Source organism: Microbispora sp. NBRC 16548 (assembly GCF_030268985.1).
In the GTDB taxonomy this organism is placed as follows: domain Bacteria; phylum Actinomycetota; class Actinomycetes; order Streptosporangiales; family Streptosporangiaceae; genus Microbispora; species Microbispora catharanthi.
Window position 1 is genome coordinate 1 of sequence record NZ_BSSF01000012.1, and the last position, 57,671, is coordinate 57,671.

Consider the following 57,671-nt stretch of genomic DNA (forward strand, 5'->3'; position numbering starts at 1 on the left):
GTCCTGAGCCAGGATCAAACTCTCCAAACAATGCTTGAAAAGAAATCACTCTGGCCGACACCCCCCGGCTAAGGAAGGATGCCGTCAAAGGAATCCGTCACCGACACCACGAGAGTGCCGCTATGACAGGGTCATGCATGATTCATGCACTGGCTTTTAGCACACTGTTGAGTTCTCAAGAAACGGACGCGACCACCATCACCCGAAACCCGCTAGGAGTCCCGAGATCCAGGGCGATGACTTCCGTTCGGCCGACTCTACGACGATCGCCGCACCGCAGACCTGGAGGGCCATACGATCTCGGCCGATGCTCTTGTTAGAGTGACCACCCCTCTCGGGGCAACCACTCCATACTAAACCCTCGGCCGCCTCGCGTCAAACCTTTCGGTCTGGCCGCGCCACGAACGACCCGGACTCGACGCGGACGCCTTGTCTGGATGGTTGTCAGAGTGGCTTGCCCGTCGGGTCCGGCCGCCTGTCGGCGTCCCGCGTTCCCCGGGGGCGAAGAAAACAATAGGCAACGCCGACCCGGCCGTCAAATCACGCCGAGATGGCTGAAACCCTAGGTCAGACGGGAACTTCCGGCGTCGGCCACCCTCCACGCCATGTGATTGTTACCTACGTCACAACAACTCTTGGCCATAAAACAGCCGCCCCGGTCCGGGACCGAGGCGGCTGCCCAGCGCCATCGTCAGCACAGCGTCAAAGTCAGCACAGCGTCAAAGTCAGCACAGTGCCATGGTCAGCACAGCGCCATAGTCAACTCAGCGCGGCAGGTCAGGCGACCTCTACGCCGCCGACCGTCTTCTTGCCCCTGCGCAGCACGAGGAATCGGCCGTGCAGCAGGTCGTCCGCCGAGGGCACGTACTCCTCGTCGGTGATCTTCGTGTTGTTCAGGTACGCGCCGCCCTCCTTGACGGCCCGGCGCGCCGCGGACTTCGACTCCACCAGGCCGCTCTGCGCGAGCAGCTCCACGTACGGCGCTCCCAGGGCGGGCAGGACCGCCTTGGGCACCTCGGCGAGCGCGGACTCCAGCGTGCGGGCGTCGAGTTCGGCCAGCGAGCCCTGCCCGAACAGGGCGCGCGAAGCGGCGATCACTCGGGCCAGCTCCTCGGAACCGTGGACCAGAGTGGTCAGGTCCTCGGCCAGGGCGCGCTGCGCCTCGCGAGCCGCCGGCCGCTCGGCCACGGCCTTCTCCAGCTCGTCGATCTCCTCCCGTGTCCGGAAGGTGAAGACCTTGAGGAACCGCACCACGTCCCGGTCGTCGGCGTTCAGCCAGTACTGGTAGAACGCGTACGGCGAGGTCAGCGCGGGATCGAGCCAGACCGCGCCGCCGGCCGTCTTGCCGAACTTCGTGCCGTCGGCCTTGGTGATCAGCTTGCCGGTCAGCGCGTGGACATGAGCTCCCTCGACCCGGCGGATCAGGTCGACGCCCGCGGTGATGTTGCCCCACTGGTCGCTGCCGCCGAGCTGCAACGTGCATCCGTGCCGCCGGTGCAGCTCGAGGTAGTCGTTGGCCTGCAGGATCTGGTAGCTGAACTCGGTGTAGCTGAGTCCCTCGCCGGCGAGCCGGGCGGAGACAGACTCCCTTGCGAGCATGCGGTTGACGGGGAAGTGCTTACCGACGTCCCGGAGGAAGTCGATCGCCGAAAGGTTCGCGGTCCAGTCGAGGTTGCTGACCAGCGTGGCCGCTGTCGGGCCCTCCTCGAAGGACAGGAACTTCTCGACCTGCACCCGAATTCGTGCAACCCATTCGGCGACGATGTCGCTGGAGTTCAGCGCCCGCTCGGTGCTGCGACCGCTCGGGTCGCCGATCAGACCGGTGGCCCCTCCGACCAGGCCGATGGGCCGGTGACCTGCCCGCTGGAAACGGGTCAAGATCAGCAGCGTGGCCAGGTTGCCCACGTGCAGCGAGGGTGCGGTCGGGTCGAAGCCCGCATATACGGTGACAGGACCGTCCGCCAGCGCCTTGCGCAGCGCGTCGATGTCGGTCGTCTGCGCGATCACGTCGCGCCACTCGAGCTCGTCGAGGATGTCAGCCATCTCCGACGTCGGCACGAGGTTGCCTGAAGTTGCGGTCACGGTCGTGGCTTTCGCTTATCGATGGTGGATGTACGGGCTTCCGTACAAGCCTGCCTGATCACGGAACCTTATCGCCACTTCTTACCTGCGCGTCAGCTCGTGGCACGGCCTCGGCGCCGGGGAACGTGGGCGCGGTATGGCGAGACGGTGGGATCGCCGTCGATCCAGAACCTCCAGGGCGTCTCGGCGCCCGCCGACACGCCGGTGCGAGGACCTGTCCTGACCTGGCCGGACGGCACGGGCCGGCCCTCGTGCACCTGGATCGGCCCGCCGACGCAGCAGTCGGTTCCGTTGTGCTCCCTGACCAGGCCGAGCGCCACCGTGAGCCGAGCCGGTCCACGCGCGAGGTCGCGGTCCGGGACACGCCGCACCAGCCCCTCCAGGTCCGGCCCGTCGGCGTGCGGCAGGCGCCGGATGCGCGCGGTGTGCACACCCGCGATCACTTCCCCGGCGCGTAACAGGACGGCCGCGCCGGTGCCCGCGGGCATGCACACAAGATTGGCGCAATAGTGCATGCCGTACGTGAAGTAGACGTAGAGGTGCCCCGGCGGCCCGAACATGACCGAGTTACGCGGCGTGCGCCCCCGGTAGGTGTGGGCGGCCGGGTCCTGCCCCGGCCCGCCGTACGCCTCGACCTCGCTCAGCCGCACCGCCACCGACCCGTGCACGACCACGCGCCCGAGCAGGTCGGGCGCGACCACGTCGGAAGGGCGGTCGAAGAAGTCGCGGCCGAGCGGGGCGCCCGCGACGTCCTCGATCAGCTCTCGTTCGCCCATGCCGCCTGACCGTCGACGACGTCCCTGAGGTTCGCGATCTGGTCGCGGACCCGGTCGGGCGCGGTGCCGCCGAAGGCGCTGCGGGCGGCCAGCGCGCCGTGCACGTTCAGTACGTCACGGACGCTCGCACCGGTCGCGTCGACGGCGAAGTGCGGCGAGACCTTGGCCAGCTCGTCGTCGGTGAGCTCACCGAGGTCCTTGTCGTTCACCTGGCACCACACCACCAGGTGGCCGACGGCCTCGTGCGCCTCGCGGAACGGCACCCCGCGGCGGACCAGCAGTTCGGCGAGGTCGGTGGCCAGGGCGAAGCCGTCGGGCGCGCTGGCCTCCAACTTGGCCTTGTTCACGCGCATCGTGGAGACCATGCCCGACACGGCGGGGAGCACCAGGAGCAGGGTGTCGACCGCGTCGAACACCGGCTCCTTGTCCTCCTGCAGGTCGCGGTTGTAGGTGAGCGGCAGGCCCTTGAGGGTCGTCAGCAACGACATCAGCGAACCGATCAGCCGGCCGCTCTTGCCCCTGGCCAGCTCGGCCACGTCAGGGTTCTTCTTCTGCGGCATGATCGACGAACCTGTGGAGTAGGCGTCGTCCACCTCGATCCACCGGAACTCCTGCGAAGCCCACAGCACGATCTCCTCGCCGAGCCGGGAGATGTGCACACCGATCAGCGCCGCGCAGAACAGGAACTCGGCCGCGAAATCGCGGTCGGCGACCGCGTCCATCGAGTTCGGCGCGGGCGCGTCGAACCCGAGTTCGGCGGCGACGGCGGCGGGGTCGAGCGGCAGGGAGGACCCGGCCAGCGCGCCCGAGCCGAGCGGCGAGACCGCCGCGCGCCTGTCCCAGTCCCGGAGGCGGTTCACGTCCCTGGTGAGCGCGTGGACGTGGGCCAGAAGCTGGTGGCCGAACGACACGGGCTGGGCGTGCTGCAGGTGCGTCATGCCGGGGGCGGCGACGTCGGCGTTCTCCTCGGCCTGGCTGATCAGCGCCGTCTCCAGCTCGACAAGCCGGGAGACGATCACGCGGACGTGGTCACGCAGGTAGAGGCGCAGGTCGGTGGCGATCTGGTCGTTGCGGCTGCGGCCGGCGCGGAGTTTGCCGCCCAGCGAGCCGAGCCGTTCGAGCAGGCCGCGCTCCAGCGCCGTGTGCACGTCCTCGTCGGCCACGGTGGGGCGGAACTCCCCCTTGCGGCACGCCTGGTCGAGGTCGTCGAGCGCACCCAGCATGCGGTCGAGCTCCTCCTGCGTCAGCAGCCCGGCGCGGTGCAGCACGCGCGCGTGCGCGCGCGAGGCCAGCAGATCGTACGGCGCGAGCCGCCAGTCGAACTGCACGCTCACCGACAGGCGCGTGAGGGCGTCCGCGGGTCCCCCCTCGAACCTGCCACCCCAGAGCCGCATCGGCTTGTTGTCCGCCACCGTCTTCTCCCTCCGATATTCAAGTCCCTGCAGAAAAGATGACCGCGCGCCGTTCCCGCCCGGGGCCGTCATATGTGGATCCTTGCGCCTTCTCCCGGTTTTCTCGGATGAACCTTCGGCGCGAATCCTTCACGCGGATCCTTCTGCGGGACTAATCCGCGACCTTAGCCGACGTACGCCCCGGTCCCTGCACCGGAACCGGGGCGTATGCCGGGTGGATCAGGCCTGGCGGGCGCCCCGCGCGGCCGCGATTTCCTTGTGGTCCATCGAGTGCGGCGATCTCCTGCTGACGTCGATCAGCAGGGCCTTCTCCGACGGCCTCCGCGCCGGTCCTCCCGGTGAGGCAAAGGATGGCCACCGACGTGCCGAGTCCGCCCGCGAGTGGGTCCGGCACGTCATGGTTCCTGCTTCTCACTGCCGTGGTCGCGGACCTCCGCGGCGAGCTTGTGCCTGCTCACGTCGGGCGGGCGGCGGGTGGCCAGGTTGAGCAGGGTTTCCGCCAGCGCCTGCCCCCCGGTCGGATCACGGCTGATGACGAGGATCGTGTCGTCGCCGGCCACCGTGCCGAGGATCGACTCCCAGCCCGCGTGGTCGATGGCCGAGGCGAGGAACTGTGCCGCTCCCGGCGGCGTGCGCAGGATCACGAGGTTGGCCGACGCCTCGGCCGACACCAGGAGCTCCTCCGCGATTCTCCGCAACCGCGCGTCGGGGTTCTCCGGCAAGCCGTTGGCCGCACCGGTCCGGTAGAGCGGTATCCGTCCCCCGCCCTCGCCGGGTAGCGCGTAGACCAGCGTGCCGTCGTCGGCCCGCAGCTTCAGCGCGCCCAGCTCGTCGAGATCGCGGGAGAGTGTGGCCTGGGTGACCTCAACTCCCTGCTCCGCCAGGAGCTTGGCCAGCTCGGGCTGTGAGCGGACCTTGTGCCTGGTCAGCAGCTCCACGATGCGCGCGTGCCGGGCCGCCTTGGTCAGCGGGATGGTCACGACCCCTCCGCACCCCGCGTCGCCAGCCAGTGCAGCAGCGCCTTCTGGGCGTGCAGCCGGTTCTCCGCCTGGTCCCACACCACGCTCTGCGGCCCGTCGATGACGTCCGCGGCGATCTCCAACCCCCGGTACGCCGGGAGGCAGTGCAGCACGATCGCGTCCGGGTCCGCCAGGCCGAGCAGGTCCGTGGACACCTGGTAGGAGGCGAAGGCCGCGACCCGCTCGTCCTTGCCGTCCTGGCCCATGGACACCCAGGTGTCGGTCGCGACGGCATGCGCTCCGGCCACCGCGGCCTCCGGATCACTCACCGCCGTGACGGATCCGCCCGTGGCCGCAGCGATCTCGGCAGCCCGCTCCATGACCAGGGCGTCGGGCAGGTAGCCCACCGGCGCCCCGATCCGGACGTGCATGCCGGCCGTGGCCCCGCCCAACAGGTAGGAGTGGGCCATGTTGTTGGCGCCGTCGCCGAGGTAGGCGAGCGTGAGGCCCCGCGGCGAGCCCTTGTGCTCCCGGATCGTCTGCAGGTCGGCGAGGATCTGGCAGGGGTGGAACTCGTCGGTCAGCGCGTTCACCACCGGCACCGAGGAGTGGGCCGCCATCGCCTCGATGCGCTCCTGGCCCGCCGTCCGCCACACGATCGCCGCGACCTGCCGGGACAGCACCCGCGCGGTGTCCTCGATCGGCTCTCCGCGTCCCATCTGAGACGTGCCGAGGTCCATGAGCAGAGGCTGACCGCCCAGCTCGGCGACGCCGACGGTGAAGGAGACCCGGGTGCGGGTGGACGGCTTGTCGAACAGCACGGCGACCGTGCGGGGGCCCTCGAAGGGCCGGTAGCCGAACCGGTCCTTCTTCATCGCCTCGGCGAGGTCGAGCACCTGCGCCTGTTCTTCCGGCGACAGGTCGTCGTCCCGCAGGAAGTGTCTGACTCGCGCCGGGTCCGCGCCCTGTCTGACTCGCGCCGGGTCCGCGCCCTGTCCGACTCGCGCCGAGTCCGGGTCGGTGACGGGGTTCACGAGGTCGTTCTCAGGCATCTGCGGCCTCCAGGATGCCGGGCAGCGCGTCGAGGAAGGTCTGCACGTCGGACTCGGTGATGACAAGCGGCGGCGCGAGCCGTACCGCGTCGGGCTGAAGGGCGTTGACCAGGAAACCGGCCTCCTGCGCCGCCGCCTGCACCTGCGCCGACTTCGGCGCGGTGAGCACGGCGGCCAGCCAGAGCCCGCGTCCCCTGATCCCCTTGAGCAACGGATGCCGCACGGCGGCGATGCCCTCGGACAGCAGCGCCCCCACCTTCACGGCGTTGCCGAGCAGTCCGTCGCGCTCGATCGTGTTCAGCACCGCGAGCGCCGCCGCGCACGAGACCGGGTTGCCGCCGAAGGTCGAGCCGTGGTCGCCCTTGGCGAAGACCTCGCCGGCCTCGCCGAAGCCGATGCAGGCGCCGATCGGCAGGCCCCCGCCGAGTCCCTTCGCCAGCGTCAGAACGTCGGGGACGACCCCCTCCGCCTGGTGGGCGAACCAGTGCCCGGCGCGGCCGATGGCGGACTGGATCTCGTCGGCCACGAGCAGTGCCCCCGCCGAGGAGCAGATCTCCCTGGCGGTGCGGAAGTAGCCGTCAGGCGGCGGTATGACACCCGCCTCACCCTGCGTGGGCTCCAGGAAGACCGCGGCGCAGTCCTCGGTCACCGCGTTCTTGAGCGCGTCCGCGTCCCCGTACGGGACGAACCGGACGTCGAGCGGGAACGGCCCGAACTGGTCGCGGATCGAGGGCTTGCCCGTCAGTGACAGGGCGCCGAGCGTGCGGCCGTGGAAGCCGTTCTCCGAAGCCACCATGTAGCCGCGGCCGTGCGTCTTGCCGTACTTGATGGCGATCTTGACTGCCGCCTCGTTGGCCTCGGTGCCGGAGTTGGAGAGGAAGACCCGCGCCGGCTCTCCGAGCAGGGCGAGCAGCTTCTCGGCGAGCAGCACCTCGGGCTCGTGCAGGAACAGGTTCGAGGTGTGCGCGAGAGTGGCCACCTGCCGGGACACCGCCTCGACCAGGTCCGGGTGGTTGTGGCCGAGCGAGGTCACCGCGATGCCGCCGATGAGGTCGAGGTAGCGGCGCCCGTCCACGTCCCAGACGGCGCAGCCCTCGCCGCGGGCGATGGCGACCGGCGGCACCCCGTAGTTGCGCATGAACGCCGCTTCGAAGCGTCCGCGCAGTTCGTCGTTGGTGGTCACCTGGCAACCTCCCCGTTCACGGCGCCGTCCGCCGTCGTTCCGATCCCGCCTCGCACCGCCGGGACGGCGTCGTCGGGCTCGACCATCGTCCCGATGCCCTCGTCGGTGAAGACCTCCAGCAGCAGCGCGTGCGGCACCCGCCCGTCGAGCACGTGGGCCTGTGGGACGCCTCCGCGCACGGCCGCCAGACATGCCTCCATCTTCGGCACCATGCCACTGGACAGCGAAGGCAGCAACGCGGCGAGCTCGGACGCGCCGATACGGCTGACGACCTCCTCGCTGTTGGGCCAGTCGGCGTACAGCCCCTCGACGTCGGTGAGGACGATGAGCTTCGACGCCTGGAGCGCCACGGCGAGGGCGGCTGCGGCGGTGTCGGCGTTGACGTTGTAGATCCCGCCGTCCTCGCCACGGGCCACGGACGACACCACCGGGATGCGGCCGTCGTCCAGCAGGGCCCGCACGGCACCGGCCTCGACCCGGACGATCTCTCCGACCTGGCCGATGTCGACCTTGACGCCGTCCACGACGACGTGCTTGCGCTCGGCGGTGAACAGGTGGGCGTCCTCGCCGGACATGCCGACCGCGAACGGCCCGTGCCCGTTGATCAGTCCGACCACGTCGCGGTTGACCTGGCCGACCAGGACCATCCGGACGACCTGCATCGCCTCGGGTGTGGTCACCCGCAGCCCGGACACGAAGTGGCTGTCGATCCCGAGCAGATCGAGGTGCGACTGGATCTGCGGGCCGCCGCCGTGCACGATCACCGGCCGCAGGCCGGCGTAGCGCAGGAACACCACGTCGGCCGCGAACTTGGCCCGCAGGTGCTCCTCCGTCATCGCGTTGCCGCCGTACTTGATGACGACGGTCGCGCCGTGGAAGCGCGCGAGCCAGGGCAGCGCCTCGATCAGGGTGTGCGCCTTGTCCAGGGCGCCGTTCCGCCTGACGTTCATGACGAGTACGCCGAATTCTCGTGCACGTAGGCCGCCGTGAGGTCCGTGGTGTGCACGGTCGCCGTGTGCGGGCCGGCGGACAGGTCGATGGTGATGGTCACGTCGCGGGGCCGCAGGTCGACCTTGGCGCGGTCGTCTCCCGCCGCGCCGCCACGGCAGATCCAGATGCCGTTGACCGCCACGTTGACCCGCTCGGCGTCGAACACGGCGTCGGTGGTGCCGACCGCGCTGACCACCCGGCCCCAGTTGGGGTCCTCGCCGTGGATCGCGCACTTGAGCAGGTTTGAGCGGGCGACCGAACGGCCCACCGCCACCGCGTCCTCCTCCGACGCCGCGCCGACGACCTCGATGGAGATCGCCTTCGAGGCGCCCTCGGCGTCGACCAGAAGCTGCCGGGCAAGGTCCGCGCAGACGGCGGTGACGACCTTCTCGAACTCGGCGAGGTCGGGGCGCACACCCGACGCTCCGCTCGCGAGCAGCAGCACGGTGTCGTTGGTCGACATGCAGCCGTCGGTGTCGAGCCGGTCGAACGTCACGGAGGTCGCTTTGCGCAGCACCGTGTCGAGTTCCTCGGACGTGAGATCGGCGTCGGTGGTCAGCACGCACAACATCGTGGCGAGCGCGGGCGCGAGCATCCCTGCGCCCTTGGCCATGCCGCCCACCATGTAGCCGTTCTCGCCGCGGCGGAAGGAGATCTTGCTGACGGTGTCGGTGGTCCGGATCGCGTCGGCCGCCGCCAGGCCGCCGTCGCGGCTGAGCTGGGCGGCCGCGGTCCCCACGCCGCCGAGCAGCGCGTCCATCGGCAGCCGCTCGCCGATCAGTCCGGTGGAGCAGACCGCGATCTCCGCCGCGGAGTCGTCCAGGACCTCCGCCACCTTCTCGGCGGTCGCGTGGGTGTCCTGGAAGCCCAGCGGGCCGGTGCAGGCGTTGGCGCCGCCGGAGTTGAGGACGACGGCCCTCACCCGGCCGCCGCCGAGGACCTGAGCCGACCACAGGACGGGCGCGGCCTTGAAGCGGTTGCGGGTGAAGACGCCGGCCGCGGCACGTGAGGGGCCGTCGTTGACGACCAGGGCCAGGTCGCGGGCGCCGCCGCTCTTGATTCCGGCGGCGACTCCTGCGGCGCGGAAGCCCAGCGGTGCGGTCACGCTCATGCGCGCTCCTCACAGGGGACGATCTTGGTCACGGGGCGACTCCATTGGTGGGAAGGCCGACTTCTTCCGGAAGGCCGAGAGCGAGGTTGGCACTCTGGATCGCGCCGCCCGCGGTCCCCTTGGTGAGGTTGTCGATGGCGACGACGGCGACGATCCGCCCGGCCCGCTCGTCGAGGGTGACCTGCAGGACCGCGGTGTTGGCCCCGACCGTCATCGCGGTCGCCGGCCAGACCCCCTCGGGCAACAGGTGGAGGAACGGCTCGTCCTTCACCGCCGTCTCGTACGCCTCCCGGACCGTGGCGGGGGTGACACCTGAGGCGGCGGGAGCCGTGCAGGTGGCGAGGATGCCGCGGCTCATCGGCGCGAGGGTCGGCGTGAACGACACCCGGACCGGCCGTCCGGCGACCGCCGACAGGTTCTGCTCCATCTCCGGAGTGTGCCGGTGCACCCCGCCCACGCCGTACGCGCTGACCGAGCCCATGACCTCGCTGCCGAGCAGGTGGGTCTTGGGCGCCCGGCCGGCTCCGGAGGTGCCGCTCGCGGCGACGACCACGACGTCGGGCTCGGCCAGCCCGGCCGCGAAGGCGGGGAACAACGCCAGCGTCGCGGCGGTCGGGTAGCAGCCCGGGACGGCGATGCGCCGCGCGCCGCGCAGGACCTCGCGCTGACCGGGCAGCTCGGGCAGGCCGTAGGGCCACGTGCCGGCGTGGACGCCGCCGTAGAATGCTGTCCACTCTTGCGCGCTGGTCAGCCGGAAGTCGGCGCCGCAGTCGACGACGAGCGTGCCGTCGCCGAGCTCGGCGGCGACCGCGGCCGACTGACCGTGCGGGAGGGCGAGGAAGACGACGTCGTGACCGGCGAGCACGTCGGGGGTGGTCTGCTCGATCACCCGGTCGGCCAGCGACGGCAGGTGGGGCTGGTGGGCGCCGAGCCTGGTGCCCGCGCTGGACGCGGCGGTCAGCGCGCCGATCTCGACGGCGGGGTGTCCGAGCAGCAGACGGAGCAGCTCTCCTCCCGCGTAGCCGCTGGCTCCGGCGATCGCCGCCCTCATCCGCGCCCCCCGATTCTTCGCGATCCCTGCATGATCATGCATCGGACCTCATGTTCTTGCTGGTGTAGAGAGTATGCATCGCAAAGCATGAGCATGCAAGCAGCATTCCGAAGGATGGACATCTAGCCGACGTACCTACCGGTCGGTATCGTGAAACCTCCGGTTAACGAACGAATCCGGGAGTGCGCCAGCATGACGATCACGAACGAACAGGTCCAGGCCCAGCTCACGGCGCCCGGGCAGCTCTTCGAGATGGAAGAGGTCGAGGTCGGCGGTCACAAGATCCGGGTGTGGAAGCACGCTCCGGCGTCCTTCCGGGCCCTCCTGGAGATCACCCGGTTTCACGGGGACAAGGTGTTCATCGTCTACGAGGACGAGCGCATCACATACGAGGAGCACTTCCGGCTGGCCGCGACGCTCGCCAACCGCCTGGTGGACGACTACGGCGTGCGCAAGGGCGACCGCGTCGCCGTGGCCATGCGCAACTACCCCGAGTGGATCGTCTCCTTCTCCGCCGTGCTCGCCGCCGGGGCGGTGGCCGTGCCGCTCAACGCCTGGTGGACCGAGCAGGAGCTGGAGTACGGCCTGAGCGACTCCGGCGCCAAGGTCGTGATCGCCGACGGCGAGCGCGCCGCCCGGATGGCCGGCAGCGGCCTGCCGATGATCGTCACCCGCGGCGAGGGGGCCAACTGGGCCGAGGTCCTCGGCGAGGTCCGCGCCGACGTGACGCTGCCGCAGGTCGAGGTCGGCCCCGACGACCCCGCCACGATCTTCTACACCTCCGGCACCACGGGCAGGTCCAAGGGCGCCCTCGGCAGCCACCGCAACCTCGGCCAGGCGCCGATGACCGTCGCGTACGCGATGATGCGCACAGTGGCGATGGCCGGCAGGGACGTGGCCGCGGCGGCGGAAAAGCGCAGGATCACCCTGCTGACCGTGCCCCTCTTCCACGTCACCGGGTGCTTCGCCGTACTGATGACCACGATGTTCAGCGGCGGCGGGCTCGTGCTGATGTACAAGTGGGACCCCAAGCGGGCCCTGGAGCTCATCGAGCGCGAGAAGGTCACCGTGATGAGCGGTGTGCCGACCAACGCCTGGCAGCTGCTCTCGCACCCGGACCTGGACAAGCACGACATCTCCTCGCTCGGCTCCGTCTCGTACGGCGGCGCCCCGGCCCCGCCGAAGCTGCTGGAGCGGATCACCGAGTCGCTCCCCAACCGCACGCCCGCCAACGGATACGGCATGACCGAGACGACGGCGCTCGCGATCTACAACAGCGGCGGGGACTACCTGGCCAAGCCCGACAGCATCGGGCTGCCGCTCGCCGTCGTGGACGTCAAGGTCTGCGACCCGCTCGGCGCCGAGCTGCCGCCCGGCGAGGTCGGTGAGCTGTGCATGCGCGGGCCCATTGTGATCATGGGCTACTGGAACCGCCCGGAGGCCACGGCGGAGACGTTCGTGGACGGCTGGCTGCACACGGGCGATCTGGCCCGCATCGACGAGGACGGCTACGTCTACATCGTCGACCGCGCCAAGGACATGGTCATCAGGGGCGGCGAGAACGTCTACTGCGCCGAAGTCGAGGCCGCCCTGTTCGAACATCCCGCGGTGGACGACGCGGCAGTGATCGGCATCCCGGACGACGAGCTGGGCGAGCAGGTCGGCGCGGTCGTACGGCTCAAGCAGGGCGCCGGCGCCACCGGCGAGGAGCTCCAGGAGTTCCTGCGCGGCCGCATCGCGGCGTTCAAGGTGCCGGTGCGGTTCTGGTTCAGGGAGGCCGAACTGCCGCGCAACCCCGGCGGCAAGGTGCTCAAGACCCACCTGCGCAAGGAGACGCTGGGTCTCTAGCCTTACCTGCCGCGTAATCGCCTTTCCTCGGGGCTCCGTGACACCGTTCACGTGTCACACGGAAGACATCCCCGAAGGAGTGGACAATGACCGACTACACCGCCCTGGCCGAGCGTTACATCGCCGCCTGGAACGAGCGGGACGCCGACGCCAGGGCGAAGGCGGTGGCGGACCTGTGGACCGAGGACGGCGGCTACACCGACCCGCTGGCCGCCGTCACCGGGCACGAGGGGATCGCCGCGGTGATCGCCGGAGCGCAGGAGATGTTCCCCGGGTTCGTGTTCACCTTGGGCGGGCCCGTGGACGGCCACCGCGACATCGCGCGCTTCACCTGGCACCTCGGCCCGGAAGGCGCCGCCGAGCCCGTAGTGATCGGCTTCGACGTCGTGGCGCTCGCCGAGGACGGCCGGATCCGTAACGTGTACGGCTTCCTCGACAAGGTCCCCGCCTGATCGGTCACCCGGGAGCGCGGCGCCCCTCGGAGCCCGGTACTCGCGGGAGCCCGGTGCCCCTCGGAGCCGACGGCTGCGAGGGGACCGGGGTCGCCGGGCAGAACTCCGCGATGTTCGCCGCCGTGGTGAGCTCCCCCTGGTTCACCTTGTCGCCGTTCAGGTCGAAAGACAGCGTGTGGCGGCCGTCACGGGTGCCGGCCATCCAGGTGAGCGAGCCGAAGATCGTGCCGCCGTGCCCGTACACGGTGACGCCGCAGGGCAACGTGACCATCATGACGCCGAGCCCGTAGCGGTAGGGGCCGGGCCCGTGGAAGACGTCGGACTTCAGCACCGGGGTGAGCATCTCCCGCATCAGGGGCGCGGGCAGCAGGCGCCCGGACAGCAACGCCGAGTCGAAGCGGTTCAGGTCGCCGACCGTGGAGACCATCTCACCTGCGGCCCAGGCCCAGGACGGGTTGAAGCGCGAGAGCCCGTCCTTGCTGTACGCGTGGATGAAGGGGGCGCGGACGTCCGGCGACGTGCCGGGGAAGTAGGTCGCGCGCAGGCCCAGCGGGCGCAGGACGCGTGTGGTGATCTCGGTGGAGTACGCGTGCCCGGTCACGCGTTTGATGATCATCGCGAGCAGGACGTAGTTGGTGTTCGAGTACTCCCAGGACGTCCCGGGCCGGAACACCGGAGGGTGGCTGAGCGCGTACCCCACCAGTCGTCGCGGCGTGAAGGTCGTGAGCGGATCGCGTTCGAGCCCCTCCGGCACGCGCTCGTCCTTCGTGTAGTTGAACAGCCCGCTGGTGTGGTTGAGCAGCATCCGGATGGTGATGGCCCGTCCGTCGTTGCCGGTGCCGGTGACCAGCCCCGGCAGCCACCGTTCGACCGTGTCGTCCAGGCGGAGGCGGCCCTCGGCGACCAGTTGCAGGACGACGGTGGCGACGAACGTCTTGGTCGTGCTGCCGATCCTGAACCGCATGTCCGCCCGGGGCCTGCGCCGGGTTCCGGTGTCCGCGAATCCGCGCGTGACCGTCGTCGTACCGCCCGCCCGGGACACCTGGGCCAGCGCGCCCGGAGACCCCTCGCTCACCGCCCGGTCGAGCACGGCGCCCAGCGCCGCCTCCGCGTCACGCGGTCGCCGCCCGGGGTCGGCCGCTCCCGGTGCGGGAGCGACGGGAGCCGCGCCCAGGAGGAGAGCCGACACGGTCAGGAGGCGAAGCGTGATCGTCCGGCACCGGATGACGCCCATGCCGACTCCCTCCGCCGGGGCCGGGCGTCCCTTCGGTCGCGCCGGCCGAGTCGCAGGACCAGCATTCCCTCCACGCCCGCACCGTCACGCGGCGTGGAGGGCGGAACGGCCCGGAAAACGGCTTGCCTCTTCCGGGGCCGACCGGATGAGATGGCTCGTCGTGCCGGACGCTCCTGCCCGTTCCCTCGTGTCCCTCGCCCGGCGGCTGAGACTCGATCTCAGTCCACTGCGCGAGTTCCGCGACTTCCGCCTCCTGCTCGGCTCGGGGCTGATCACGATGCTGGGCACGGTCATCACGACCGTGGCCGTGCCCTACCAGATGAAGCAGCTCACCGAGTCCTACGTCGCGGTGGGCCTGGTGGGCATGGCCGAGTTCGTACCGATGGTGGTGTGCGGCCTGTGGGGCGGCGCGATCGCCGACGCGCGCGACCGGCGCACGATCGTGATACTCAGCGAGCTGGGGTTGTGCCTCTCCTCAGTGCTCCTGCTCGTCAACGCGCTGCTGCCCCGGCCGCAGGTGTGGGTGCTGTACGCCGCAGGGGCGCCGGCCGCCGGGCTCGGCAGCATACGCGGGCCAAGCGAGCAGGCGCTGATCAACCGGGTGCTGCCGCTGGACCGGATGCCTGCGGCGTTCGCCGTGCAGGGCCTGGTCCGCAACGCCGCCATGATCGCGGGGCCGGCCGCGGGCGGTCTCATCGTGGCCACGCTCGGCCCGGCCGCCTCCTACGGCGTCGACGTCGCCACGTTCCTGCTGTCCCTCGCGCTGCTGATCAGGGTCGGCACGGTCCCCCGCGCCGACGAGCCCACCCCCGCGTCGCTGCGTTCCTTGCTGGAAGGCGTACGGTACGCGCTGCGACGGCCGGACCTGATGGGCACCTATCTCGTGGACATCGCCGCGATGGCCTTCGCGAGTTCCACCGCGCTGTTCCCCTTCCTGGCCGAGAACCTCGGCGCGCCCAAGGCCGTCGGAGTGCTGTACGCGGCCGGCGGCGTGGGCGCGGTGATCGCCTCACTCACCTCGGGCTGGACGGCCCACGTCCACCGGCACGGGCTCGCCGTCATCGTCTCGGCCACCCTGTGGGGCGTCGCCGTGGCGCTCGCCGCCCTGATGCCGGACATCTGGCTGGTCTTCCTGTTCCTCGCCGTCGCGGGCGGCGCCGACATGGTGAGCGGCCTGTTCCGCGGCACTATCTGGAACCAGACGATCCCGGACTCCTATCGCGGGCGGCTCGCCGGCATCGAACTGCTGTCCTACTCGACCGGGCCGATGCTGGGCGACGCGCGGGCGGGGTTCATGGCCCAGTTGGGCGGCACCCGGTTCTCCCTGGGGGCGGGCGGACTGCTCTGCCTGGCCGCGGTCGGGCTGATGGCCGCCGCGTTGCCCAAATTCCGGCGGTACGACGCCAGGACCGACGAGCACGCGCTCGCTCTCCGCCCGCCGGAGTCTGCGACGGCGTGAAAGGTTCATCGGCGTTCGCAGCGCGACCCGCGCTTGGCCGATCCTCGCTGAAATATTTCTAATAGATCTTTGACATGTTTCAACGGCGCTTCCCAGAATGATCCTCCCGGCGAACCCCCGGGCCGGGCGGCGCCATGATGTGCCACCAGGCCTGTTCCCGGTGTCCGATCAGAGTCCCTGACAGGAGGAACAGACATGGCCGACAACGCCGTGCCCATCGGAAGACGTACAGGCTTACGCAAGGCGGTCGCCACGGCGCTCGCGGGCGTCGTCACCGCGGCGCTCGCGACCGTGGCCCTGTCCGCCACGGTCGCGCGGGCGGCCGACTGCAGCGGCGGCTACGTCGGCCTGACCTACGACGACGGGCCCAACCCGAGCAACACCACCAACCTGCTGAACACGTTGAAGGCCAACAGCCTGCGCGCCACGTTCTTCAACATCGGGCAGAACGCCCAGAACTACCCGTCCCTGGTCCGGGCCCAGGTGGACGCGGGCATGTGGGTCGGCAACCACAGCTACACCCACCCGCACCTTACCCAGATGAGCAGCTCGCAGATCCAGTCCGAACTCCAGCGCACCCAGCAGGCCATCCAGCAGGCCACCGGCTCCGCACCCAAGCTGTTCCGCCCGCCGTACGGCGAGACGAACTCGACGGTCCAGTCGATCGAGCAGCAGCTCGGTCTCAGGGAGATCATCTGGGACGTCGACTCCCAGGACTGGAACGGCGCGAGCACCGCCCAGATCGTCCAGGCCGCGAGCCGCCTACAGAACGGCCAGATCATCCTCATGCACGACCAGTACTCGACAACGGTCCAGGCCATCCCGCAGATCGCGGCCAACCTCCGCAGCCGCAACATGTGCGCCGGCATGATCTCGCCGTCCACCGGGCGGGCTGTCGCCCCCGACGGCGGCGGCCCGGTCTCCCCGTCCCCGTCCCCGTCTCCGTCGAGCCCGCAGTCCCCCAGTCCCAGCCCCACTCCCACGGTCACGCCCACTGCGGGAACCGGCGCATGCACGGCGACCATGCAAACCGTCAACTCCTGGGGCGGCGGATTCCAGTCCAATGTGACGGTACGCGCGGGCAGTTCGGCGATCAGCGGCTGGACGGTCACCTGGAGCTGGCCCGGCTCCCAGTCCATCAGCCAGCTGTGGGGAGGCCTGCAGTCCGGTTCCGGCTCCTCCGTGAGCGTGCGCAACGAATCGTGGAACGGCAGCCTGGGCGCGAGCGCCTCCACCACCTTCGGCTTCGTCGCCAACGGCACCGCCGCCACGCCGACACTGACCTGCAGCGCGTCCTGACACGCACAACCGCGACGGCAACCGCCCGACACCCCGGTCGTGCGGCGGGGAGAGCTCGCTTCCCCACCGCACGACTGTCGCGTCTCCAGGTGCGGCCCTGCCCGGAAGCACGCGGATCGTCCCTACCGAACGCTCCCGTCATGAAATCTTCATCCGATGTTTCGGCAGTTCAACGAGCACATCAACAGATCAACTCCTGAAACATTTCTGCGATTCTTTGACATGTTTCAGCGTCGTTCCTCAGAATGATGCCCGGCGAACCCCTGGGCCGGGCGGCGCTCACCTACCGGTGAACGGCGCCGTCCGGCCCTCCCCCCGATCGAAGGAGCGAGAGATGGCCGACAGCGCCGTGCCCCTCGGACGACGTCCCCGCTTACGCAAGACCCTCGCCGCCGCGATCGCGAGCGTCCTGACCGCGGCGCTCGCCGCCGTGGCCCTGTCGGCCGCGCCCGCGAGCGCGGCCGACTGCAGTGCCGGATACGTCGGCCTGACCTACGACGACGGCCCCAACCCCAGCAACACGACGAACCTGCTGAACACGTTGAAGGCCAACGGCCTGCGGGCCACCATGTTCAACATCGGGCAGAACGCCCAGAACAACCCGTCTCTGGTCCGGGCCCAGGTGGACGCGGGCATGTGGGTCGGCAACCACAGCTGGACCCATCCGCACCTTACCCAGATGAGCAGCTCGCAGATCCAGTCGGAGCTGCAGCTGACCCAGCAGGCCATCCAGCAGGCCACCGGCTCCGCGCCGAAACTGTTCCGCCCGCCGTACGGCGAGACCAACTCCACCCTCAAGTCGGTCGAGCAGCAGCTCGGCCTCAGGGAGATCATCTGGGACGTCGACTCCCAGGACTGGAACGGCGCCAGCACCGCCCAGATCGTGCAGGCCGCCGGCCGGCTCCAGAACGGCCAGATCATCCTCATGCACGACCAGTACGCGACGACGGTCCAGGCCATTTCGCAGATCGCGGCGAACCTCCGCAGCCGCAACCTGTGCGCCGGCATGATCTCGCCGTCCACCGGCCGCGCGGTCGCCCCCGACGGCGGCAGCGGCGGCCCGACCGGCCAGCCGACCGTCACGCCCACGAACCCCGGCGGCGGCAGCTGCACCGCGACACTGTCCGCGGGTCAGCAGTGGAGCGACCGATACAACCTCAACGTCTCGGTCAGCGGCTCCAGCAACTGGACCGTGACCATGAACGTCCCCTCCCCCGCGAAGATCATCGCGACCTGGAACACCAGTGCCAGCTGGCCCAGCTCACAGGTGATGGTCGCCAAGCCGAACGGCAGCGGCAACAACTTCGGGGTGACCATCCAGCACAACGGCAACTGGACCTGGCCGTCCGTCTCCTGCCAGGCCGGCTGACCTCCGCCTAGGGGTGCGGCGCTCTTCCGGGGGAGCGCCGCACCCCTGTCGTTTGCTCGTCGCAGAAGCCGCAACTCTACGCGGAGGCGGGGATCGCCCACTTCTGGCGGATCGAGAACCAGTCCGACCGGCCCACGGTCTACGTCTACGAACTCGACCCGGCAACCACGTCGTACGCGCTGACCGGGATCTACCACGACCGGCTCAAGCTGTCGGTGCCCTTCGAGATCGACATCGACCTCACCGAGATCGACGCTCTCTGACCTTCGCCTTCACGAAACCGGCGGCAGAGCGGACGCGGGGCTGCCGCCACCGGCGAGGAATCACCCATTGCTCCTCTGGTTACCCGCGCGTATCGTCCAGAGTTGAGCATCGCTCACATTCACGCGCGTGAACAGCACCACCCTCGGTCCCTTCACCCCCTGACACCGCGAAGGGAAGTTCCCCCATGCACGCGCGCCTTCGACGGGCGATCACCGCTGCCGCCGCGCTGGCCCTCATCGCCGTCGGCCTGCCGGCGGCGCCGGCCGCCGCGGCCCCCTACTACCCGCCCGACGACTACTGTCTCGGCCAGTGTGCGGACGTCCTGCCGCCCGGCCAGAACGGCAACGCCACGCTCGTGGACATCCTGGGCAACCAGACCCTCGGCACGTACCCGGCCCACAGCAAGGACCAGCTCGGCAAGTACGCCGACCTCGTCTCGGGCTACACCGGCCTGACCGACGAGCAGATCTCCGCGTTCTTCAACGACAGCGCGTTCGGCGTGCCGGCGAACCAGGTCGACAGCACGGTCAGCCCGCGTTCGGACGTCACCATCGTCCGCGACAAGGCGACCGGCGTCCCGCACGTCACCGGCACCACCCGCGAGGGCACCATGTTCGGAGCGGGATACGCCGGCGCGCAGGACCGCCTGTGGCTGATGGACCTCATGCGCCACGTCGGCCGGGGCGAGCTGACGCCGTTCGCCGGTGGCGCCGCCGGCAACAGGGAGCTGGAGCAGAGCGTCTGGCGCAACTCCCCCTACACCGAGGCCGACCTCCAGGCCCAGATCGACCGGTTGAAGACGGCCGGAACCCGGGGCGCCCAGCTCTACGCGGACGTGCAGAACTACATCGCCGGGATCAACGCGTACATCGACCACTGCATGGCCAACCGCGATTGTCCGGGTGAGTACGTGCTCACCGGCCACCTCGACGCGATCACGAACAAGGGCGGCCCGGAGGACTTCCGGATGACCGACCTGATCGCGATCTCCGGCGTGATCGGCGGTCTGTTCGGCGGTGGCGGCGGCGCCGAGATGCAGTCCGCCCTGGTACGCGTGGCCGCGCGGGCGAAGTACGGCGCCGCCGAGGGCGACCGGGTGTGGGCGGCCCTCCGCTCGCAGAACGACCCGGAGACCGTGCTGACCCTGCACAGCGGGCAGAGCTTCCCCTTCGGGGCGGCCCCGGCCGGCGCGACCGGAGTGGTGCTGCCCGACGCGGGCACGACCGCGCCGGTCGACATCACGGCCAACGAGACCGGCACCGCGACGTCCGCGACCACGCAGGTCAAGAGCGCGCTGACCGGGCTCACGGTGGACAACTCCAAGCCGGAGATGTCCAACGCCATCGTGGTCTCGGCCGCCAAGGCGACCGGCGGCCACCCGATCGCCGTCTTCGGCCCGCAGACCGGCTATTTCGCGCCGCAGCTGCTCATGCTGGAGGAGCTGTCCGGGCCCGGCATCCGGGCGCGCGGCGCGGCCTTCGCCGGGCTCAACCTCTACGTGCTGCTCGGACGCGGCACCGACTACGCCTGGAGCGCCACCTCCGCCGCCGAGGACATCACCGACACGTACGCCGTGACGCTGTGCGACCCGAACGGCGGCACGCCCACGATCTCCAGCGACAACTACCTCTACCACGGCGTCTGCACGCCGATGGAGACGCTGAAGAAGACCAACTCCTGGAAACCCAACACGGCCGACTCCACCGCCGCCGGGTCGTACGACCTGGTCGTCAAGCGGACCAAGTATGGCCTGGTCACCTGGCGGGGCACGGTCGGCGGCGTGCCGATGGCGTTCACCGCGCTGCGCTCGACCTATCAGCACGAGGCGGACTCCGCGATCGGCTTCCAGATGTTCAACGACCCGGCAGAGATGGGCTCGGCGGCGGCCTTCCGCAACTCGGCCTCCACCATCGGCTTCGCGTTCAACTGGTTCTACGTGAACTCCGCCGACGCGGCGTACTTCATGTCCGGCAACGTCCCCGTGCGGTCGGCGGTGTCCGACCCGAACCTGCCCATGACGGGCGACGCCGCCCACGAGTGGAGCGGCTTCGACCCGGCGGCCAACACGGCGTCCTACGTCCCGCCCTCGGCGCACCCCCAGGCGGTCAACCAGGACTACTTCGTGAGCTGGAACAACAAGCAGGCCAAGGACTTCGGCGCGGCCGACGGCAACTTCAGCTTCGGCGCCGTCCACCGGGCCGACCTGCTCGACGCGCCGGTCAAGGCGGCCCTGTCCTCGGGCACCCTCGACCGCGCCGGGGTCGTGAAGATCATGGCGTCGGCCGCGACGACCGACCTGCGCGGGTGGAAGGTGCTGCCCAAGCTGCTGCGCGTGATCAACAGCGCGTCCGTCTCCGATCCCGCACTGGCCTCGGCCGTCTCCAAGCTGTCCGCCTGGGCCGCCGCGGGCGCCAAGCGGGAGGAGACCGCCAAGGGCAGCAAGACCTACGCGCACGCCGACGCCATCCGAATCTTCGACGCGTGGTGGCCGAAGCTGGTGCGGGCGCAGTTCCGGCCCGGGCTGGGCGACGGGCTCTACCAGGCGCTGGTCAACGCGCTGCAGATCAACGAGTCGCCGTCCGGGCACCAGCAGGGCGACGTCTCCTCACTGCCCGGATCGGCCAACGAGGCCCAGGCCCACAAGGGCTCGTCGTTCCAGTACGGGTGGTGGGGCTACGTGGACAAGGACATCCGGGCCGTGCTGGGCGACCCGGTGACCGCTCCCCTGGCGGCGAAGTACTGCGGGGCGACCGTGGCGGCCTGCCGTACGGTCCTGCTGGACAGCCTGTCGGCGGCGCTGGCCGAACCGGCGGCGACGACCTACCCGGGTGACGACTCCTGCTCGGCGGGCGACCAGTGGTGCGCCGACGCCGTCCGGCAGTCGCCGCTCGGAGGCGTCAAGCACTCGCTGATCTCCTGGCAGAACCGGCCGACCTACCAGCAGGTCGTCTCGTTCCCGGCGCACCGCGGAGACGACGTGACCGATCTCGCCCTGGGCCGTACGGCGAGCGCGTCCAGCACCCAGGGCTCCAACAGCGCGGCGAAGGCCGTCGACGGGGACCCGGCCAGCCGGTGGGCCAGCGGGTGGAGCGACAACCAGTACGTCCAGGTCGATCTCGGCTCGGCGAAGACCGTGGGACGGGTGATCCTGCGCTGGGAGACGGCCTACGGCTCGTCGTACCGGATCCAGACCTCGCAGGACGGCGCCGCGTGGACCACCGTCGCGCAGACGACCACGGGCGACGGCGGCGTGGACAACGTCACGTTCGCGCCGGCCGGCGCACGGTACGTGCGGATGCAGGGCGTCAAGCGCGCCACCGGCTACGGCTACTCGCTGTACTCCTTCGAGGTGTACGGCACGTAGGACGACGGTCAGCCCGGCTCGCGCCAGCCCTCGCCCTCCTCGGCGAGGGCGTCGAGCCGGGCGAGGTCGGCCGGGCCGAGGGCGCCGTCCGGGTCGTCCACGACGACCACCCACTGGGCGTCCTCGGCGTCGTCCTCGCCCGCGAGCAACTCACGGACGACGCCGGGAACGCCGAGTGCCGGGAACAGCTCGGCCACGCTTTCTGCGGATTCCTCCGCGCTGTCCCGCTCGGGGAACACCAGCAGGTGACGCACCGCTCCTCCGCAAACAGACAGGTCGCCCGGTCACCCACCGGTCGACAACGCCCAGCCGATCCCGAGCCGGCCGGGCGTGAACACCGCAGTCTGCCCGCGCCGTCTCTCCACGGCGCCGGGCGCACAACGTCCAGAATCCCCGAGATCACGGCGAGCCGCAAAGTAGCGAGGTGTCGGCGGCCCGGGACAGGACAGGCGTGCCGGTGGTGACCGGGGTTCGGTTTCCCGAACCCCGAATTCGGGGGCGGGCACGATCGATCGCCGTGTCCCGCTCGCCGAGGATGAGGGCATGGCGGAGATCACGAGAGATATCGAGGTGGGAACAGGCGCCCGCGCGGAGAACCTGCATCGTGAATACGGGCGCGGGGCTGCCGGGGTGCGGGCGTTGCGCGGGGTGTCAGTGGCCTTCGCACCCGGCACGTTCACGGCGGTGATGGGGCCGTCGGGCTCCGGCAAGACCACCTTGCTGCACTGCCTTGCGGGGATGGACCGGCCTACTCGGGGCTCGGTCTGGTGGGGCGGTACAGAAGTGTCCCGGCTGCCGGAGCGGCGGCTGGCGGAACTGCGGCGCAGCCGGGTCGGGTTCGTGTTCCAGGCGTTCAACCTGATGCCGGCGATGACGGTCGCGCAAAACGTTGAGCTTCCCGTCCGGCTCGCCGGCGAGCGGCCTGACCGGGGCCGGGTGCTGGACGCGCTCGCCCGGGTGGGGCTGGCCGGGCGAGAGCGGCATCGGCCCGGCCAGCTGTCCGGTGGGCAGCAGCAGCGGGTGGCGATCGCCCGGGCGCTGCTCACCCGCCCTCAGGTGCTTTTCGCCGACGAGCCGACGGGTGCGCTCGACCGGGCCACCGGCCACGAGATCCTCGCCCTGCTGCGGGCCGGTGTGGACCGGGACGGCCGGACCTGCGTGATGGTGACTCACGATCCGGTGGCCGCCGGTTACGCGGACCGGGTGCTGCTGCTCGCCGACGGCGTGGTGGTGAACGAGCTTGACCGGCCCACCGCCGCCCAGGTCGGCGAACGCCTGAGCCGGTTGGGTGGGTGAGCGTGATGGCCGCGATCGCCCTCGGGCAGATGCGTCGGCGTCCGGCGGCCTTCATCGGCCTGGCGGTCGCGCTCTTCCTCGCCGTCGCCACCGTGACGCTGTTCGGCTCGCTGTTCGCCGCCGATGTCATGGCCTCGGCGGCCACCCCCGGGGCGCCCGCCGGTCCCGGACTGGTGGTGATCGCCGGAGTCTTCGGTGAGATCGCCGTGCTCGTCGCGTTCTTCGTGGTGGTCAACGCGCTGGGTTTCGCGGTGCGTCAGCAGCATCGTGAGCTGGCCCTGCTGCGCACGATCGCGGCGACACCCCGTCAGGCACGGCGGCTGGTCCGCGGCCAGGTCATCGCGACGACGTTGCTGGTGACCGCGCCGGGATGGGGCGCCGGCGCGGCGGCGGCCCGTCGCCTCCTCACCGAGTTGCAGCGGCGGGGAATGGCGGCGCCGGGCGTGCGGGTGCCGGGGACACCGGTGCCGATGCTGGTCGCGCTGGCCGCCGCGTTCGCCGTCGGCCTGGCGGCGTCGGCTGTCGCCGCCCGGCGGATCACCGCGATCGCGCCCGCGGCCGCCCTCACCGCGAGCTCGGCCGAACAGGGGCGGACGGGTGCGCCACGCCTGCTCGCCGGAATCGGTGCCCTGGTCGGCGGCGTCCTGCTGCTGCGACTGGCCGCGACGCGGCCGCCGGAGCAGTCGGACAAAGCGGGGCAGGCGGCGTTGCTCGGTGCTCTGGTGCTGCTGATCGCGGTCGCCCTGGCGGGGCCGCTCGCGGCGCGCGTCCTGGCGGCCGCGCCGGGCGCGCCGGTACGACCTCTGGCGCCGGGTGCGGGGTGGCTGGCCGACGCCAACCTGCGGGGATACGCGCGGCGGTTTTCGTCCGCCGTGGTGCCGGTCGCACTGCTCGTGGGACTCTCGGGCACCATGGCGATCATGACACGTACCGCCGAGCACAGCGGGAGTGGGACGGTGACCAGTGTCGCCTCCGCCACGGACGTCTGGCTGCGCCAGGCCGAGTTGGCGCTGCTGGCCTGCTTCGCCGCCGTCTCCACCGTCAACACCTTGGTCGCCGTGACCGCCGACCGGCGCCGCGAGTTCGCCCTGCTGCGACTGGTCGGCGCCACCCGGTCGCAGCTGCTGCGCATGCTGACCACGGAGGCGGTGCTGACCGCGGCGGTGGGTGTGCTGCTCGGCACGGCGGTCGCGGGCGCGGCGTCGGCGGCGTTCAGCACCGCGGTGACCGGCTCGGTGGTGCCGTCCGTCCCGGTGGCCGCCTGCGGGTGGATCGCCGCGGGCGCGGCGGCGCTGACCGTTCCGTGCATCCTGGCCACGGGCCTGGCGGCGATTCACGGCCCGGCGGCGGAGCTGGTGAGCGGTGGCCGTGGCTGAGCGGCGCCGGTACTTCTCCGTGCGGGGTGGCGAATGGGCCTTCGCCGTCGTCGGGCTGCCGCTCGCGATGCTCGGCGCCGTCTACGCACTCGCCGTTGTGTACGCGGGAGCGCTGCTCTCGCTCACGGTGCTCGGCCTGCCGTTCGTGGCCGCCGCGCTGCTGGGCGCGCGTGGGCTCGGCGCACTGCACCGGTGGCTGCTCCAGCGGTTGCTCGGCGAGCGCGTCGAAGCCCCGGACGGGCTGCCCCGCCCGGTGGGCCTGGCCGCCCGCGGCCGTGTCGTGCTCACCGATCCGGTCGCCTGGCGGACGCTGCTGTATCTGGTGCTACGGTTGCCGCTCGGTGTGCTCGGGTTCGCCGCCGCCGCGGCGCTTCCCCCGGGTTGCGGTTGGCTGATCGGCTTTCCCCTCTGGGGCCGCCTGCTGGAACCGGGCCCGCGACCGATCACCTGGATGGATGCCGCCTCCGTCGTGCTGGGCCTGCTTCTGCTGTCCGCAGTGCCCGGCGTGGTCCGGGCGCTGACCGGGGTCGACCGGCGGCTCGCCCGGTCGCTGCTCGGCCCGGCCCGTGCCCAGCGGCGCGTCCGGGAGTTGGAGACCGCCCGCGCCACCCTCCTGGCGGAGAACACCGACCGGCTTCGCCGTCTTGAGCGCGACCTGCATGACGGCACCCAGGCGCGGCTGGTCGCCCTGGCCATCACCCTCTCGCTGGCCGAGGACGCCCTCGTTCCCGCCGAGGGCCCGGACCTCGGGCGGCTGCGCACCCTGGTGGACCGTGCCCGAGGCCAGACCGACGACACCATCGCCGAGCTGCGACGGCTCGTGCGGGGCATTCATCCGGCGGCGCTGGACAACGGCCTCGGCGAGGCGTTGCCGGAGCTCACCGCCACTACGCCCTTGCCGGTTACCGTCTGCCTTGACCTGAGGGAACGTCCGGACGAGGCAGTCGAACGTGCGGTCTATTTCTGCGCCGCCGAGCTGCTCACCAACGTCGCCAAGCACAGCGACGCCCGCTCGGCCGAACTCGCGGTCAGCGCGGCCGACGGCCGGGTCAGCCTGACCGTGCGCGACGACGGCTGCGGCGGCGCGGCACTCGGCGCCGGCACAGGTCTGACCGGTCTGGCCGGGCGGCTCGCGGCGGTGGACGGCGTCCTGCGGATCGACAGCCCGCCCGGCGGGCCCACAGTGGTCACCGCCGAGCTGCCGGCTCGTCTGTGCTGAGAGATCGGCTTCCGCTCTCCGCCAGGTAGGTGAGAACGGCCTTCACCCGCCGGTTGTCGGCGTCTGTCGCCCGCAGGCCGAACTTGGCGAAGACCGCGGCGACGTGCTTCTCCACCGCCCGCTCCGACACGACCAGCAGCGCGGCGATGGAACGGTTGGAGTGGCCCTGCGCCATCAGCTCCAGCACCTCGCGCTCGCGTGGCGTCAAGGTGTCCACCCGGCTGCGCCCTCCACCGCGCACCAACCGGGTGACCACCTCCGGGTCGAGCGCCGTGCCCCCGTCGGCGACCCGGTGCAGCGCGTCCACGAACTCGGAGGTGCGGGCGACGCGTTCCTTCAGCAGATACCCGATGCCCGCCGCGCCGTCCGCCAGCAGCCGGGAGGCCGCGGCGATCTCGACGTGCTGGGAGAACACCAGGATGCCGACCTCGGGCATCCGCGCACGGATCTCCACGGCCGCACGGATGCCCTCGTCGGTGTGCGTCGGCGGCATCCGGATGTCCACCACGGCCACGCTGGGCCGGTGCTCGACCACCGCGGCGAGCAACTCGGGCGCCGTCCCGGCGGTGGCCACCACCTCGCATCCCCGGACGCCGAGCAGCTCGGCCATCCCGTCACGGAGCACGACGGAATCCTCGGCCAGTACCACGCGCAGCCGCCTGTCCATCACGACGCCATTATGGGACCCGGCCGACGGCCGGCGCTGCTCGGTGCTGTGGCCGCGAAACAGCGGCGGGTGCCGGCACCGTGTCGATTCACACCGTGCCGGCACCCGCTCAGGCGATCATGCTCAGGCGCCGCGGAGCTGGGCTCCGGTGCGCTCTGCGGCGAGAGCGACGGCGGCGTCGCGCGCCGCCGTGGTCTCCTCGACCGTGAGCGTGCGGTCGGGCGCCCGGAACCGCAGCGTGTACGCCAGGGACTTGTTGCCCTCGCCCACCTGCGGGCCGGTGTAGACGTCGAACAGCCGGATCGACTCCAGCAGCTCGCCCGCCCCGGCCCGGAGGGCGGCCTCGACCTCGGCGACCGGGGTGGAGGCGGCGACGGTCAGCGCGACGTCCTGCGTGGCCACCGGGTAGGCGGACACGGCGGGCGTCTGCACCGGCCCGTCGGGGCTGAGCAGCGACAGCTCCAGCTCCATCGCGCAGGTGCGCGGCGGCAGCCCGTAGGCCTCGACGACCCGGGGGTGCAGCTCGCCGGCGTGACCGACCAGCACCGGCTCGCCGGTCTCGGCGTCGGTGACGGTCAGCGCGGCGCACCGCCCGGGATGCCACGGCTCGTGCTGGTCGGCCCGGACGCCGAGCTCCACGCCCGCCGCCCGCGCGACCGTGCGGGCCGCCTCGACGGCGTCCGCCCAGGACGCCTGCCGGCCCTCGCCCCACCAGCCGGAGCGCTCGAACTCACCCGCCAGCACCACGGCCACCCGGAGCGGCTGCCTCGGCAGCGCCGTCTCGATCGCCGCCAGCTCCTCCTCCGTGGGCCTGCGGTCGACCGGGAGGACCGGAGCCGTCGCCGGGGCCTGCGGCTCGGGCCGGTAGACCAGCCCGGACTCGAACAGCGCCACGTCGGCGAAGCCGCGGCCCACGTTGCGCACCAGGATCTTCAGCAGGCCCGGCAGCAGCGTGGTCCGCATGTACGGCTCGTCCTCGCTGAGCGGGTTGACCAGCCGGGTCGCCCGCCTGCGGGGGTCCTGCTCGGGCAGCAGCAGATTGTCGAGGTCGCGCGGCCCCATGAACGGGTAGGCGAGCACCTCCACGTATCCCGCGTGGGCCAGGGCGCCGCCCACCCGGCGGCGCAGCCGCTGCGCCTCGGTCAGCCCGCCCCCGGCAGGAGCGGGCGGCAGCACCGACGGGATGAGGTCGTACCCCTCAAGCCGGATGACCTCCTCCGCGAGGTCGTTCGGGTCGGTCAGGTCGGGGCGCCACGTCGGCGGCGTGACCGTGATCAGGTCGTCGCCGTGGACGGCCAGCCGGTCGGCGAGGTCGCCGGAGGCGAGCACGCCGGTGGCCGCGACGCCGTGCCCGGCCGTCGCGGCGGGGGCGGCGCCCTCCGTCACCACGCAGCCGATCTGCTCCAGCCTGCGGATCACGCTCTCCCGCTCGTACGTCACGCCCGCCACCCGGCTGGGGTGGTCGGCCGGGATGGTGATCCGCACCGGCGAGACCTCCACCTGGGCGTGGGTCACTCCGGGACCGGCGACGGCCCCGCCCAGCTCGACCAGGAGCTGGACGGCACGCCACGACGCGGCCAGGGGCAGCTCGCGGTCGACGCCGCGCTCGAACCGCTTGGACGCCTCGCTCACGAGGTTGTGCCGCCGCGACTCGCGGGCGATGCCGGTGGCGGAGAAGTGCGCCGCCTCGATGACGATGTCGGTCGAGGTCTCGGAGATCTCCGTGTGCAGGCCGCCCATCGTGCCGGCCATCGAGATCGGGCCCGAGTCGTCGGTGATGAGGATGTCCTCGTCGTGGAGCGTGCGCACCACGTGGTCGAGCGTCTCCAGCGTCTCCCCCGGCCGGGCCCGCCGTACGACGATCGGGCCGGACAGACGCGACCGGTCGAAGGCGTGCAGGGGCTGGCCGAGCTCCAGCATCACGTAGTTGGTGATGTCGACGGCCAGCGAGACCGAGCGCATGCCGGCGCGGGCCAGCCGCACCCGCATCCACAGCGGAGACTCGGCGGCCGGGTCGAAGCCGGTGACCGAGCGCAGCACGAACCGGTCGCAGGCGGTGGGGTCGGCGATCGCCGCGGGCCAGGACTCCCCGCCCCCGGACTCCGCCTCGCTCGCGGCAGGGTCGCGGAACGGCACGCCGAACGCGATGGCCGCCTCACGCGCGACGCCGCGGATCGACAGGGCGTATCCGCGGTCGGTCGCGACCTCCAGTTCGAGCACGTCGTCACGCAGGCCGAGCAGCTCGACCACGTCGGCGCCGATCGGGGTGTCCTGCGGCAGCAGCAGGATGCCCGGGGAGGACTCGGCGATGCCGAGCTCGGCCTCCGAGCAGATCATGCCGTCGGAGAGACGCCCGTAGGTCTTGCGGGAGCCGATCTCGAAACCGCCGGGGAGCACCGCGCCGGGCAGCGCGACCGGGACCACGGCGCCCTCGGAGAAGTTCGTCGCGCCGCACACGATCTCGCGCGGCGTCGCCTCCCCCACCTCGACCTTGCAGTGCCGGATGGGCTTCTTGAACCCGGCCAGCTCCTCGATCTCGAGGACCCGGCCGACCACGACGTTCTTGATCTCGTGGCCGTGCGAGTGGATGGCCTCCAGCTTGAGGCCGGCGGCGGTGAGCCGGTCGGCCACCTCCTGGGCGGTGACCGCGGGGAGATCGACGTACTCCCGCAGCCATGAAAGCGGGACCTTCATCAGACCTCCATTCCGAACGGCAGGGTGAACCGGATGTCGCCCTCGACCATGTCACGCATGTCCTCGGCGTTGTGGCGGAACATCAGCGTCCGCTCCACGCCCATGCCGAAGGCGAATCCCGAGTAGACGGCGGGGTCGACGCCGCAGGCGAGCAGCACGCGCGGGTTGACCATGCCGCAGCCGCCCCACTCGATCCAGCCCTCCGACTTGCAGGTGCGGCAGGGCGGGTTGCCCGGCACCGCCGAGGAGCCGCGGCAGACGAAGCAGCGCAGGTCGAGCTCGGCCGACGGCTCGGTGAACGGGAAGTAGTGCGGCCGGAAGCGGGTGGTGATCCCCGCGCCGAACATCACCTCGGCGAACCGGTCGAGTGTGCCCTTCAGGTGGGCCATCGTCAGGCCCTTGTCGACCGCCAGGCCCTCGACCTGGTGGAAGACCGGCGTGTGCGTGGCGTCCAGCTCGTCGGTGCGGAAGGTCTTGCCCGGCGACACCACGTACACCGGCAGCGGGCGCGACAGCAGGGCCCTGATCTGCACCGGCGAGGTCTGGGTGCGCAGCACCTTCCCGGAGTCGACGCTCTCCACGAAGAACGTGTCGTGGTCGGACCTGGCCGGGTGGTCGGGGGCGATGTTCAGCGCGTCGAAGTTGAACCACTCGCCTTCGAGCTCGGGCCCCTCCGCCACCTCGTAACCCATCGCCACGAACGCGTCGGCGATGCGCTCCTGCAGGGTGGTCAGCGGGTGCCGGGCGCCGCGCGGCGCGCGGTCCCAGGGCAGCGTGACGTCGACCGTCTCCTCGATGAGGACCCGCGCGTCCCGCTCCGCCTCCAGCTCGGTCTGGCGCGTGGCGAGCGCCTCGCCGATCGCCTTGCGCGCGGCGCCGATCCGCTTGCCCGCCTCGGCGCGCGCGGCGGGCGGCAGTGCGCCGATCTCACGGTTCGCCAGTGCGATGGGCGAGCGGTCGCCCACGTGCGTCAGCCTGGCCTGCTTCAGATCGTCGAGGTCGCGCGCCGCGGCGATGGCGGCGAGAGCGTCGGCCTGCGCCCGCGCGACCTCGTCGGCGTGCAGCGGCGTCACCTCGACCGGGTCATAGGTGTTCGACAAGAGAGAGCTCCGTATCCAGGGGCCTGCGAGCGCCCTGCGCTCAGCGTGGTCAGTTTAGTGCCCATCCCGTCAATCCTTGCCCCGTCGCGTCGCCCGGAGCGGCACCTCGCGGCGTTGTCGCCCCACCCACGAAAATTCCTCGCAAGCTCAGAATTTCCGCGGGGCCCGGGGTTGCAGCGGCCGATAACGCTGTTATCGACTCCTCCTCCGCCTTGCGACGCACCACTCCGGACACCGCTCCGTCCGGGCAAATCTTGCCGGTCAGGGAACCCGTCCGATCAGCCCACCGGGCCGTCCTTCGCGCGCCACGGCCTGTGCGACGGCCATGTGGAAAAGGCTCAGGCGAAGTCAGGGGTGCCGGTGGGCAAGGTAAATCGGAACTCCGCGCCGCCGCCGGGCGCGCGCTGCACGCTGATGGTGCCGCCGTGGGCCTCGACGAGGCCCTTGACGATGAACAGCCCGAGTCCGGTCCCCCCGCGGCGGCGGCCGTTTCCCCGCCAGAACTGGCGGAAGACGCGGCCGACCAGCTCGGGCGCCACGCCCTCACCCTGGTCCCGCACCGACACCGCCACACCCCATTCGACCGGCTCCACCACTATGGTCACCGTACCGCGTCCGTGGCGCACCGCGTTTTCCACCAGGTTCGCGAGAATCTGGTCAATCTTGTCCTGGTCGAGCCACATCTCCGGCAGCTCGCCGAGGACCTCCAGCCGGAAGCGGTCCTCCGGCTCCCCCGCCGCCACCCGGCCCGCGATGATCTTACGGGCCCGGGCCGGCACGTCCACGATCTGGCGGTGGATCTCCACCCTGCCCGACTCGATGCGCGAGACGTCGAGCAGCTCGGTGATCAGCCGCGTCACCCGGTCGGCGTCGGCGTTGACCGTCTCCAGCATGACGCGCTTCTGGGCGTCGGTGAAGCGCTCCCACTTGGCCAGCAGTGTCGCGGTGAACCCCTTGACGCTGGTCAGCGGCGAGCGCAGCTCATGGGCCACGGTCGAGACCAGGTCGGCGCGGCTGCGCTCGATCCGGGCGCGCGCCGAGGCGTCGCGCAGCGTGATCACGACGCGCTCCACGCGTCCGCCGCGCGGCGGCGTGCGGACGAAGCGCGCGGCGACGAGCATCTCCTGGCGGCCGGGCAGGTGCAGCGGCCGTTCCGGCTGGCGGCTGCGGATGGACAGCCCGCCCTGCGGGTCGAGCCACTTCCACCAGTCGCGGCCGTCCTGGTCGCGCATCGGCAGCACGTCGCCGATGAGCCTGCCCACCGCCGCCTCGCGGGTCACCCCGGTCAGCCGCTCGGCGGCCCGGTTGACCATCAGGATCACGCCGTCGGCGTCGGTGGCGACGAGGCCGTCGGGAAGGTCGTCGACGTCGATGCGCGCCCGCCCTCCGGCGTCCCCCTCAAGGGCGCCGCCGGGGGTGTCGTCACCTCGCACGAGACCGCCTCCTCGAGCTCCGGAACTGCGCGCGCCGCCGCGTCCTGCGCGACTCCTTCGCCGACAATAGCGGGTTTCCCGGGCTCGGCAGCAGCCTCAGAGCGCGGGGGTAGTGGGATCTTCCACGGAATGTAAGGTCTGCCGCTGAGCGCGCGCGGAGGCGTACAGGCAGACCGCGGCAGCGGTGGCGAGATTGAGGCTTTCCGCCCGCCCGTAGATCGGGACGCGCACCACCTCGTCGGCCAGCGCGAGGAGCTCGGGCGGCAGGCCCCACGCCTCGTTGCCGAACAGCCAGGCGGTGGGCACGTCCATGGCGACCTCGTCGAGCGTCCGGGTGCCCGCGCCGTCGGCCGCGAGCACGCGCAGCCCCGCCTCCCGCGCGTGCCGTACGGCGTCCGCCACGGGAGTGCCGGTCACGACCGGCAGGTGGAACAGGCTGCCCGCGCTGGCCCGCACACACTTGCCGTTGTACGGGTCCACCGACGCGTCGGTGAACACCACCGAGTCGGCGCCCGCGGCGTCGGCCGTACGCAGGACCGTGCCCGCGTTGCCGGGATCGCGCACGTGGGCGAGGATCGCCACCAGCCGGGCCCCCCGCGGCACCGCCTCGGCCAGCGGGACGTGCACGAACCTGCACACGGCCAGCAGGCCCTGCGGGGTGACCGTCTGGGTCAGCTCCGACATGACCTCGCCGCTCGCGTGGTGTACCGGGACGCCCGCCGCCACGGCGGCGGCCACGATGTCGGCGTGCCGCGTCTCCGCCTCGACCGTCGTGAACAGTTCGACCGTGACGTCCTTGAGCGCGAGGGCCTCGCGGACCGCCTGCGGCCCCTCCGCCAGGAACGCCCGGTCGCGGTCCCGGAAAGCCCGCTTGGTCAACCTGCGGGCCGCCTTGACGCGCGGCGACTTGATATTGGTGAGCTCCGCCATGCCCCGCTTGTTCCCCCTTGACGTGAATGAGGGCCCGCCGCAGGCGGCGAGCCCTCGTCTTTGCGCAGGTGTCAGGCGACCGGCGCGTTCACGTCGGACGGGAGCGCCTTCCTGGCGGACTCGACCAGCGTGGCGAAGGTCTGCGTGTCGTTCACCGCGAGGTCCGCGAGGATCTTGCGGTCCACCTCGATGCCGGCCAGGCGCAGGCCCTGGATGAACCGGTTGTAGGTGATGCCGTTCGCGCGGGCGGCGGCGTTGATCCGCTGGATCCACAGCCGGCGGAACGTGCCCTTCTTGTCCTTGCGGTCCCGGTACGCATAGGTCATCGAGTGGAGCATCTGCTCCTTGGCCTTGCGGTAGAGCCGCGACCGCTGCCCGCGGTAACCGCTCGCCCGCTCGAGAACGACCCGGCGCTTCTTCTTGGCGTTGAGCGCCCGCTTCACGCGTGCCATGTTGTTCTATCTCCCCGGGTCGTTACTTCGCGAGCAGCTTCTTGATCTTCTTGGTGTCGGCGTCGGACATGACGACGACACCCTCGAGACGGCGCGTGCGAGTGGACGGCTTGTGCTCGAACAGGTGCTGCCGGTTGGCGCGGCGGCGGACAACCTTGCCGGATCCGGTGAGCCGGAACCGCTTCTTCGCACCGCTGTGCGTCTTCATCTTCGGCATCTCAGCCGTCTCTCCTCTTTCGTCCGTGCCGACGGCCCGGGCCGGTAACCCGGGCCGGCGGCCTGCCTTACTCCGCGAGACCGCCCCGGTCTCGGTTTCCGTGTACGTCTGCGGCGCCCCGCCTGGTGGTTCAGGCGGGCGTCACTGCGGCTGCGCGGCCTGCTCCTCGGCGGGCTCCGCCTCCTGCTGGTCGGTGCCGCGGGCCTTCGCGGCGGCCTTCTCGGCCTTCGCCTCGGCCTTCTTCTTGTGCGGCCCGATCACCATGATCATGTTGCGACCGTCCTGCTTCGGCTGCGACTCGACGAACCCCAGGTCGGTGACGTCCTCGGCGAGGCGCTGCAGGAGCCGGAAGCCCAGTTCCGGCCGGGACTGCTCGCGACCCCGGAACATGATCGTGACCTTGACCTTGTCTCCCGCCTTCAGGAAGCGCACGACGTGACCCTTCTTGGTCTCGTAGTCGTGCGGGTCGATCTTCGGCCGGAGCTTGATCTCTTTGATGATCGTGTGCGCCTGGTTGCGACGGGCCTCGCGCGCCTTCATGGCCGACTCGTACTTGAACTTGCCGTAGTCCATGAGCTTGCAGACGGGCGGGCGGGCCGTGGCCGCAACCTCCACCAGGTCGAGATCGCTCTCCTGCGCCAGCTTCAGTGCGTCGCCGATGGAGACGATGCCGACCTGTTCGCCGTTCGGGCCGACGAGGCGCACCTCGGGCACGCGAATACGGTCGTTGATGCGGGGCTCGGTGCTGATGGGACCTCCAAAAGACTTCCGCTTGTCTCGACCGCGCGGAGCAAAAACAAAACCCCGCACGTCACGCATGCGGGGTCACTGAGCTCTCCTGCCGAAAACTCCGGTGTGATCCTGGACCCGTCCGCCTTTCGGCGAAGCAGGTGGGAGGAGGACCTCCGCTTGCGCGTCCAGCTCATGCCGGACCGATCGAGTTCCTACGTTACCACAAACCCGAAGGCCCCCCGACGTATTCCAAGGCCACCACAGGGGCCGCCACGGGGGGCGTCACGGTGCCGCTCAGGTGGCCGCGCGCCGGGCGATCTCGGCCTCGCCGGCGGCGCGCATCGCCTCCACCGGCACGTCCGCGCGGCCGGTCATCAGCTCGGCCTGCCGCACCGCCTGGTGCAGCAGCATCGGGAAGCCGCCGATCACGGTGCGCCCCCGCGCGCGTACGGCCGCGGCCAGCGCCGTCGGCCAGGGCGCGTAGACGACGTCGAACAGAGCCGCCTTCTCGGGCAGGCGGGCCGCGACCCGTTCGGCCAGCGCGTCGGCCGCGCCGGACGGCAGCGTGGAGACGACCAGGTCGGCCGCGGGGTCGAAGTCGCCGAAGGAGCGCACGGTCACCGTGGTGCCGAGGCGCTCGGCGACCCGCAGGGTCTCTCCCGCGCGGTCCGGGTCGCGCACGACCAGCGTGACCTCCGCGAGGCCCGTCTCCCGCAGGGCGGCGACGGCCGAGGCCGCGGTGGCGCCGCCGCCGAGGATCACCGCCGAGGCGGGCGCGGGGACGCCCGCCTCCGCGAGCGCCTGGACGATGCCGTACACGTCGGTGTTCTCGCCGTGGCGCGCGCCGTCGCGGAACACCACCGTGTTGGCGCCGCCGACCGCCACGGCGAGCTCGGAGACGGTGTCGAGCAGCGGCAGCACGGCGCGTTTGAGCGGCATCGTGAGCGACAGCCCCGCCCATTCCGGGCCGAGCCCGCCGACCAGGTCGGCCAGCCCGTCCTCGGCGCACTCGATCGCGTCGTAGCGCCAGTCCGCCAGGCCCATCGCCGCGTACGCCGCCCGGTGCAGCACCGGGGACAGCGAGTGCGCGATCGGGGAGCCCAGCACGGCGGCCCGGCGGCCGGTCACGGTCATTTGTTGTTCCTGTTGAACTCGTCGCGGAGCTTCCAGAACTCCGTCTCCTTGTCGGTGAACTTGGTGATGCCCCGCTTCGGGTCGACCGTCACGAAGTACAGCCAGTTGCCGTCCGCCGGGTGCAGCGCGGCCTCGATCGCGTGGTCGCCGGGGTTGGCGATCGGGCCGGGCGGCAGGCCGAAGTACTTGTAGGTGTTGTACCGCGAGGTGCTCTCCAGGTCGGCGTGCGAGGCCGCGATGCCGTACTTGTTCAGGCCGTACATGACCGTGCTGTCCATGCCCAGCTTCATCTGGGGGTTGGAGGTCAGCCGGTTGTAGACGACCCTGGCGACCTTCGGCATGTCCTCGGCGCTGCCGGACTCCGCCTGCACGATGCTGGCGATGATGATGATCTGCCTGGCGCTGAAGCCGAGCTGCTTCGCCTGTGCCTCCAGGTCGACCCGATCCGCGGTCTGGTTGAACCGGTCGACCATCTTGGTGAGGATCTGCTGCGGGGTGAGCTTGCTGCTGATCTCGTACGTGGCCGGGAACGCGAAGCCCTCCAGACGGCCCTTGGCGTACGAGGGAAGCCCGATGTCGGTGCGGGCGGCCTTCTTGAAGTCCTCGACCGGCTTGCCGGTGGCGGTCGACAGCTCCTCGTAGATCTTGCTGAGCCGCAGTCCCTCGCGGATCGTCAGCCGGTTGAGCACGCGGTTCTTGGGGTCGAGCAGGGCCAGAGCGGACTCCGCGGACATGCCCTTGCGCATCTCATACTGACCCGGTTGGAGCGAGGAACTCTTGCCCGCTGCGCCGATGGCGTTGATGAACGCCCGGGCGCTGGCCACGACGCCCTGGTCCTCCAGCATCTGGGCGACGTCGGTGGCGCTCGCGCCCTCCTCGATCTCGACGACGACCTCCCCGCGGCCCTCCCCGGTGTAGTCCTTGGGGATCATCACGCCGCGCGCCCAGGTGAACCCGAAGTAGCCGAGGCCGCCGAGGACCCCGACGATGATCACGACGGCGAACAGCGTGGCGACCCTGCCCTTGCGCCGCTGTTTCTTGCGGCGTCTGCGGCTGCGCCGCTGCTGGGTCCGGCTGCCAGAGGGCCGGCGCCGGGGAGAACCGTCGTCGTCCTCGGCGCCGAGCAGGAAGTCCATGTCCAGATCATTCATAGTGCGCTGGCCAATCTCTCGGTACGAGAGGCCTCCCGTCAAGCGAGTGTGCCAAACCGAGGGGGTTCGGGACAGGGGGTTCCGCGGGGGGCGTTCCCGATATATGGAGCCCCGCCCGGGGGCGGCGGGGCCGTGCGGACGCACCGGGCGCGCTCCGGAACCCCGCGGGCGGCGCCGCGCGGATGCCCCGGGGAACGATCAGTTCGTCCCGAGATACCTGTTCAGCTCCTCCCGATATTTCCTGAACTCCGCCTCTTTGTCAGTGAATTTGGTGATTTTACGCCGGGGATCGGTGGTCACGAACCAGTACCACGTGCCCTCGGCGGGGTGGAGGGCGGCCGCGAGCGCGCTCTCCCCCGGGTTGCCGATGGGCCCGGGCGGCAGCCCGGGGCGCGCGTAGGTGTTGTAGGGCGACTCGACCCGCGTGTCCTGGGTGCTGACCTTGAGGGTGTGGCGGTTCAGCGCGTAGTTGACCGTGCTGTCCATCTCCAGCTTCGCGCCGCGCGCGAGACGGTTGTACACCACTCTGGCGATCTTGGGGTAGTCGGCCGGGACGCCGCCCTCGGCCTGCACGATGCTGGCGACCGTCACCGCCTGTTTGGGCGTGAGCCGCACGCGCGGCGCCAGCTCCTCCAGCTTCACCTTCGCGGCGGCGACGCGGAACCGGGCCGTCATCTTCCTGAGCAGATCGACGGCGGTCATCCCCGGCTCGATCTCGTACGTCGCGGGGAACAGGAAGCCCTCGGCCGTCCCCTCGGCATACGCGGGCAGGCGCAGGCGCCGGGGCTCGGCGACGGCTTCGGCGAAGTCCTTCAGGGGGATGCCGGTCCGGTCCGCGAGCGTGCGCAGCACCTCGCTCGTGCGCAGCCCCTCGGGCACGGTGACCGTGCGCACGACCCTGCTGGCGGGCGAGAGCAGCAGATCGAGGGCGCTCTCGGCGGCCATGCGACGCCGCAGGGTGTAACGGCCCGGGTGCAGGCCGCTCTCCTTGGAGCGCGTGATCACCTGCTCGACGAACGACTGGGCACTGGCCACCACGCCGGCCCGCTCCAGCGTCTCGCCGATCTCGCCGGCGCTCGCCCCCGGCGTGATCTCGACCGTGACCGTGCCCGAGCCGCCGCCGGAGTAGTCGGGGGCCTTGTCGGACTGCCCGACCACCTGGTGCACGCCGTACGCCACCGCCACCGCGACCAGGGCGAGACCCCCGGCCAAGGCGGCCGCGGTCCGCTTCACCGTGCGGTCCCGCCGCTCGCTTCCTCACCTGGCCCGTTGCCGGGCCGCGGTGGTTCGAGAGGTCTGCCGGGGGGATTGCCGGTGGCCCGTTCGCCGTCGAGCGCGGCCTGCAGCAGCACGACGGCCGCCGCCTGGTCGATCACGTCACGCTGGTTGCGGGCCTTCACGCCGCTGGAACGCAGGCCCTGCTGGGCGCTGACCGTGGTGAGCCGTTCGTCCACCAGCCGGATCGGGACCGGAGCCACCCGGGCGGCCAGTCGCGCGGCGAACTCGCGCGCGGCCCCGGCGGCGTGGCTCTCCCTGCCCGACAGCGACGTGGGCAGCCCGACCACGATCTCGATCGCCTCGTGCTCGGCCACGATCTCCGTGATCCTCGCCAGGTCGCCGCGGCCGCGCCGTACGGTCTCCACCGGCGTGGCCAGCAGACCCGACGGGTCGCTGCGGGCCACGCCGATGCGGACGGAGCCGACGTCGACCCCGATCCTGACGCCGTGCCTCATCGGCCGCTCACGCCACCGCGGAGGAGATGGCCTCCTCGACCGCGCGAAGCGCGTCGCCGATCGCCTCGGGCCGCGTGCCGCCGCCCTGGGCCACGTCGTCCTTGCCGCCACCGCCACCCCCGAGTGCCTTGGCGGCGACGCCGACGAGCCGGCCCGCCTTCAGGCCGCGCTCGCGTCCCGCCTCGTTGACCGCGGCGACGACGACCGGCCGGTCGGAGGGGACGCCGGAGACGACGACGACCGCGGCGCGGTCGCCAGGGAACCTGCCGCGCACATCGAGGGCGAGTTTACGCAGGTCGTCGGCGGAGGTGCCATCAGGCGCGCGGTGCGTCACCACGGAGACGCCCTGCACGTCGCGGGCCTGCGCGGCGAGTTCGCCGGCCACCGCGAGCACCTGGGCCGAGCGGACCTTCTCCAGTTCCTTCTCCGCTGCGCGCAGCCGGGTGACGATGCCCTCGATGCGCTCGGGCAGCTCCTCGCGGCGGGTCTTGAGCTGCTCGCTGAGCTGGGCGACCAGCACGCTTTCGCGGGCCAGGAACCGGAACGCGTCGAGGCCGACGAGCGCCTCCACACGGCGCACGCCCGCGCCGATGGACGACTCGCCCAGCACCTTCACCAGGCCGAGCTGGCCGGAGCTGGCCACGTGCGTGCCGCCGCACAGCTCGCGGGAGTAGTCGCCGACCTCGACCACCCGGACCTCGTCGCCGTACTTCTCGCCGAACAGCGCGAGCGCGCCCATCGCGCGGGCCTGCGCCTGGCTGGTGTAGAACGCGTTGACCTTGAGGTCGTTGATCAGGACGGCGTTCACCTCGTCCTCGACGTCGCGCAGCATCGACGGGGAGACGGCCCCGGCCGCGGTGAAGTCGAAGCGGAAGCGGCCCGGGGAGTTCTCCGAGCCCGCCTGGGCCGCCGACTCGCCGAGGGCGTTGCGGAACCCGCGGTGGACCAGGTGGGTCGCGGTGTGGCTGCGGGAGATCGCGCGGCGCCGCTCCAGGTCGATGTCGGCCTGTGCCTGGTCGCCGACCCGCACCTCGCCGGTGCGCACCTTGCCGCGGTGCACGACCAGGCCGGCCACCGGCGACTGGACGTCCACGATCTCGATCTCCGCGCCGCCGGTGCGGATCAGGCCCTGGTCGGAGAGCTGACCGCCGCCCTCCGCGTAGAACGGGGTGCGGTCGAGCACGACCTCCAGCGTGGTCCCCGCGCCGGCCGCCGGGACGGACGCGCCGTCGACGAGCAGGCCGATGACGTTGGCCTCGGCGGTGGTGTGGTCGTAACCGAGGAAGTCGACCTTTCCAGCCTTCTCCAGGATGCCGGTGAACACCGAGATGTCGGCGTTGCCGGTCTTCTTCGCCGCGGCGTCGGCCTTGGCCCGGTCCCGCTGCTCCTTCATGAGCCGGCGGAAGCCCTCCTCGTCCACCTGGAGGCCCTGCTCGGCCGCCATCTCCAGGGTGAGGTCGATCGGGAAGCCGTAGGTGTCGTGGAGCTGGAACGCCTGGTCGCCGCTGAGCGTCGCGGCGCCCTTGCGCTTGGTCTCCTCCACCGCGACGTCGAAGATCGCCGTACCGGTGCGGAGCGTGCCGAGGAACGACGCCTCCTCGGCGTCGATGACCGTGTGGATGTTGGCGGCGTCTGCCTTGAGCTCGGGGTACTGCTCGCCCATCACGTCGATGGTGACGGCGGTGAGCGCGTGCATGTGCCGCTCCTCGCCCGCGCCGAGCAGGCGGAGGTTGCGGATCGCGCGGCGCAGCATGCGGCGCAGCACGTAGCCGCGGCCCTCGTTGGACGGCAGCACGCCGTCGCCGACGAGCATGACGCCCGCCCGCATGTGGTCGGCGACCACCCGCAGCGACACGTCGGCGCGCTTGTCGCGCCCGTAGCGCGACCGGGTGAGCTCGGCCGCCGTATCGAGGATCTTGTACGTCGTGTCGATCTCGTAGATGTTGTCGACGCCCTGCAGGATCGCCGCCATGCGCTCAAGGCCCATGCCGGTGTCGATGTTCTTGGCCGGCAGCTCGCCCGCCACGTCGAAGTCGATCTTGCTGCGGACCTTGCTGAGCTGGAACTGCATGAAGACGAGGTTCCACACCTCGAGGAAGCGGTTCTCGTCGGCGATCGGCCCGCCCTCGCGGCCGTACTCGGGGCCGCGGTCGTAGTAGATCTCCGAGCACGGCCCGCCGGGCCCGGGGACGCCCATGTGCCAGTAATTGTCGGCGAGGTCGCGGCGCTGGATGCGGTCGAGCGGCAGGCCCACCTTGCGGTGCCAGATGTCCTGGGCCTCGTCGTCGTCCAGGTAGACGGTCGCCCACAGGCGGTCCTCGGGGAAGCCGAAGCCGCCCTCGGACTCGGACCGGGTGAGCAGCTCCCAGGCGAACGGGATCGCCTGCTCCTTGAAGTAGTCGCCGAAGGAGAAGTTGCCGAGCATCTGGAAGAAGCTGGCGTGCCGGGTGGTCTTGCCGACCTCGTCGATGTCGAGGGTGCGCATGACCTTCTGCGCGCTCGTCGCCCGCCGGTACGGCGGCGTCTGCTGCGCCAGGAAGAAGGGCTTGAACGGGACCATCCCCGCGTTCACGAGGAGCAGTGTCGGGTCCTCGGCGACCAGGCTGGCCGAGGGCACGACTGTGTGCCCGCGCTCCTCGAAGAAGCGCAGGAAGCGGCGCGCGATCTCTGCCGACTCCATTTCAGCGGCCGTCCTTTACGTCGTAGATTCTGTTCTTGCCGGTGGTGGTTACATCAACCGTGTCGAGCCCGAGCTCGGCACGCAACTCGGTTTCCCTGCTCGCCGACAGCCGGCGCACCTCGCCGGCGAAGTCCCTGAGCTGGTCGGCGAGGGTCACCGCGCGGTCGGCGGTGCGCCTGGCCACGTGGTCGGGCCGCAACGACTGAAGCTTACGCATGGTCCAGACCGCGAGGAACGCGCCCAGGGACATGTAGAAGAGCCGCCGGATCATCCGCGTCCCCTCCCGATCGCCCGGCGCTCCACGGCGCGCTCGGCCGTGTGCCGCTCGCTGATCCTGTCTCCGGTTCGAGGGCCGGTGCGGGGGCCGCCGCGGGCGACCCGCCGGGCCGGGACCCTGCGGGCGGCGCGCCGGGCCAGCGCCAGGCGGAAGCCGTCCCTGAAGGCGGAGATCTTGAGCACCGGACCGGCGAACAGCGTGGACGCCACCCCGGTGATCTTGACCATGTTGCCGCTGACGTCACGCATGTTGTCCGTGATCTCCTCGGCGGCCACCAGCCGCCGGTTGGCCTCGGAGACGGTCTGGCTCATGTCGTCGAGGAGCGGGGCGATGCGGTCGCTCAGCTCGGCCACCGACTTGCGGGTCTCGGTCAGCAGTCTGGCCAGTCTGACCAGCACGACGACCATGAAGCAGACCAGGATCACCCAGAAAATGGCGACCACGAGGCCCGCCAGCTCTCCCGCGGTAAGCATGTGCCGATCTCCCTAGATCAACGGAGCTGGAATGGCAAGACCTTACCGCGAACGACCTGCCCGCCGTTCCGCACCACACACCTGGGCTGCTCCGCATCACACACCTAGGCCGCTCCGCATCACACACACCGGACCGCAGACCGGCGGTGCTCAGCCGCCGCGCAGGAAGCTCCGGATCTTCGCCCAGCGCTCGGCGAACCGCGCCTCCGCGCCGTGCGTGGTCGGCTCGTAGTAGCGGCGCTCCCGCAGCTCCTCGGGCGCGTAGTCCTGGCGGACGAGGCCGTGTTCGAAGTCGTGCGGGTACTGGTAGCCCCTGCCGTGGCCGAGCTTCTTCGCGCCCGGATAGTGGGCGTCGCGCAGGTGGTCGGGGATGCGGCCCACCATGCCGCGCCGCACGTCGTCGGAGGCCGCGCCGATCGCCTTCACGACCGCGTTCGACTTGGGCGCCAGCGCGCAGTGGATGACCGCTTGAGCGAGGTTGATCCTGCCCTCGGGCAGGCCGATGAACTCCACGGCCTGGGCGGCGGCCACCGCGACCTGCAGGCACGTGGGATCGGCCATCCCCACGTCCTCGCTCGCGAAGATCACGATCCGTCGGGCGACGAACCGCGGGTCCTCCCCCGCCTCCACCATCCGGGCGAGGTAGTGCAGCGCCGCGTCGGCGTCCGAGCCGCGCATGCTCTTGATGAACGCGCTGACCACGTCGTAGTGCTGGTCGCCCTGCCGGTCGTAGCGCACGGCCGCCTTGTCGACGGCCTTCTCCACGACCTCCACCGTGACCTCCGCCGTGACCTCGTCGGCCAGCATCGCGGCGGCTTCCAGGTAGGTCAGCGAGCGCCGCGCGTCGCCGCCGGCCAGCCGTACGAGCTGGTCGAGGGCGTCGGGGTGCAGCGTGACGCGCCCGCCGAGGCCGCGCGGGTCGGCCACCGCGCGCTGCAGGACGGCGCGGACGTCGTCTTCGGCCAGCGGCTCCAGGGTGAGCAGCAGCGAGCGGGACAGCAGCGGGGAGATGACGGAGAAGAACGGGTTCTCCGTCGTCGCGCCGATGAACGTGACCCAGCGGTTCTCCACCGCGGGCAGCAGCGCGTCCTGCTGCGCCTTGTTGAACCGGTGGACCTCGTCCACGAACAGCACGGTCTGCCTGCCGGTCATGCCGAGCTCGCGGCGGGCCTGGTCGATGGCGGCGCGCACGTCCTTGACCCCGGCGGAGACGGCCGAGATCTCCACGAACCTCCGCTTGGTCGCGCCCGCCACGACGTACGCCAGCGTGGTCTTGCCGGTGCCCGGGGGTCCCCACAGGAACAGCGACATCGGGGCGTCGCTCTCCACCAGCCGGCGCAGCGGCGTACCGGGCCCCAGCAGGTGCCGCTGGCCGATCACCTCCTCAAGCGAGCGCGGCCGCATCCGCACGGCCAGCGGCTCCTGGCCCCGGTGCGCCTCCTCGGCGGCCGAGTCGAACAGGCTCTCCACATCGCCGACACTACCGTCACTCGCTCCAGACGGCCGTCGCGCCCGTGTGCCCGGTCCGTACGGCGTAGTAGCCGACGGCCAGGGCGAGGATCACGGCGGCGGCCGACACGACCAGGGTGAGGGCCCGCGAACCGGCGCCCTCGGGGGCGCGGCGGGCCCGGGTGAGCCACACCATCACCAGGGACACGACGGTGAGCACCGCGGTCACCGGCACCAGGATCTCGGCGAGCCCGCTGTGGACCTCAATCGCGTCAGAGGGGTGGCCCTGGAACATCCGGTGCTCCAGCGCCTCCCCGCTCTCCTTGGCCACGAACACCGAGCCGAGCGCCACCACGGCGGTCGCCACCAGGGCCCAGTCGAGCTTGTGCCGCAGGCGGGGCAGCGCGGCGTACGCGATCGACAGCACCGCGAGCAGCGGCGCGAAGATCACCGCCGCGTGGACGAGGAGGGCATGGGCCGGGAGTCCGAAGACCTGGTCGAACATCGTGCATCGCTCCTGAGACGGCGGCCGGGGCGCGGTTTGCGGGCCGTCCCCCGGTATACGGATTCGCTGAGCAGGAGGTTCCCAGGCGGATCTGAGAGCAAGATGAGCGCAAACTGTCGTGATACCCCTGGGACGCCTGCTTTACACGAAGCCGACGGGATCACGGATAGAGTGGCGCCTCAGTCGTAATAAAAGGGGAAAGGGAAGGCATAGCGGTGACCGACACTGATCGGCAGAAGCAACCGGCTTCGCACGTGAGCACGGCCGGGCGCGCGACCACCCCCCGTCGCCGCCTGCGTGGCACCCTCGGCGCCGGGCTGGGGCTCCTCGTGCTGGCGGGCAGCCTGGCGGCCTGCAGTGACGGCTCGGCCGGCAACACAGCCAAGGCCACTCCCTCGGCCTCACCCTCGGCCTCCGACTCCGAGGGTCCCACGGTGCAGCACACCGAGCTGGCCGGCCCCACGCCGACGGCCAGGCCCACCGACCTGCGTCAGGTCACCTGCCAGTACCGCAAGGACGACACGGGCGCCCCGTCGAAGAACGTGGGCTTCCCGCCCAGCAAGCTGACCAGGAGGGTCATCCTGGCCAAGCAGATGATCATCACGACCAACCAGGGTGAGATCGTCATCGACCTGGCCACCAAGGACGTGCCGTGCGCGGTGAACTCGCTCGCGTTCCTGGCGAGTAAGAACTTCTACGACAACACCGTCTGCCACCGCCTCGCGACGGTGGAGACCGTCGGCCTCGGCATGCTGCAGTGCGGCGACCCCCTGGCCACGGGCAACGGCAAGCGCAAGGAAGACGGCGCGGGCGGCCCCGGCTACCTGTTCGACGACGAGAACCTCGGCGGCATGCCGCTCGTCCGGGGAACCGTCGGGCTGGCGCAGGCCACGGAGGACGCCAACTCCAACGGCAGCCAGTTCTTCATCTCCTTCACCGACGAGAACTCCCAGCTGACCGCAGCGGGCGCCGCCTTCACGATGATCGGCGTGGTGAGCAAGGGGATGAACGTCATCGACAAGATCGCCAAGGGCGGGATCATCCCGTTCAACGGCGACCCCACGGCCGACGTGCGGGGCGAGGGCTCCAACGCCCCCAAGAAGAAGGTCGTGATCAAGGACGTGGCCATCGTCTGACCGGGCCCCGGACACAGGACGGCCCCCGCGACCGGTGTCGCGGGGGCCGTCTCGCGTTCTACTGCGCGGACTCGGGCTTGTCGGCCTTCGGCGTGGCGTCCACGCCGGCCTCCTTGCGCTGCTCCACGCTGATCGGGGTGGGCGCCCCGCTCAGCGGGTCGTAGCCGGACGCCGTCTTCGGGAACGCGATCACGTCCCGGATCGACTCACCGCCCGCCAGCAGCATGCAGACGCGGTCCCAGCCGTAGGCGATGCCGCCGTGCGGCGGCGGGCCGTACTTGAACGCCTCGAGCAGCCAGCCGAACTTGCTCTCGGCCTCCTCCTTGGAGATGCCGAGCACGTCGAACACGCGCTGCTGCATCTCGGCGCGGTGGATACGGATCGAGCCGCCGCCGATCTCCATGCCGTTGCAGACCATGTCGTAGGCGTAGGCCAGGGCCTCGCCGGGGTTGTCCTGGAAGTTGTCGGCCCACTCCGGCTTCGGAGAGGTGAACGGGTGGTGGACCGGGGTCCAGCCGCCCTCTCCGTCCTCCTCGAACATGGGGGCGTCGACGATCCACAGGAACGACCACTGCGACTCGTCGATCAGGTCGCAGCGGCGGCCGATCTCCAGGCGGGCCGCGCCGAGCAGGTCGCGGGAGGCCGCGGGCGCGCCGGCCGCGAAGAAGACCGCGTCGCCGGGCTTGGCGCCGGTCGCCCCGGCGAGGCCGCCCAGCTCGGTCTCCGAGAGGTTCTTGGCCACCGGGCCGCCCAGCGTGCCGTCCTCCTGCACCAGCACGTACGCGAGACCGCGCGCGCCGCGCGACTTGGCCCAGTCCTGCCAGGCGTCGAGCTCCCTGCGGGTCTGCGAGGCGCCGCCCGGCATCACGACCGCTCCCACGTACGGCGCCTGGAAGACGCGGAACGAGGTGCCGGAGAAGTAGGCCGTGAGGTCGGTCAGCTCGACACCGAAGCGCAGGTCCGGCTTGTCCGAGCCATACCGCGCCATCGCCTCGGCGTACGTCATCCGGGGCAGCGGCGTGGGCAGCTCGTAGCCGAGCGTCTCCTTCCAGATCCGCCCGATGAGCGCCTCGCCCAGCTCGATCACGTCGTCCTGGTCCACGAACGACATCTCGATGTCGATCTGGGTGAACTCGGGCTGCCGGTCGGCCCGCAGGTCCTCGTCGCGGAAGCAGCGGGCGAGCTGGTAGTAGCGCTCCAGGCCGGAGACCATGAGGAGCTGCTTGAACAGCTGCGGCGACTGCGGCAGGGCGTACCAGTTGCCCGGCTGGAGCCGTACGGGCACCAGGAAGTCGCGGGCGCCCTCGGGTGTCGAGCGGGTCAGGTTCGGGGTCTCGACGTAGACGAACCCGCGCTCGCGCATGACCTCGTTGGCGAGGTAAGTCGCCTGCGAGCGCATCCGCAGCGCGTCGGCGATCCGCTGGCGGCGGATGTCGAGGTAGCGGTACTTCAGCCGCGCCTCCTCCGACACGCCCGCGCTGCCCTCGATCGGGAACGGCAGCGGCGCCGACTCGCTCAGCACCTCCACCTCGGAGGCGACGACCTCGATCTCGCCCGTGGGCAGATCGGGGTTCTCGTTGCCGGCCGGGCGCTGGCGTACCTCGCCTGTGACCTTCACGCAGTACTCCGCGCGCAGGTCGTGGGCGTGGTCTTCCTCCCGGAAGACCACCTGGGCCGAGCCGGAGGCGTCGCGCAGGTCGATGAAGACCACGCCGCCGTGGTCGCGCCGACGCGCCACCCATCCGGCGAGCGTCACCTTCTGGCCCGCGTGCTCCTTGCGGAGCGTGCCTGCCTCGTGGGTGCGGATCACGAGAGTTTCCCCTTCAAGAACTCGACGACCTCCGCGAGCGGAACCGCGGTCTGGTCGGCTGTGGTCAGGTCCTTCACTTGCACGGCGCCCGCCTCGATATCTCGGTCGCCGAGGATGAGCGCGTACCGCGCGCCGCTGCGGTCGGCGGCCTTCATCGCGCCCTTGACGCCACGGCCGCCGAAGGCCATGTCGACCGCGAGACCGGCCCGGCGCAGCTCGCTCACGAGCGGGAACACGCGCCGCCTGGCCTCCTCGCCGAGCGGCACGGCGAACACCTCGACGCCGCGGGGGCGCTCGGCCAGCAGGCCCTCGGCCTCCATCGCCAGCACCGTGCGGTCCACCCCGAGGGCCCAGCCCACGCTCGGCAGCGCCGGGCCGCCGATCTGCTCGCTCAGCCCGTCGTAGCGTCCTCCCCCGCCGACCGCCGACTGGGCGCCCAGGCCGTCGTGCAGGAACTCGAAGGTCGTACGCGTGTAGTAGTCCAGGCCGCGCACGAGCCGGGGGTCGTCCTCGTACGCCACGCCGGCGGCCGTCAGCAGGCCCCTGACCTCCTCGTGGTAGGCCTTGCAGGCCCCGCACAGGTGATCGGTGACCAGCGGCGCGTTCTCCAGCTGCGCGCGCACCTCGGGGCGCTTGTCGTCGAGCACCCGCAGCGGGTTGATCTCGATCCGGTCGCGGGTGGGCTCGTCGAGGTCCAGGCCGCGCAGGAAGTCCTGCAGCGCGGCGCGGTAGGCCGGGCGGCACTCCTTGCAGCCCAGCGAGTTCAGCAGCAGCCGGACGCCGCGCAGGCCCAGCGAGGCGTAGCCGTCCATCGCCAGCACGATCAGCTCGGCGTCGAGCGCCGGGTCCTCGGCCCCCAGGGCCTCCGCCCCCACCTGGGAGAAGTGGCGGTAGCGCCCCGCCTGGGCCCGCTCGTAGCGGAAGTAGCTGCCCGAGTACCAGAGCTTGATCGGCAGCGGCCCGCCGTACAGGCCGTGTTCGAGCACGGCCCGCATCACGCTCGCGGTGCCCTCGGGGCGCAGTGTCAGCGACTGGCCGCCCCGGCTCGTGAACGTGTACATCTCCTTGGTCACGATGTCGGTCGACTCGCCGACGCCGCGCGAGAACAGCGCCGTGTCCTCGAAGGCCGGCGTCTCGATGTAGCCGTAGCCGGCGCGGCGGGCCGGCGCGGCCAGGGCGTCCCGTACGGCGAGAGCCCACTCCGAACGCGGGGGCATCCAGTCGAAGGTGCCCTTGGGCGCCTGAAAGGTCATCACAATCCCCTGGTCGGGCCGGCGTGCGGCGCGACGTCCCTGAGGAAGGGGTTGGTCGCGCGCTCGCGGCCGATGGTCGTCTGAGGTCCGTGGCCGGGCAGGACCGTGGTCTCGTCCGGCAGCGTCAGCGTCTCGGCGAGGCTGCGCAGGATGGCGGCGTAGTCGCCGCCGGGCAGGTCGGTACGGCCGATGGAGCCGGCGAACAGCAGGTCGCCCGCGAACAGGACCTGGAAGTCCTCGACGGGCGTCCGGAACGTCACCGACCCCCTGGTATGGCCCGGCCTGTGCTCGACCGTGAACTCGAGCCCGGCCAGCGACAGCACAGCCCCGTCGGCCAGCTCCCGCACGTCGTCGGGCTCGGAAAGTTTCAGCCCGCCGAACGCCTGGCCCGCCTGCGGCGGGAACCCCTTCGCCGGGTCCGACAGCAGATCGCGGTCCTCCGGGTGGATCCACGCGGGCACGTCGCGGGCGCCGCACACCGGGGCCACCGACCACACGTGATCGATGTGACCGTGGGTGAGCAGCACCGCGACCGGCTTCAGCCGGTGCTCGCGCAGCAGCGCGTCGAGATCCTCCACGGCATCCTGACCTGGGTCGATGACCACGCACTCCTCGCCTGCTGCGGGAGCGACGACGTAACAGTTGGTCTGGAACGACCCTGCGGGAAACCCGGCGACGAGCACGGAAGCGGCCTCTGCGTCTCTACGGATCAATCAAGGATTGCGCGAGCGAATGTAACCGAAGGGTACCGGTGCGGGTCGGCAGGCTGCGAACCAATACCCGTCAGCCGATACGATTCGCCCACCTCAATAGTCATTCTTGGAGCAGTCGAGCCGGATGCTATAGAACAGGTCGCCGTTCCCGGAGCACCTCCCGGGTGTGGCGGGCACGCGCCGGCGAGATCGCGTCCGGGCGTACGACCATGGGAAACAGGACGAGTCGGGAGGTCGAAGTGGTCACCGGCAAGGACCGGCAGAAGCAGCTGGCCCGGGAGCACTACGAACGGCAGTTGCAGGCACGCGTGGAGCGCGAGCAGAAGTCGCGGCGCAACGCGATCATAGGCACCACCGCGGCCGTGGTGGTGGTGATCGGCGGCGTGGTGGCGGCGACGACCCTCCTCGGCCGCGACGACAGCGACGCCACCGCGGCCGCGTCGCCGTCGGCGAGCATCAAGCCCGCGGTGGCCGACCCCAAGCCGTACGACCCGGTCAAGGGCACCTGCGGCTACGTCGCCGACGAGGGCAGCGGCCAGGTCAAGAACGTCGGCACGCCGCCGGAGAAGGTGAGCACCGCCCCGGCGATGATGACCATCAGGACCAACCTCGGCGACATCGTCGCGAGGCTGGACAGCGAGAAGGCGCCCTGCACGGTCAACTCGTTCAAGTTCCTGGCTTCCAAGGACTACTTCGACAACACGAAGTGCCACCGGATGGGCACGGACTTCCCGATCCTGCAGTGCGGCGACCCGCTGGCCAAGGCCGACGGCAAGAACCCGACCGACGGCCAGGGCGGCCCGGGCTACCGCTTCGCCAACGAGAACCTCGCGGGCGCGAAGTACACACGGGGCGTGCTCGCGATGGCGAACAGCGGCCCGAACACCAACGGAAGCCAGTTCTTCATCGTGTTCGGGGACACCGGACTGACGCCCGACTACACGCCTTTCGGTACGGTGACCAAAGGACTCGAAATCGTGGACAAGGTCGCCAAGAAGGGCGTCATCCCCAGTGCCGGCGGGGACGGCACTGGTGCCCCGAAGCAGCCCGTGGTCATCAAAGACGTGACAATCACCAGCAAGAGCTGACGTAATACAACCAAGGGCACATCGAGCCCTGGAGGCTGATTCAAGTGCGGGAGGACACGGTGAGCACCGACCCGTGGGGCCGGGTAGACGAGGACGGCACCGTCTACGTGCGTACGGCTGAGGGAGAACGGGCCGTCGGGTCCTGGCAGGCCGGTGAGCCGGAGGAGGCACTGGCCTACTACCGCCGGAAGTTCGACGAGCTGGCGGGCCAGGTGCAGCTCCTCGAGCAGCGGGTGCGCGGCACCGACCTCGCGCCGGCCCAGGCCGAGTCGAGCATCGCCAAGCTGCGTGAGTCGGTGGCCGAGGCGCACGCGGTCGGCGACCTCGGCTCGCTGCAGGACCGGCTGACGGCGCTGACCGAGCTGGTCGGCAAGCGGCGCGAGGAGCTGCGGGCCGCGCGCGACCAGGCCCGGGCGCACGCGCGTGAGGTGAAGGAGCGCATCGTCGCCGAGGCCGAGCGCATCGCCGAGGAGACGACGCACTGGAAGTCCGGCGGCGAGCGGCTGCGGCAGCTCGTCGAGGAGTGGAAGGCCGCCGAGCGGGTCGACCGGGCCACCGAGGCGACGCTGTGGAAGAGGCTGTCCACGGCGCGTACGGCCTTCGCCAAGCGGCGCAAGGCGTACTTCTCCTCGCTCGACCAGCAGCGCGACGCGGTGCGCGGCACCAAGGAGCGCATCGTGAGCGAGGCGGAGGCGCTGGCGGACTCGACGGACTGGAACGCCACCGCGGCGGCCTACCGGGAGCTGATGCGCGAATGGAAGGCCGCCGGGCGCGCCTCCCGTGAGGTCGAGGACGAGCTGTGGGCGCGCTTCAAGGGCGCCCAGGACCAGTTCTTCCAGACCCGCTCGGCGGTGTTCGCGGAGCGGGACGCCTCCTTCGCGGCCAACGCGGAGGTGAAGGAGGCCCTGCTGGCCGAGGCCGAGAAGCTGCTGCCGGTCACCGACGCGCGTACCGCGCGCTCGGCGCTGCGGGGCATCCTGGAGCGCTGGGAGGCCGCGGGCCCGGTGCCGCGCGACCAGCGCGACCGCCTGGAGGGCGGGCTGCGCAAGGTCGACGACGCGGTCCGCAGGGCCGAGGACACCGAGTGGAAGCGCTCCAACCCCGAGGCCAGGGCTCGCGCCCAGGACACGGTCAACCAGCTCCGCAGGTCCATCGACCAGTTGGAGACGCGGCTGGCCAAGGCCCAGACGGCCGGCCGGGACAAGGACGTCAAGGAGGCGGAGGAGGCCCTGTCCGCCCGCCGCTCCTGGCTCGAGGAGGCGGAGCGGACGCTCGCCGAGTTCTCCTGACCCGCTTCGAGCGCGTCCCGGCGTGACCTCGTGTCGCGCCGGGATTCGCATGTCCGCCGCCGCTTCGTGAGGACGCGCCCCGCCGCAGCCTTGTGAGGTCGCGCCCCGCCGCCGCTTTGTGAGGTCGCGCCCCGCCGCCGGGCAGGGGCCGTCCGGTCGTCGGCCCGCCGGGCCGTGGTTCCGGCCGCAGGGGCCGCGGGTCGTTAGTTGGTGACGCGGTAGACGTCGTAGACGCCCGCGACGTTGCGCACCGCCTTGAGCACGTGGCCGAGGTGCTTGGGGTCGCCCATCTCGAAGGTGAACTTGCTGATCGCCACCCGGTCGCGGCTGGTCGCCACCGAGGCCGACAGGATGTTCACGTGCTGGTCGGAGAGGGTCCGCGTGACGTCCGACAGCAGGCGGGGCCGGTCGAGCGCCTCCACCTGGATGGCGACGAGGAAGACCGAGTCGTCCCCGGGCGACCAGGAGACCTCCACCAGCCGGTCGGGGTGGGAGTTGAGCTGCTCCACGTTGGGGCAGTTGGTGCGGTGCACGGAGACGCCGTGGCCCCGCGTGACGAACCCGACGATCTCGTCCCCCGGAACCGGGGTGCAGCAGCGCGACAGGCGGACCCATACGTCCGGGTCGCCCGCGACCATCACGCCGGCGTTCGAGTTGGCCCTCAGACGGCCCTTGAGCCGCGTGGGGACCTGGGCCTCGGCGATGTCCTCCTCGGCCCCCTCGACGCCGCCCAGGGCCTGTACGAGCTTGTCCACGACCGACTGTGCGGTGAGGTGTCCCTCGCCGACAGCCGCGTACAGGGCCGAGACGTCGGCGTAGCGCAGGTCTCTGGCCAGGGCCAGCAGCGCCTCGCCGGACATCAGCCGCTGCAGCGGCAGGCCCTGCTTGCGCATGGCCCGCCCGATCGCCTCCTTGCCCGCCTCGATGGCGGTCTCGCGGCGCTCCTTGGTGAACCACTGACGGATCTTGTTGCGGGCCCGGCCGCTCTTGACGAACTTGAGCCAGTCCCTCGACGGCCCTGCGTCCGGCGACTTCGACGTGAAGATCTCGACCGTGTCGCCGTTGCCGAGACGGGACTCCAGCGGGACCAGCCTGCCGTTCACCCGCGCGCCGATACATCGGTGGCCGACCTCGGTGTGCACGGCGTACGCGAAGTCGACGGGGGTGGCGCCCTCGGGCAGGGCGATCACCTGGCCGCGCGGGGTGAAGACGAACACCTCCGAGACCGACAGGTCGAAGCGCAGCGACTCCAGGAACTCCCCGGGGTCGGAGGTCTCCTTCTGCCAGTCCAGCAACTGGCGGAGCCAGGCCATGTCGTTGACCTGCTTGACCTTGCCGGCGCCGGCCCCGGTCATCTCCTCCTTGTACTTCCAGTGCGCGGCCACGCCGTACTCGGCGCGGTTGTGCATGGCCCGCGTGCGGATCTGGAGCTCGATGGCCTTGCCCTCGGGTCCCATGACCGTCGTGTGGAGCGACTGGTACATGTTGAACTTGGGCATGGCGATGTAGTCCTTGAACCGCCCCGGCACCGGCTTCCACTGGGCGTGGATCGTTCCGAGCGCGGCGTAGCAGTCGCGGACCGTGTCGACCAGCACGCGGATGCCCACCAGGTCGTAGATGTCGTCGAAGGCCACGCCCTTGGCGATCATCTTCTGGTAGATCGAGTAGTAGTGCTTGGGCCGGCCGCGCACGGTCGCCTTGATCTTCGCCTCGCGCAGGTCGGCGGAGACCTTCTCGATGACCTCGTGCAGGAACAGGTCGCGGCGCGGCGCGCGCTCCGACACCATCCGGGCGATCTCGTCGTACCGCTTCGGGTAGAGCATGGCGAACGCGAGGTCCTCCAGCTCCCACTTGATGGTGTTCATGCCGAGCCGGTGGGCCAGCGGCGCGAAGATCTCCAGCGTCTCGCGGGACTTCTGCTGGCGCTTGTGCTCGGGCATGTAGCGCATGGTCCGCATGTTGTGCAGCCGGTCGGCCAGCTTGATCACCAGCACGCGGATGTCGCGCGACATCGCGACGACCATCTTGCGCACGGTCTCGGCCTGCGCGGCGTCGCCGAACTTCACCTTGTCGAGCTTGGTCACGCCGTCGACGAGCAACGCGATGTTGTCGCCGAAGTCGGCTCGTAACTCGTCGAGGCTGTAGGCGGTGTCCTCGACGGTGTCGTGCAACAGGGCGGCGCACAGCGTCTCGTCGTCCGTGCCCAGCTCCGCCAGGATCGTCGCCACCGCGAGCGGGTGGGTGATGTACGGGTCGCCGCTCTTGCGCTTCTGATCCCGGTGGTGATAGGCGGCGACGTCGTACGCGTGCTCGATCAGCCGCAGGTCTGCTTTGGGATGGGTGGCACGGACCGTCTTGAAGAGCGGCTCCAACACCGGATTCATAGCACCCCACTGCCCCCCGAAACGGGCGAGCCTCCGTCGCGTGGCCGGCGACGCCGGCTTGTCCTCCGGGACCGCCGCGGGGTCGCGCGCCGCGTCGGGGGGCACGTCTGCGACGGGCTCGGGGGCGTCGCGGGAGATCACTCCGCGATCGACCCGCGCGCTGTCGGGTACGACCACATCACGGGGCACACAGACTCCTCACGTCGAGTCCAGATTCCACAGTGTATCCGTGCCGCCACAGCACTCTCGGCCGCGTGCCCCCTGACCGGCCCGCGCGGCTCAGACGGTGAGCAAAGTGCGGACGTCCAGGCCCGGCAGCCGGTCGCGGCCGGAGAGGAAGGACAGCTCCATCAGGAAGGACACGGCCACGACCTCCGCGCCCGTCCTTCTGACCAGCTCCACGGCCGCCCGGGCCGTGCCGCCCGTGGCGAGGACGTCGTCCACGATCAGAACCCGGTCGCCGGGGTCGAAGGCGTCGGCGTGCACCTCGATCGTCGCGGAGCCGTACTCGAGATCATAGGACGCCTCGTACGTGTCGGCGGGCAATTTGCCCTTTTTGCGCACTGGTACGAACCCGGCGCCGCTGCGGTAGGCCACCGGCGCGGCGAGGATGAAGCCCCGCGCCTCGATGCCGACCACCTTGTCGAACGCCAGGCCGTCCCCGAGCTCGCCCACGACCTGCGTGAAGGCCGCGTGGTCCGCCAGCAGCGGGGTGATGTCCTTGAAGAGGATGCCCGGCTTGGGGTAGTCCGGGACATCCCTGATGAGAGCCGTCCAGTCAGTCACGACGCCCAAGCCTAGTGCCGCGACCGGCGAGATCTGCCCGGACGGAGCGGTGTCCAGAGTGGCGCATCGCAAGGCGGAGGAGGAGCTCGCAGCCGGAGGCTACGGGCGGTCTTCCGGGGCCCTGCGCGGAGATTCCGAGCTTGCGAGGAATCTCCGTGGGTGGGGCGACAACGCGGCGAGGGGCCGCTCTGGGCGACGTGACGGGGCGAAGATCGGCGGGAGGGGCACTGGTAGGGAGACCGGAACACGAAGGCGCCCCCGGAACCGGGAGGGTTCCGGGGGCGCCCTGCGACGAGCCGGGATCAGCGCTTCTTGCGCTTCTCCGTGGTCGTGGTGGTGACGTTCTGCGAGCCGGCCGAGACGGGCTCCTTGGCGGCGGCCTTGGCGGCCGAGACCTGCTTGGCGTGCACCCGCTGGGCCAGGGCCTGCCACTTGGGCTCCCGCTCCTTGAGCGTGACCAGGATCGGCGTCGCCACGCACAGGGACGAGTAGGTGCCGACGATCATGCCGACGAACAGCGCCAGCGACAGGTCCTTCAGCGTGCCGGCGCCGAGCAGCGTGGTGCCGATGAACAGGATCGCCGCCACCGGCAGGATCGCCACCAGCGAGGTGTTGAGCGACCGGATCAGCGTGTGGCTGAGCGCGTTGTTGGCGGCCTGCGTGTAGGTCATCTTCGCGCTCGTGCCGAGCTTGCCCGTGACCTCCTTGATCATGTCGAAGACGACGACCGCGTCGTACAACGAGTAACCGAGGATCGTGAGGAAGCCCAGCATGGTCGCCGGGGTGACCTCGAAGCCCGACCAGGCGTAGACGCCCGCCGTGATCACGAGGTCGTGGACGAGGGCGACGATCGCCGCGAGGGCCATCCGCCACTCGAAGGCCACCGACAGGTACAGCATGATCGCGATCATGAAGACCGCGAGGCCGATCCAGGCCTTCTGCGAGACCTCGCCACCCCAGGTCGCGCCGATGACCTGCGAGCTGACCTGGTCCTCCGTGACGCCGTACTTCTGGGCGACGGTCTTCTGGACCTTGGTCACCTCGTCGCCCTTGAGGCTCTCGGTGGTGACCCGCCAGTTCGGACCCGCCTGCTGCACGATGACCTGGTGGACTCCGGCGTCCGCGACGGTCTCGCGGACCTGTTCGAGGCTGGAGCCCGGTGTGCGCTTGAAGTCGAAGACAGAGCCGCCGCGGAACTCCACGCCCAGGTTCAGCCCGTTCAGCGCCAGGCCCAGGATGGAGACGGCCAGCAGGAACACCGACAGGCCGTACCAGATCTTGCGCTTGCCGACGAAGTCGATGTTGATGTCGCCGCGGTAGAGGCGGCTGATCACTCCCGGCATCACGCCTCCTGCAGGGTCTGCTCGGCGGGGCTGGTGCGGCCCATGCGCTCCGCGTCGAGTCCGGACAGCTTGTGGCCCTTCGAGAAGAACCGCAACCGCGCCACGAGGGACATCAGCGGCTTGGTGAACAGGAACACCACCACGATGTCGATGAGCGTGGTCAGGCCCATCGCGAACGCGAAGCCGGCCACGTCGCCGACCGCGAGGAAGAACAGCACCACCGCGGCGATGAACATGACGGCGTCGGCGACCAGGATGGTCCGCCGGGCGCGTCGCCAGGCCACCTCCACGGCCGAGCGCAGTGTGCGGTGGCCCTCCTTGATCTCGTCGCGGATCCGTTCGAAGTAGACGATGAACGAGTCCGCGGTGATGCCGATCGAGACCACCAGACCGATGATGTGCGGCAGCGAGAGCCGGAAGCCGGCGTTGTGGCTCAGCACGTCCACCGTCAGGTACGTGAACACGGTGGCCACGCCCAGGCTGGCCATGCCGATGAGCCCCAGGCCGCGGTAGTAGAGCAGCAGGTAGATCATGACGACGATCAGGCCGAGCGCGCCGGCGATCAGACCGCCGTGAAGCTGGTCCTGGCCGAGGGTCGAGGAGACCGACACGACCGAGCTCTGCTGGAACTTCAGCGGCAGCGCACCGTACTTGAGCTGGTCGGCCAGCTCGGTGGCGGTCTTCTGCGTGAAACTGCCGGAGATGCGGGCGCTGCCGCCGGGGATGGCCTCCTCGATCGTCGGAGCGACGATGACGACGCCGTCCAGCACGTTGGCGAGCTGGTTGCGCGGGGCCGGCAGGCTCGTGATGCGCCGGGTGATGTCGGCGAACTGCGTGGCGCCCTTGGACTTGAAGTCGACCTGGACGATCCACTCACCGGTGGTGGGGTCGGTGCCCGACTGCGCGCCGCTGATCTCGGTGCCCTGCACCGCGGCCTTGTCCAGGATGTACCGCGCCGAGCCGTCGTCGCTGCAGGCGACGATCTGCTTGTTCGGGTCGTCGACGGCGCCCTGGCCGCGGTTCTTCGCGGTGCAGTCGATCGTGCGGAACTCGGCGAGCAGCGCCGGGTCGATGCCGCTGGTGTCCTGACCGGCCAGTGGGTCGCCCGTGTCCTGCGGAGCGGCCGTCGGCGTGGGGCTGGGAGCCGCCGCCGAGGGCGAGGCCTTGGCCCGGTTCGCCCGGGCGGTCCCTGCGCCGGCCCTGCGGTGCGTCGTGGCCCTCGCCGAGGTGCTCGGGTCCGGCGACGGCGCGGTCAGCGCCTTCGACAGGGCACGGCCCGCCGGGGTCGCGTTGCCGTTCGGGGCCCCGCTCTCCCTGGCCGGCGTGGACGCCTTCGAAGTGGTCGCGGGCGTCGCCGCGGCCGAACCGCTGGGCGTGGGAGCCGCGGTGGGCACCTGAGCCGGCTGGTTCGTCGCGGCTGCCACCGCGAGCACCTGCCGCATACGCAGTTCGGCGGTGGTCGACACCAGCCGGAGCGCCTCGTCACGGCCCGCGCCCGGGATCTGGATCACGATGTTGTCGTTCGACTTCGCGACCTGGGCGTCGGAGATGCCGGTGCCGTTGACGCGCTGCCGGATGATCGTCACGGCTCGGTCGAGGCTCTCCTGCGACGGCGTCTTCCCGTTCGCCATGACCGGCGTGAGCGTCACGGTGGTGCCGCCCGCGAGGTCGAGACCGAACTTGGGGACGAACGCCTTCTGGAGGGCGACCGTCGCGCCCATGACGAGGATGAGCGCAAGGAGCAACAGGAGTGTGCGTCCAGGCTTGCTCTGGCTACTGGTCGGTGGGGCCACTGGAGGTCAGTTCTTTCGTCGAAAGGTTGTGATCAGCCTACTTAGGACTGCTTGGTGCTCGTATCGTCACCGTTCCCCGTGTCGGAACCGTCCGTCACGGTCTCCTCGGCCTCCTCGTCCGTCACCTCGTCCACGGGAGTGAGCACCCTGCCGATCGCCGCCTTCGCCCAGCGGGTCTCGACGCCGGGGGCCACCTCCAGCACGACGTCGTCGTCCTGGAGTGCGACGACCGTCGCGAACAGGCCTGTCGTGGTCATGACCCGGACGCCCGGGGTGAGGGAGTTCTGCATCTGGACCTGCTCCTGCTGCCGCTTGCGCTGGGGGCGGATCAGGAGGAAGTAGAAAACCACTACCAGCAAGATCAGTGGCAGGAACGTCCCAAGCGGGTTGTTACCCACGGGGGCCACCCTTCCGTAACGTGATGAACCGGCCTGACGCCGGAGGTCTTGTGCGCTTCACACGCGGGCCACCGCGACTTCTCGCGTGTGCGGCCAGTCAAGCCACGCAGTGTATTCGAGCCCGCAGAAGCCCGGCAACGAACCCACGGCTCGACGGGCAGGAAAGTTCCCGTTTCATGGGCTTCGCAATCGGTCTGTTACCTCTTTGCCCCGGTTTCCGCTTCCAGCCGCCGCGGGGGCGCAAAGCGTGGCGGG

48 protein-coding genes and 1 pseudogene are annotated in these 57,671 nt (G+C 70.8%); 13 read left to right on the forward strand and 36 right to left on the reverse strand.

Translation table 11 applies throughout. The annotated features are described in order from the left end of the window. Window positions 1-777 precede the first annotated feature (777 nt). The 9 genes from tyrS to argC all read right to left on the reverse strand — a co-directional run bounded on the left by tyrS (window position 778) and on the right by argC (window position 10,616). A complete protein-coding gene (gene tyrS, locus QSK36_RS29525) occupies window positions 778-2,043 on the reverse strand; it encodes a tyrosine--tRNA ligase (RefSeq protein WP_285784779.1) in 1,266 nt (421 codons plus the stop codon). 131 nt (window positions 2,044-2,174) lie between these two features. Next, window positions 2,175-2,858, reverse strand: coding sequence for a DNA-3-methyladenine glycosylase (locus tag QSK36_RS29530; RefSeq protein ID WP_183537256.1), 684 nt, complete (start codon window positions 2,856-2,858; stop codon window positions 2,175-2,177). After that, on the reverse strand, window positions 2,840-4,252 hold the full coding sequence (gene argH / locus QSK36_RS29535) for an argininosuccinate lyase (protein WP_285784780.1): 1,413 nt from the start codon (window positions 4,250-4,252) through the stop codon (window positions 2,840-2,842). The genes QSK36_RS29530 and argH overlap by 19 nt, the downstream gene beginning before the upstream one ends. 413 nt (window positions 4,253-4,665) lie before the next feature. Then, the gene (locus QSK36_RS29540) at window positions 4,666-5,250 is read right to left on the reverse strand and encodes an arginine repressor (RefSeq protein ID WP_139574986.1); all 585 of its coding nucleotides are present in this window, start codon (window positions 5,248-5,250) and stop codon (window positions 4,666-4,668) included. Then, entirely contained in the window at window positions 5,247-6,281 is a 1,035-nt protein-coding gene (argF, locus tag QSK36_RS29545; RefSeq protein WP_285784631.1) for an ornithine carbamoyltransferase, read from the reverse strand. The genes QSK36_RS29540 and argF overlap by 4 nt, the downstream gene beginning before the upstream one ends. Then, window positions 6,274-7,419, reverse strand: a complete 1,146-nt coding sequence (locus QSK36_RS29550) for an acetylornithine transaminase (RefSeq protein ID WP_221263786.1) — start codon at window positions 7,417-7,419, stop codon at window positions 6,274-6,276. The genes argF and QSK36_RS29550 overlap by 8 nt, the downstream gene beginning before the upstream one ends. 41 nt (window positions 7,420-7,460) lie before the next feature. Next, window positions 7,461-8,414, reverse strand: a complete 954-nt coding sequence (argB, locus tag QSK36_RS29555; RefSeq protein WP_183537250.1) for an acetylglutamate kinase — start codon at window positions 8,412-8,414, stop codon at window positions 7,461-7,463. Further along, window positions 8,411-9,565 carry a bifunctional glutamate N-acetyltransferase/amino-acid acetyltransferase ArgJ gene (gene argJ / locus QSK36_RS29560; protein ID WP_183537248.1) on the reverse strand — a complete coding sequence of 385 codons (1,155 nt, stop codon included), beginning with the start codon at window positions 9,563-9,565 and terminating at the stop codon, window positions 8,411-8,413. Before argJ ends, argB begins: the two co-directional genes overlap by 4 nt. A gap of 28 nt (window positions 9,566-9,593) precedes the next feature. Further along, the gene (gene argC, locus QSK36_RS29565) at window positions 9,594-10,616 is read right to left on the reverse strand and encodes an N-acetyl-gamma-glutamyl-phosphate reductase (protein WP_183537246.1); all 1,023 of its coding nucleotides are present in this window, start codon (window positions 10,614-10,616) and stop codon (window positions 9,594-9,596) included. A gap of 192 nt (window positions 10,617-10,808) precedes the next feature. Between argC and QSK36_RS29570 the strand changes: the two genes are divergently transcribed. After that, complete coding sequence (locus QSK36_RS29570) at window positions 10,809-12,464, forward strand: class I adenylate-forming enzyme family protein (RefSeq protein WP_285784632.1); 1,656 nt, start codon at window positions 10,809-10,811, stop codon at window positions 12,462-12,464. Window positions 12,465-12,550: 86 nt separating this feature from the next. After that, window positions 12,551-12,916, forward strand: a complete 366-nt coding sequence (locus QSK36_RS29575; protein ID WP_285784633.1) for a nuclear transport factor 2 family protein — start codon at window positions 12,551-12,553, stop codon at window positions 12,914-12,916. Window positions 12,917-12,920: 4 nt separating this feature from the next. Here the strand turns inward: QSK36_RS29575 and QSK36_RS29580 are convergent, their stop codons facing one another. Beyond that, on the reverse strand, window positions 12,921-14,150 hold the full coding sequence (locus tag QSK36_RS29580) for a serine hydrolase domain-containing protein (protein ID WP_285784634.1): 1,230 nt from the start codon (window positions 14,148-14,150) through the stop codon (window positions 12,921-12,923). Between the two features lie 145 nt (window positions 14,151-14,295). Here QSK36_RS29580 and QSK36_RS29585 point away from each other — a divergent pair, with 145 nt between their 5' ends. The 5 genes and pseudogenes from QSK36_RS29585 (at window position 14,296) to QSK36_RS29605 (ending at window position 21,905) form a co-directional block, all read left to right on the forward strand. Next, window positions 14,296-15,609, forward strand: a complete 1,314-nt coding sequence (locus QSK36_RS29585; RefSeq protein ID WP_285784635.1) for an MFS transporter — start codon at window positions 14,296-14,298, stop codon at window positions 15,607-15,609. A gap of 195 nt (window positions 15,610-15,804) precedes the next feature. Beyond that, entirely contained in the window at window positions 15,805-16,908 is a 1,104-nt protein-coding gene (locus QSK36_RS29590) for a polysaccharide deacetylase family protein (protein ID WP_285784636.1), read from the forward strand. 334 nt (window positions 16,909-17,242) lie between these two features. Then, window positions 17,243-18,277 (forward strand): polysaccharide deacetylase family protein, encoded by a 1,035-nt coding sequence (locus QSK36_RS29595; protein WP_285784637.1) that lies wholly within the window; start codon window positions 17,243-17,245, stop codon window positions 18,275-18,277. 62 nt (window positions 18,278-18,339) lie between these two features. Then, window positions 18,340-18,540 (forward strand): annotated as a pseudogene (locus QSK36_RS29600) (Uma2 family endonuclease); the annotation flags it as partial. Between the two features lie 185 nt (window positions 18,541-18,725). After that, a complete protein-coding gene (locus tag QSK36_RS29605; protein WP_285784638.1) occupies window positions 18,726-21,905 on the forward strand; it encodes a penicillin acylase family protein in 3,180 nt (1,059 codons plus the stop codon). Between the two features lie 8 nt (window positions 21,906-21,913). Here the strand turns inward: QSK36_RS29605 and QSK36_RS29610 are convergent, their stop codons facing one another. Further along, entirely contained in the window at window positions 21,914-22,159 is a 246-nt protein-coding gene (locus QSK36_RS29610) for a hypothetical protein (protein ID WP_182899010.1), read from the reverse strand. Between the two features lie 289 nt (window positions 22,160-22,448). On the opposite strand from QSK36_RS29610, the gene QSK36_RS29615 reads away from it, so the two are divergent. From QSK36_RS29615 to QSK36_RS29625, 3 genes are read left to right on the forward strand one after another with little or no spacing between them, the layout of a single operon-like run. Beyond that, window positions 22,449-23,201: an ABC transporter ATP-binding protein gene (locus QSK36_RS29615; protein WP_285784639.1), complete on the forward strand. Its 753-nt coding sequence runs from the start codon at window positions 22,449-22,451 to the stop codon at window positions 23,199-23,201. Between the two features lie 5 nt (window positions 23,202-23,206). Continuing rightward, window positions 23,207-24,577, forward strand: a complete 1,371-nt coding sequence (locus QSK36_RS29620) for an FtsX-like permease family protein (RefSeq protein ID WP_285784640.1) — start codon at window positions 23,207-23,209, stop codon at window positions 24,575-24,577. Beyond that, window positions 24,570-25,796 carry a sensor histidine kinase gene (locus tag QSK36_RS29625; protein ID WP_285784641.1) on the forward strand — a complete coding sequence of 409 codons (1,227 nt, stop codon included), beginning with the start codon at window positions 24,570-24,572 and terminating at the stop codon, window positions 25,794-25,796. The genes QSK36_RS29620 and QSK36_RS29625 overlap by 8 nt, the downstream gene beginning before the upstream one ends. On the opposite strand, the gene QSK36_RS29630 is transcribed toward QSK36_RS29625, so the two are convergent. From QSK36_RS29630 to QSK36_RS29710, 17 genes are all read right to left on the reverse strand, one after another. Further along, window positions 25,765-26,463: a response regulator transcription factor gene (locus tag QSK36_RS29630; protein ID WP_183537514.1), complete on the reverse strand. Its 699-nt coding sequence runs from the start codon at window positions 26,461-26,463 to the stop codon at window positions 25,765-25,767. The genes QSK36_RS29625 and QSK36_RS29630 overlap by 32 nt on opposite strands. A 123-nt stretch (window positions 26,464-26,586) precedes the next feature. Beyond that, window positions 26,587-29,157, reverse strand: coding sequence for a phenylalanine--tRNA ligase subunit beta (locus QSK36_RS29635; protein WP_183537222.1), 2,571 nt, complete (start codon window positions 29,155-29,157; stop codon window positions 26,587-26,589). Then, on the reverse strand, window positions 29,157-30,257 hold the full coding sequence (pheS, locus tag QSK36_RS29640) for a phenylalanine--tRNA ligase subunit alpha (RefSeq protein WP_182899015.1): 1,101 nt from the start codon (window positions 30,255-30,257) through the stop codon (window positions 29,157-29,159). Before pheS ends, QSK36_RS29635 begins: the two co-directional genes overlap by 1 nt. A gap of 338 nt (window positions 30,258-30,595) precedes the next feature. Next, the gene (locus QSK36_RS29645) at window positions 30,596-31,690 is read right to left on the reverse strand and encodes a sensor histidine kinase (protein WP_183537218.1); all 1,095 of its coding nucleotides are present in this window, start codon (window positions 31,688-31,690) and stop codon (window positions 30,596-30,598) included. Window positions 31,691-31,786: 96 nt separating this feature from the next. Then, a complete protein-coding gene (locus QSK36_RS29650) occupies window positions 31,787-32,620 on the reverse strand; it encodes a TrmH family RNA methyltransferase (protein WP_183537216.1) in 834 nt (277 codons plus the stop codon). Between the two features lie 71 nt (window positions 32,621-32,691). Next, on the reverse strand, window positions 32,692-33,072 hold the full coding sequence (gene rplT, locus QSK36_RS29655) for a 50S ribosomal protein L20 (protein ID WP_139575007.1): 381 nt from the start codon (window positions 33,070-33,072) through the stop codon (window positions 32,692-32,694). A 22-nt stretch (window positions 33,073-33,094) separates the two neighbouring features. Continuing rightward, window positions 33,095-33,289 carry a 50S ribosomal protein L35 gene (rpmI, locus tag QSK36_RS29660; protein ID WP_030504936.1) on the reverse strand — a complete coding sequence of 65 codons (195 nt, stop codon included), beginning with the start codon at window positions 33,287-33,289 and terminating at the stop codon, window positions 33,095-33,097. A 141-nt stretch (window positions 33,290-33,430) separates the two neighbouring features. After that, on the reverse strand, window positions 33,431-34,108 hold the full coding sequence (gene infC, locus QSK36_RS29665; RefSeq protein WP_182899018.1) for a translation initiation factor IF-3: 678 nt from the start codon (window positions 34,106-34,108) through the stop codon (window positions 33,431-33,433). Between the two features lie 207 nt (window positions 34,109-34,315). Then, on the reverse strand, window positions 34,316-35,155 hold the full coding sequence (locus QSK36_RS29670) for a shikimate dehydrogenase (RefSeq protein ID WP_183537214.1): 840 nt from the start codon (window positions 35,153-35,155) through the stop codon (window positions 34,316-34,318). Continuing rightward, window positions 35,152-36,306: an endolytic transglycosylase MltG gene (mltG, locus tag QSK36_RS29675; protein ID WP_285784642.1), complete on the reverse strand. Its 1,155-nt coding sequence runs from the start codon at window positions 36,304-36,306 to the stop codon at window positions 35,152-35,154. The genes QSK36_RS29670 and mltG (QSK36_RS29675) overlap by 4 nt, the downstream gene beginning before the upstream one ends. Before the next feature lie 198 nt (window positions 36,307-36,504). Then, window positions 36,505-37,539 (reverse strand): endolytic transglycosylase MltG, encoded by a 1,035-nt coding sequence (mltG, locus tag QSK36_RS29680; protein ID WP_285784643.1) that lies wholly within the window; start codon window positions 37,537-37,539, stop codon window positions 36,505-36,507. Beyond that, on the reverse strand, window positions 37,536-38,039 hold the full coding sequence (ruvX, locus tag QSK36_RS29685) for a Holliday junction resolvase RuvX (RefSeq protein ID WP_183537208.1): 504 nt from the start codon (window positions 38,037-38,039) through the stop codon (window positions 37,536-37,538). The genes mltG (QSK36_RS29680) and ruvX overlap by 4 nt, the downstream gene beginning before the upstream one ends. A gap of 7 nt (window positions 38,040-38,046) precedes the next feature. After that, complete coding sequence (alaS, locus tag QSK36_RS29690; protein ID WP_285784644.1) at window positions 38,047-40,719, reverse strand: alanine--tRNA ligase; 2,673 nt, start codon at window positions 40,717-40,719, stop codon at window positions 38,047-38,049. Between the two features lies 1 nt (window position 40,720). Then, window positions 40,721-40,990 carry a hypothetical protein gene (locus tag QSK36_RS29695; RefSeq protein ID WP_183537204.1) on the reverse strand — a complete coding sequence of 90 codons (270 nt, stop codon included), beginning with the start codon at window positions 40,988-40,990 and terminating at the stop codon, window positions 40,721-40,723. Next, on the reverse strand, window positions 40,987-41,469 hold the full coding sequence (locus tag QSK36_RS29700) for a DUF948 domain-containing protein (RefSeq protein ID WP_183537202.1): 483 nt from the start codon (window positions 41,467-41,469) through the stop codon (window positions 40,987-40,989). The genes QSK36_RS29695 and QSK36_RS29700 overlap by 4 nt, the downstream gene beginning before the upstream one ends. Window positions 41,470-41,619: 150 nt before the next feature. After that, entirely contained in the window at window positions 41,620-42,939 is a 1,320-nt protein-coding gene (locus tag QSK36_RS29705; protein ID WP_183537200.1) for a replication-associated recombination protein A, read from the reverse strand. Window positions 42,940-42,955: 16 nt separating this feature from the next. Continuing rightward, the gene (locus QSK36_RS29710) at window positions 42,956-43,423 is read right to left on the reverse strand and encodes a DUF2231 domain-containing protein (protein WP_285784645.1); all 468 of its coding nucleotides are present in this window, start codon (window positions 43,421-43,423) and stop codon (window positions 42,956-42,958) included. A gap of 215 nt (window positions 43,424-43,638) precedes the next feature. On the opposite strand from QSK36_RS29710, the gene QSK36_RS29715 reads away from it, so the two are divergent. Next, complete coding sequence (locus tag QSK36_RS29715; protein ID WP_285784646.1) at window positions 43,639-44,559, forward strand: peptidylprolyl isomerase; 921 nt, start codon at window positions 43,639-43,641, stop codon at window positions 44,557-44,559. Window positions 44,560-44,617: 58 nt separating this feature from the next. Here the strand turns inward: QSK36_RS29715 and aspS are convergent, their stop codons facing one another. Genes aspS through QSK36_RS29730 form a run of 3 tightly spaced genes read right to left on the reverse strand, consistent with a single transcriptional unit; the run spans window position 44,618 to window position 48,305 of the window. Then, window positions 44,618-46,369, reverse strand: a complete 1,752-nt coding sequence (gene aspS, locus QSK36_RS29720) for an aspartate--tRNA ligase (RefSeq protein ID WP_285784647.1) — start codon at window positions 46,367-46,369, stop codon at window positions 44,618-44,620. After that, the gene (gene hisS / locus QSK36_RS29725; protein ID WP_285784648.1) at window positions 46,366-47,622 is read right to left on the reverse strand and encodes a histidine--tRNA ligase; all 1,257 of its coding nucleotides are present in this window, start codon (window positions 47,620-47,622) and stop codon (window positions 46,366-46,368) included. Before hisS ends, aspS begins: the two co-directional genes overlap by 4 nt. Then, window positions 47,622-48,305 carry an MBL fold metallo-hydrolase gene (locus tag QSK36_RS29730; protein WP_285784782.1) on the reverse strand — a complete coding sequence of 228 codons (684 nt, stop codon included), beginning with the start codon at window positions 48,303-48,305 and terminating at the stop codon, window positions 47,622-47,624. Before QSK36_RS29730 ends, hisS begins: the two co-directional genes overlap by 1 nt. Window positions 48,306-48,574: 269 nt before the next feature. On the opposite strand from QSK36_RS29730, the gene QSK36_RS29735 reads away from it, so the two are divergent. Continuing rightward, complete coding sequence (locus QSK36_RS29735) at window positions 48,575-49,423, forward strand: peptidylprolyl isomerase (protein WP_285784649.1); 849 nt, start codon at window positions 48,575-48,577, stop codon at window positions 49,421-49,423. A 59-nt stretch (window positions 49,424-49,482) separates the two neighbouring features. Then, the gene (locus QSK36_RS29740; protein ID WP_285784650.1) at window positions 49,483-50,712 is read left to right on the forward strand and encodes a DUF349 domain-containing protein; all 1,230 of its coding nucleotides are present in this window, start codon (window positions 49,483-49,485) and stop codon (window positions 50,710-50,712) included. 203 nt (window positions 50,713-50,915) lie between these two features. Here the strand turns inward: QSK36_RS29740 and QSK36_RS29745 are convergent, their stop codons facing one another. The 5 genes from QSK36_RS29745 to yajC all read right to left on the reverse strand — a co-directional run bounded on the left by QSK36_RS29745 (window position 50,916) and on the right by yajC (window position 57,416). Further along, window positions 50,916-53,096 (reverse strand): RelA/SpoT family protein, encoded by a 2,181-nt coding sequence (locus tag QSK36_RS29745; protein ID WP_285784651.1) that lies wholly within the window; start codon window positions 53,094-53,096, stop codon window positions 50,916-50,918. Between the two features lie 279 nt (window positions 53,097-53,375). Then, a complete protein-coding gene (locus tag QSK36_RS29750) occupies window positions 53,376-53,882 on the reverse strand; it encodes an adenine phosphoribosyltransferase (protein WP_182899032.1) in 507 nt (168 codons plus the stop codon). A gap of 302 nt (window positions 53,883-54,184) precedes the next feature. After that, window positions 54,185-55,225, reverse strand: a complete 1,041-nt coding sequence (secF, locus tag QSK36_RS29755) for a protein translocase subunit SecF (RefSeq protein ID WP_183537186.1) — start codon at window positions 55,223-55,225, stop codon at window positions 54,185-54,187. Then, window positions 55,225-56,970 carry a protein translocase subunit SecD gene (secD, locus tag QSK36_RS29760; RefSeq protein WP_352241128.1) on the reverse strand — a complete coding sequence of 582 codons (1,746 nt, stop codon included), beginning with the start codon at window positions 56,968-56,970 and terminating at the stop codon, window positions 55,225-55,227. The genes secF and secD overlap by 1 nt, the downstream gene beginning before the upstream one ends. 89 nt (window positions 56,971-57,059) lie before the next feature. Beyond that, window positions 57,060-57,416: a preprotein translocase subunit YajC gene (yajC, locus tag QSK36_RS29765; protein ID WP_139575024.1), complete on the reverse strand. Its 357-nt coding sequence runs from the start codon at window positions 57,414-57,416 to the stop codon at window positions 57,060-57,062. Window positions 57,417-57,671: the final 255 nt, after the last annotated feature.

Bases quoted from the DNA above. Each gene is read 5' to 3' on its own strand.
- QSK36_RS29635 (WP_183537222.1), bottom strand. From the start codon at position 29,157: ATGAAGGTCCCGCTTTCATGGCTGCGGGAGTACGTCGATCTCCCCGCG.
- secF (WP_183537186.1), bottom strand. From the start codon at position 55,225: ATGCCGGGAGTGATCAGCCGCCTCTACCGCGGCGACATCAACATCGAC.
- argC (WP_183537246.1), bottom strand. From the start codon at position 10,616: ATGAGGGCGGCGATCGCCGGAGCCAGCGGCTACGCGGGAGGAGAGCTG.
- argF (WP_285784631.1), bottom strand. From the start codon at position 6,281: ATGCCTGAGAACGACCTCGTGAACCCCGTCACCGACCCGGACTCGGCG.
- QSK36_RS29570 (WP_285784632.1), top strand. From the start codon at position 10,809: ATGACGATCACGAACGAACAGGTCCAGGCCCAGCTCACGGCGCCCGGG.
- QSK36_RS29585 (WP_285784635.1), top strand. From the start codon at position 14,296: ATGAGATGGCTCGTCGTGCCGGACGCTCCTGCCCGTTCCCTCGTGTCC.
- rplT (WP_139575007.1), bottom strand. From the start codon at position 33,072: ATGGCACGCGTGAAGCGGGCGCTCAACGCCAAGAAGAAGCGCCGGGTC.
- rpmI (WP_030504936.1), bottom strand. From the start codon at position 33,289: ATGCCGAAGATGAAGACGCACAGCGGTGCGAAGAAGCGGTTCCGGCTC.
- argH (WP_285784780.1), bottom strand. From the start codon at position 4,252: ATGCGGCTCTGGGGTGGCAGGTTCGAGGGGGGACCCGCGGACGCCCTC.
- hisS (WP_285784648.1), bottom strand. From the start codon at position 47,622: ATGACCTTTCAGGCGCCCAAGGGCACCTTCGACTGGATGCCCCCGCGT.
- tyrS (WP_285784779.1), bottom strand. From the start codon at position 2,043: ATGGCTGACATCCTCGACGAGCTCGAGTGGCGCGACGTGATCGCGCAG.
- argB (WP_183537250.1), bottom strand. From the start codon at position 8,414: ATGAACGTCAGGCGGAACGGCGCCCTGGACAAGGCGCACACCCTGATC.
- QSK36_RS29745 (WP_285784651.1), bottom strand. From the start codon at position 53,096: ATGAATCCGGTGTTGGAGCCGCTCTTCAAGACGGTCCGTGCCACCCAT.
- QSK36_RS29620 (WP_285784640.1), top strand. From the start codon at position 23,207: ATGGCCGCGATCGCCCTCGGGCAGATGCGTCGGCGTCCGGCGGCCTTC.
- argJ (WP_183537248.1), bottom strand. From the start codon at position 9,565: ATGAGCGTGACCGCACCGCTGGGCTTCCGCGCCGCAGGAGTCGCCGCC.
- QSK36_RS29670 (WP_183537214.1), bottom strand. From the start codon at position 35,155: ATGACCGTGACCGGCCGCCGGGCCGCCGTGCTGGGCTCCCCGATCGCG.
- QSK36_RS29695 (WP_183537204.1), bottom strand. From the start codon at position 40,990: ATGATCCGGCGGCTCTTCTACATGTCCCTGGGCGCGTTCCTCGCGGTC.
- alaS (WP_285784644.1), bottom strand. From the start codon at position 40,719: ATGGAGTCGGCAGAGATCGCGCGCCGCTTCCTGCGCTTCTTCGAGGAG.
- QSK36_RS29575 (WP_285784633.1), top strand. From the start codon at position 12,551: ATGACCGACTACACCGCCCTGGCCGAGCGTTACATCGCCGCCTGGAAC.
- infC (WP_182899018.1), bottom strand. From the start codon at position 34,108: ATGCGTGACGTGCGGGGTTTTGTTTTTGCTCCGCGCGGTCGAGACAAG.
- QSK36_RS29700 (WP_183537202.1), bottom strand. From the start codon at position 41,469: ATGCTTACCGCGGGAGAGCTGGCGGGCCTCGTGGTCGCCATTTTCTGG.
- QSK36_RS29650 (WP_183537216.1), bottom strand. From the start codon at position 32,620: ATGGCGGAGCTCACCAATATCAAGTCGCCGCGCGTCAAGGCGGCCCGC.
- ruvX (WP_183537208.1), bottom strand. From the start codon at position 38,039: ATGAGGCACGGCGTCAGGATCGGGGTCGACGTCGGCTCCGTCCGCATC.
- QSK36_RS29615 (WP_285784639.1), top strand. From the start codon at position 22,449: ATGGCGGAGATCACGAGAGATATCGAGGTGGGAACAGGCGCCCGCGCG.
- QSK36_RS29530 (WP_183537256.1), bottom strand. From the start codon at position 2,858: ATGGGCGAACGAGAGCTGATCGAGGACGTCGCGGGCGCCCCGCTCGGC.
- QSK36_RS29580 (WP_285784634.1), bottom strand. From the start codon at position 14,150: ATGGGCGTCATCCGGTGCCGGACGATCACGCTTCGCCTCCTGACCGTG.
- QSK36_RS29595 (WP_285784637.1), top strand. From the start codon at position 17,243: ATGGCCGACAGCGCCGTGCCCCTCGGACGACGTCCCCGCTTACGCAAG.
- QSK36_RS29605 (WP_285784638.1), top strand. From the start codon at position 18,726: ATGCACGCGCGCCTTCGACGGGCGATCACCGCTGCCGCCGCGCTGGCC.
- QSK36_RS29710 (WP_285784645.1), bottom strand. From the start codon at position 43,423: ATGTTCGACCAGGTCTTCGGACTCCCGGCCCATGCCCTCCTCGTCCAC.
- QSK36_RS29550 (WP_221263786.1), bottom strand. From the start codon at position 7,419: ATGCGCAACTACGGGGTGCCGCCGGTCGCCATCGCCCGCGGCGAGGGC.
- mltG (WP_285784642.1), bottom strand. From the start codon at position 36,306: ATGAATGATCTGGACATGGACTTCCTGCTCGGCGCCGAGGACGACGAC.
- QSK36_RS29630 (WP_183537514.1), bottom strand. From the start codon at position 26,463: ATGGACAGGCGGCTGCGCGTGGTACTGGCCGAGGATTCCGTCGTGCTC.
- QSK36_RS29590 (WP_285784636.1), top strand. From the start codon at position 15,805: ATGGCCGACAACGCCGTGCCCATCGGAAGACGTACAGGCTTACGCAAG.